General features: G+C 41.3%; 64 protein-coding genes (2 of these 64 only partly in view). 2 read left to right on the plus strand and 62 right to left on the minus strand.

Annotated features, from left to right (window positions below; all coding sequences use genetic code 11):
• The 14 genes from asnS to NSQ76_RS11135 all read right to left on the minus strand — a co-directional run.
• Nucleotides 1-1019 carry the 5' portion of an asparagine--tRNA ligase gene (gene asnS / locus NSQ76_RS11070; protein WP_152550501.1) on the minus strand. It extends 274 nt beyond the left edge of the window, so 1019 of the gene's 1293 nt are visible here — the first part of the coding sequence; its start codon is at nucleotides 1017-1019; its stop codon lies off the left edge, out of view.
• Nucleotides 1020-1134: 115 nt separating this feature from the next.
• On the minus strand, nucleotides 1135-1620 hold the full coding sequence (gene tseB / locus NSQ76_RS11075; protein ID WP_024422779.1) for a cell wall elongation/penicillin-binding protein regulator TseB: 486 nt from the start codon (nucleotides 1618-1620) through the stop codon (nucleotides 1135-1137).
• A 12-nt stretch (nucleotides 1621-1632) separates the two neighbouring features.
• Nucleotides 1633-1803, minus strand: coding sequence for a YpmA family protein (locus tag NSQ76_RS11080; protein ID WP_065214698.1), 171 nt, complete (start codon nucleotides 1801-1803; stop codon nucleotides 1633-1635).
• Nucleotides 1804-1935: 132 nt separating this feature from the next.
• A complete protein-coding gene (gene dinG / locus NSQ76_RS11085; protein WP_034623475.1) occupies nucleotides 1936-4728 on the minus strand; it encodes an ATP-dependent DNA helicase DinG in 2793 nt (930 codons plus the stop codon).
• Nucleotides 4729-4841: 113 nt separating this feature from the next.
• Nucleotides 4842-5225, minus strand: a complete 384-nt coding sequence (gene panD / locus NSQ76_RS11090; protein WP_024422780.1) for an aspartate 1-decarboxylase — start codon at nucleotides 5223-5225, stop codon at nucleotides 4842-4844.
• Nucleotides 5218-6084, minus strand: coding sequence for a pantoate--beta-alanine ligase (gene panC, locus NSQ76_RS11095; RefSeq protein ID WP_034623474.1), 867 nt, complete (start codon nucleotides 6082-6084; stop codon nucleotides 5218-5220). Before panC ends, panD begins: the two co-directional genes overlap by 8 nt.
• Nucleotides 6081-6920 (minus strand): 3-methyl-2-oxobutanoate hydroxymethyltransferase, encoded by an 840-nt coding sequence (gene panB, locus NSQ76_RS11100; RefSeq protein ID WP_034623472.1) that lies wholly within the window; start codon nucleotides 6918-6920, stop codon nucleotides 6081-6083. Before panB ends, panC begins: the two co-directional genes overlap by 4 nt.
• Nucleotides 6921-7117: 197 nt before the next feature.
• The gene (locus tag NSQ76_RS11105) at nucleotides 7118-8101 is read right to left on the minus strand and encodes a biotin--[acetyl-CoA-carboxylase] ligase (protein ID WP_025093069.1); all 984 of its coding nucleotides are present in this window, start codon (nucleotides 8099-8101) and stop codon (nucleotides 7118-7120) included.
• Nucleotides 8074-9276 carry a CCA tRNA nucleotidyltransferase gene (locus tag NSQ76_RS11110; protein ID WP_034623470.1) on the minus strand — a complete coding sequence of 401 codons (1203 nt, stop codon included), beginning with the start codon at nucleotides 9274-9276 and terminating at the stop codon, nucleotides 8074-8076. Before NSQ76_RS11110 ends, NSQ76_RS11105 begins: the two co-directional genes overlap by 28 nt.
• On the minus strand, nucleotides 9269-10414 hold the full coding sequence (bshA, locus tag NSQ76_RS11115; RefSeq protein ID WP_024422784.1) for an N-acetyl-alpha-D-glucosaminyl L-malate synthase BshA: 1146 nt from the start codon (nucleotides 10412-10414) through the stop codon (nucleotides 9269-9271). The genes NSQ76_RS11110 and bshA overlap by 8 nt, the downstream gene beginning before the upstream one ends.
• A 2-nt stretch (nucleotides 10415-10416) precedes the next feature.
• The gene (bshB1, locus tag NSQ76_RS11120; protein ID WP_034623468.1) at nucleotides 10417-11121 is read right to left on the minus strand and encodes a bacillithiol biosynthesis deacetylase BshB1; all 705 of its coding nucleotides are present in this window, start codon (nucleotides 11119-11121) and stop codon (nucleotides 10417-10419) included.
• On the minus strand, nucleotides 11108-11527 hold the full coding sequence (gene mgsA / locus NSQ76_RS11125) for a methylglyoxal synthase (RefSeq protein ID WP_024422786.1): 420 nt from the start codon (nucleotides 11525-11527) through the stop codon (nucleotides 11108-11110). Before mgsA ends, bshB1 begins: the two co-directional genes overlap by 14 nt.
• A gap of 17 nt (nucleotides 11528-11544) precedes the next feature.
• Nucleotides 11545-12348: a 4-hydroxy-tetrahydrodipicolinate reductase gene (dapB, locus tag NSQ76_RS11130; RefSeq protein ID WP_024422787.1), complete on the minus strand. Its 804-nt coding sequence runs from the start codon at nucleotides 12346-12348 to the stop codon at nucleotides 11545-11547.
• Between the two features lie 5 nt (nucleotides 12349-12353).
• Nucleotides 12354-12689 (minus strand): nucleotide pyrophosphohydrolase, encoded by a 336-nt coding sequence (locus NSQ76_RS11135; protein ID WP_024422788.1) that lies wholly within the window; start codon nucleotides 12687-12689, stop codon nucleotides 12354-12356.
• A gap of 137 nt (nucleotides 12690-12826) precedes the next feature.
• Between NSQ76_RS11135 and NSQ76_RS11140 the strand changes: the two genes are divergently transcribed.
• Entirely contained in the window at nucleotides 12827-13699 is an 873-nt protein-coding gene (locus tag NSQ76_RS11140; RefSeq protein ID WP_024422789.1) for a YitT family protein, read from the plus strand.
• Between the two features lie 30 nt (nucleotides 13700-13729).
• Here the strand turns inward: NSQ76_RS11140 and ypjB are convergent, their stop codons facing one another.
• The 36 genes from ypjB to NSQ76_RS11320 all read right to left on the minus strand — a co-directional run bounded on the left by ypjB (nucleotide 13730) and on the right by NSQ76_RS11320 (nucleotide 45471).
• Nucleotides 13730-14533, minus strand: coding sequence for a sporulation protein YpjB (gene ypjB, locus NSQ76_RS11145; protein ID WP_024422790.1), 804 nt, complete (start codon nucleotides 14531-14533; stop codon nucleotides 13730-13732).
• A gap of 65 nt (nucleotides 14534-14598) precedes the next feature.
• On the minus strand, nucleotides 14599-15192 hold the full coding sequence (locus tag NSQ76_RS11150) for a DUF1405 domain-containing protein (protein WP_024428102.1): 594 nt from the start codon (nucleotides 15190-15192) through the stop codon (nucleotides 14599-14601).
• Between the two features lie 100 nt (nucleotides 15193-15292).
• A complete protein-coding gene (locus NSQ76_RS11155) occupies nucleotides 15293-16060 on the minus strand; it encodes a menaquinol-cytochrome c reductase cytochrome b/c subunit (protein WP_024422792.1) in 768 nt (255 codons plus the stop codon).
• Nucleotides 16061-16101: 41 nt separating this feature from the next.
• Nucleotides 16102-16776: a menaquinol-cytochrome c reductase cytochrome b subunit gene (qcrB, locus tag NSQ76_RS11160; RefSeq protein WP_003215804.1), complete on the minus strand. Its 675-nt coding sequence runs from the start codon at nucleotides 16774-16776 to the stop codon at nucleotides 16102-16104.
• A 2-nt stretch (nucleotides 16777-16778) separates the two neighbouring features.
• Nucleotides 16779-17285 carry a ubiquinol-cytochrome c reductase iron-sulfur subunit gene (locus NSQ76_RS11165; RefSeq protein WP_007500911.1) on the minus strand — a complete coding sequence of 169 codons (507 nt, stop codon included), beginning with the start codon at nucleotides 17283-17285 and terminating at the stop codon, nucleotides 16779-16781.
• Nucleotides 17286-17429: 144 nt separating this feature from the next.
• Nucleotides 17430-17876 (minus strand): YpiF family protein, encoded by a 447-nt coding sequence (locus NSQ76_RS11170; protein ID WP_024428101.1) that lies wholly within the window; start codon nucleotides 17874-17876, stop codon nucleotides 17430-17432.
• A gap of 61 nt (nucleotides 17877-17937) precedes the next feature.
• The gene (locus NSQ76_RS11175; protein ID WP_008344562.1) at nucleotides 17938-18477 is read right to left on the minus strand and encodes a ReoY family proteolytic degradation factor; all 540 of its coding nucleotides are present in this window, start codon (nucleotides 18475-18477) and stop codon (nucleotides 17938-17940) included.
• Nucleotides 18478-18552: 75 nt separating this feature from the next.
• Nucleotides 18553-19824, minus strand: coding sequence for a tetratricopeptide repeat protein (locus tag NSQ76_RS11180; protein WP_034623466.1), 1272 nt, complete (start codon nucleotides 19822-19824; stop codon nucleotides 18553-18555).
• A 280-nt stretch (nucleotides 19825-20104) separates the two neighbouring features.
• The gene (aroA, locus tag NSQ76_RS11185) at nucleotides 20105-21391 is read right to left on the minus strand and encodes a 3-phosphoshikimate 1-carboxyvinyltransferase (RefSeq protein ID WP_024428099.1); all 1287 of its coding nucleotides are present in this window, start codon (nucleotides 21389-21391) and stop codon (nucleotides 20105-20107) included.
• 10 nt (nucleotides 21392-21401) lie between these two features.
• A complete protein-coding gene (locus NSQ76_RS11190) occupies nucleotides 21402-22517 on the minus strand; it encodes a prephenate dehydrogenase (protein ID WP_034623464.1) in 1116 nt (371 codons plus the stop codon).
• A 114-nt stretch (nucleotides 22518-22631) separates the two neighbouring features.
• On the minus strand, nucleotides 22632-23729 hold the full coding sequence (gene hisC, locus NSQ76_RS11195) for a histidinol-phosphate transaminase (RefSeq protein WP_034623462.1): 1098 nt from the start codon (nucleotides 23727-23729) through the stop codon (nucleotides 22632-22634).
• An 11-nt stretch (nucleotides 23730-23740) separates the two neighbouring features.
• Nucleotides 23741-24544: a tryptophan synthase subunit alpha gene (gene trpA, locus NSQ76_RS11200; protein ID WP_034623460.1), complete on the minus strand. Its 804-nt coding sequence runs from the start codon at nucleotides 24542-24544 to the stop codon at nucleotides 23741-23743.
• Nucleotides 24541-25740: a tryptophan synthase subunit beta gene (gene trpB / locus NSQ76_RS11205; protein ID WP_024422799.1), complete on the minus strand. Its 1200-nt coding sequence runs from the start codon at nucleotides 25738-25740 to the stop codon at nucleotides 24541-24543. The genes trpA and trpB overlap by 4 nt, the downstream gene beginning before the upstream one ends.
• The gene (locus NSQ76_RS11210) at nucleotides 25721-26389 is read right to left on the minus strand and encodes a phosphoribosylanthranilate isomerase (protein WP_034623458.1); all 669 of its coding nucleotides are present in this window, start codon (nucleotides 26387-26389) and stop codon (nucleotides 25721-25723) included. The genes trpB and NSQ76_RS11210 overlap by 20 nt, the downstream gene beginning before the upstream one ends.
• On the minus strand, nucleotides 26386-27138 hold the full coding sequence (trpC, locus tag NSQ76_RS11215; protein ID WP_025093058.1) for an indole-3-glycerol phosphate synthase TrpC: 753 nt from the start codon (nucleotides 27136-27138) through the stop codon (nucleotides 26386-26388). The genes NSQ76_RS11210 and trpC overlap by 4 nt, the downstream gene beginning before the upstream one ends.
• On the minus strand, nucleotides 27131-28153 hold the full coding sequence (trpD, locus tag NSQ76_RS11220) for an anthranilate phosphoribosyltransferase (protein WP_024422802.1): 1023 nt from the start codon (nucleotides 28151-28153) through the stop codon (nucleotides 27131-27133). Before trpD ends, trpC begins: the two co-directional genes overlap by 8 nt.
• Nucleotides 28125-29672, minus strand: coding sequence for an anthranilate synthase component I (trpE, locus tag NSQ76_RS11225; RefSeq protein ID WP_041117827.1), 1548 nt, complete (start codon nucleotides 29670-29672; stop codon nucleotides 28125-28127). Before trpE ends, trpD begins: the two co-directional genes overlap by 29 nt.
• 231 nt (nucleotides 29673-29903) lie before the next feature.
• A complete protein-coding gene (aroH, locus tag NSQ76_RS11230; RefSeq protein WP_024422804.1) occupies nucleotides 29904-30287 on the minus strand; it encodes a chorismate mutase in 384 nt (127 codons plus the stop codon).
• The gene (gene aroB, locus NSQ76_RS11235; protein WP_341053865.1) at nucleotides 30284-31375 is read right to left on the minus strand and encodes a 3-dehydroquinate synthase; all 1092 of its coding nucleotides are present in this window, start codon (nucleotides 31373-31375) and stop codon (nucleotides 30284-30286) included. Before aroB ends, aroH begins: the two co-directional genes overlap by 4 nt.
• The gene (gene aroC, locus NSQ76_RS11240) at nucleotides 31375-32547 is read right to left on the minus strand and encodes a chorismate synthase (protein WP_024422806.1); all 1173 of its coding nucleotides are present in this window, start codon (nucleotides 32545-32547) and stop codon (nucleotides 31375-31377) included. Before aroC ends, aroB begins: the two co-directional genes overlap by 1 nt.
• Nucleotides 32548-32620: 73 nt before the next feature.
• Nucleotides 32621-33400 (minus strand): CheR family methyltransferase, encoded by a 780-nt coding sequence (locus NSQ76_RS11245; RefSeq protein WP_024422807.1) that lies wholly within the window; start codon nucleotides 33398-33400, stop codon nucleotides 32621-32623.
• A 145-nt stretch (nucleotides 33401-33545) separates the two neighbouring features.
• Nucleotides 33546-33992, minus strand: coding sequence for a nucleoside-diphosphate kinase (ndk, locus tag NSQ76_RS11250; protein ID WP_024422808.1), 447 nt, complete (start codon nucleotides 33990-33992; stop codon nucleotides 33546-33548).
• Between the two features lie 129 nt (nucleotides 33993-34121).
• Complete coding sequence (gene hepT / locus NSQ76_RS11255) at nucleotides 34122-35084, minus strand: heptaprenyl diphosphate synthase component II (RefSeq protein ID WP_024422809.1); 963 nt, start codon at nucleotides 35082-35084, stop codon at nucleotides 34122-34124.
• Between the two features lie 24 nt (nucleotides 35085-35108).
• The gene (locus tag NSQ76_RS11260; RefSeq protein WP_341053869.1) at nucleotides 35109-35813 is read right to left on the minus strand and encodes a demethylmenaquinone methyltransferase; all 705 of its coding nucleotides are present in this window, start codon (nucleotides 35811-35813) and stop codon (nucleotides 35109-35111) included.
• Nucleotides 35814-35816: 3 nt separating this feature from the next.
• Nucleotides 35817-36584 carry a heptaprenyl diphosphate synthase component 1 gene (locus NSQ76_RS11265; RefSeq protein WP_341053871.1) on the minus strand — a complete coding sequence of 256 codons (768 nt, stop codon included), beginning with the start codon at nucleotides 36582-36584 and terminating at the stop codon, nucleotides 35817-35819.
• A 114-nt stretch (nucleotides 36585-36698) separates the two neighbouring features.
• Nucleotides 36699-36929, minus strand: coding sequence for a trp RNA-binding attenuation protein MtrB (mtrB, locus tag NSQ76_RS11270; RefSeq protein WP_008344541.1), 231 nt, complete (start codon nucleotides 36927-36929; stop codon nucleotides 36699-36701).
• Between the two features lie 24 nt (nucleotides 36930-36953).
• Nucleotides 36954-37523: a GTP cyclohydrolase I FolE gene (gene folE / locus NSQ76_RS11275; RefSeq protein ID WP_003215789.1), complete on the minus strand. Its 570-nt coding sequence runs from the start codon at nucleotides 37521-37523 to the stop codon at nucleotides 36954-36956.
• Nucleotides 37524-37713: 190 nt separating this feature from the next.
• The gene (hbs, locus tag NSQ76_RS11280; RefSeq protein ID WP_003215863.1) at nucleotides 37714-37992 is read right to left on the minus strand and encodes a non-specific DNA-binding protein Hbs; all 279 of its coding nucleotides are present in this window, start codon (nucleotides 37990-37992) and stop codon (nucleotides 37714-37716) included.
• A 375-nt stretch (nucleotides 37993-38367) separates the two neighbouring features.
• On the minus strand, nucleotides 38368-39846 hold the full coding sequence (gene spoIVA / locus NSQ76_RS11285) for a stage IV sporulation protein A (RefSeq protein ID WP_008344534.1): 1479 nt from the start codon (nucleotides 39844-39846) through the stop codon (nucleotides 38368-38370).
• Between the two features lie 204 nt (nucleotides 39847-40050).
• Entirely contained in the window at nucleotides 40051-40776 is a 726-nt protein-coding gene (locus tag NSQ76_RS11290; RefSeq protein ID WP_327823065.1) for a hypothetical protein, read from the minus strand.
• A gap of 18 nt (nucleotides 40777-40794) precedes the next feature.
• Entirely contained in the window at nucleotides 40795-40998 is a 204-nt protein-coding gene (locus NSQ76_RS11295; protein ID WP_024422813.1) for a DUF2768 domain-containing protein, read from the minus strand.
• A 266-nt stretch (nucleotides 40999-41264) separates the two neighbouring features.
• Nucleotides 41265-42302, minus strand: coding sequence for an NAD(P)H-dependent glycerol-3-phosphate dehydrogenase (locus NSQ76_RS11300; RefSeq protein ID WP_024428086.1), 1038 nt, complete (start codon nucleotides 42300-42302; stop codon nucleotides 41265-41267).
• A gap of 14 nt (nucleotides 42303-42316) precedes the next feature.
• The gene (gene der / locus NSQ76_RS11305; RefSeq protein ID WP_024422815.1) at nucleotides 42317-43627 is read right to left on the minus strand and encodes a ribosome biogenesis GTPase Der; all 1311 of its coding nucleotides are present in this window, start codon (nucleotides 43625-43627) and stop codon (nucleotides 42317-42319) included.
• 159 nt (nucleotides 43628-43786) lie between these two features.
• Nucleotides 43787-43981: a capping complex subunit for YIEGIA gene (locus NSQ76_RS11310; RefSeq protein ID WP_008344527.1), complete on the minus strand. Its 195-nt coding sequence runs from the start codon at nucleotides 43979-43981 to the stop codon at nucleotides 43787-43789.
• A gap of 6 nt (nucleotides 43982-43987) precedes the next feature.
• On the minus strand, nucleotides 43988-44872 hold the full coding sequence (locus NSQ76_RS11315) for a YIEGIA family protein (protein WP_024422816.1): 885 nt from the start codon (nucleotides 44870-44872) through the stop codon (nucleotides 43988-43990).
• Complete coding sequence (locus NSQ76_RS11320; protein WP_445661666.1) at nucleotides 44869-45471, minus strand: YphA family membrane protein; 603 nt, start codon at nucleotides 45469-45471, stop codon at nucleotides 44869-44871. The genes NSQ76_RS11315 and NSQ76_RS11320 overlap by 4 nt, the downstream gene beginning before the upstream one ends.
• A 120-nt stretch (nucleotides 45472-45591) precedes the next feature.
• On the opposite strand from NSQ76_RS11320, the gene NSQ76_RS11325 reads away from it, so the two are divergent.
• Nucleotides 45592-45723, plus strand: coding sequence for a YpzI family protein (locus NSQ76_RS11325; RefSeq protein ID WP_064497540.1), 132 nt, complete (start codon nucleotides 45592-45594; stop codon nucleotides 45721-45723).
• 217 nt (nucleotides 45724-45940) lie between these two features.
• Here the strand turns inward: NSQ76_RS11325 and fni are convergent, their stop codons facing one another.
• The 12 genes from fni to NSQ76_RS11385 form a co-directional block, all read right to left on the minus strand.
• A complete protein-coding gene (fni, locus tag NSQ76_RS11330; RefSeq protein ID WP_024428084.1) occupies nucleotides 45941-46996 on the minus strand; it encodes a type 2 isopentenyl-diphosphate Delta-isomerase in 1056 nt (351 codons plus the stop codon).
• Nucleotides 46997-47010: 14 nt separating this feature from the next.
• Nucleotides 47011-48162, minus strand: a complete 1152-nt coding sequence (gene rpsA / locus NSQ76_RS11335; protein WP_024422818.1) for a 30S ribosomal protein S1 — start codon at nucleotides 48160-48162, stop codon at nucleotides 47011-47013.
• A gap of 223 nt (nucleotides 48163-48385) precedes the next feature.
• Complete coding sequence (gene cmk / locus NSQ76_RS11340) at nucleotides 48386-49063, minus strand: (d)CMP kinase (RefSeq protein ID WP_034623450.1); 678 nt, start codon at nucleotides 49061-49063, stop codon at nucleotides 48386-48388.
• 71 nt (nucleotides 49064-49134) lie between these two features.
• Nucleotides 49135-49317 (minus strand): DUF5359 family protein, encoded by a 183-nt coding sequence (locus tag NSQ76_RS11345; protein ID WP_024422820.1) that lies wholly within the window; start codon nucleotides 49315-49317, stop codon nucleotides 49135-49137.
• 63 nt (nucleotides 49318-49380) lie between these two features.
• On the minus strand, nucleotides 49381-50028 hold the full coding sequence (locus tag NSQ76_RS11350; protein WP_034623448.1) for a flagellar brake protein: 648 nt from the start codon (nucleotides 50026-50028) through the stop codon (nucleotides 49381-49383).
• A gap of 102 nt (nucleotides 50029-50130) precedes the next feature.
• A complete protein-coding gene (gene ypeB, locus NSQ76_RS11355; RefSeq protein ID WP_024422822.1) occupies nucleotides 50131-51480 on the minus strand; it encodes a germination protein YpeB in 1350 nt (449 codons plus the stop codon).
• A gap of 16 nt (nucleotides 51481-51496) precedes the next feature.
• Entirely contained in the window at nucleotides 51497-52408 is a 912-nt protein-coding gene (gene sleB / locus NSQ76_RS11360; RefSeq protein ID WP_024428081.1) for a spore cortex-lytic enzyme, read from the minus strand.
• A gap of 133 nt (nucleotides 52409-52541) precedes the next feature.
• A complete protein-coding gene (gene prsW / locus NSQ76_RS11365) occupies nucleotides 52542-53198 on the minus strand; it encodes a glutamic-type intramembrane protease PrsW (RefSeq protein ID WP_024422824.1) in 657 nt (218 codons plus the stop codon).
• 154 nt (nucleotides 53199-53352) lie between these two features.
• Entirely contained in the window at nucleotides 53353-54324 is a 972-nt protein-coding gene (locus NSQ76_RS11370) for a YpdA family putative bacillithiol disulfide reductase (protein ID WP_024422825.1), read from the minus strand.
• Between the two features lie 124 nt (nucleotides 54325-54448).
• On the minus strand, nucleotides 54449-55723 hold the full coding sequence (locus tag NSQ76_RS11375; RefSeq protein WP_007500982.1) for a Glu/Leu/Phe/Val family dehydrogenase: 1275 nt from the start codon (nucleotides 55721-55723) through the stop codon (nucleotides 54449-54451).
• A gap of 196 nt (nucleotides 55724-55919) precedes the next feature.
• On the minus strand, nucleotides 55920-56498 hold the full coding sequence (locus NSQ76_RS11380; RefSeq protein ID WP_024428080.1) for a genetic competence negative regulator: 579 nt from the start codon (nucleotides 56496-56498) through the stop codon (nucleotides 55920-55922).
• A gap of 165 nt (nucleotides 56499-56663) precedes the next feature.
• A protein-coding gene (locus tag NSQ76_RS11385) for a metallophosphoesterase (RefSeq protein ID WP_025093049.1) crosses the window boundary here: on the minus strand, nucleotides 56664-57413 show its 3' portion. It continues 39 nt past the right edge of the window; only the last 750 of its 789 coding nucleotides appear in the window; its start codon lies off the right edge, out of view; the stop codon is at nucleotides 56664-56666.

Genomic DNA, 57413 nt, shown 5'->3' on the forward strand with positions numbered 1-57413 from the left:
ACAACATCTTCACGATCCGGTGCTGGCTGCATATAAAACGGTTTTAATGATGTTGGGTAATGAGTGATAAACACTGGTTTATCATAGCTTTCGGCGATCGCTGTTTCGTGAGGCGCTCCGAAGTCATCTCCCCATTCGATATCATCAAAGCCTTTTTCCTGCAAGAATTTAATCGCTTCATCGTAAGTGATGCGCGGGAATGGTGCTTTGATATTTTCTAATTTTGCTGTATCACGGCCTAGTGTTTGCAGCTCCACTTTACAGTTTTCAAGTACACTTTGTACAACATGAGACACATAATTTTCTTGATACTCAAGGTTTTCATTGAATTCGACAAAAGCCATCTCCGGCTCGATCATCCAAAACTCAATTAAATGACGTTTTGTTTTAGATTTTTCAGCTCTAAATGTTGGGCCAAATGAGAATACTTTTCCGAGTGCCATTGCTGCAGCTTCCATGTAAAGCTGGCCACTTTGAGAAAGGTATGCATCTTCATCAAAATATTTCGTAGCAAACAGTTCCGTTGTGCCTTCAGGTGCACTTCCAGTTAAAATTGGCGGATCTACTTTCACGAAACCTTCTTGATGGAAGTATTCATATGTAGCACGAATAATTTCGTTACGGATTTTCATAATGGCATGCTGTTTTTTAGAACGAAGCCATAAATGACGGTGATCCATTAAGAATTCTGTTCCATGCTCTTTTGGTGTAATTGGATAATCTGTCGCTTCATGAATCACTTCAATGGATTTCACTTGCAATTCAAAACCTAGCGGTGAACGCTCATCTTTTGTCACTTGACCTGTTACATAGACAGATGTTTCTTGAGTGACTGATTTCGCAAGCTTAAAGACTTCCTCTTCCACTTCTGCTTTTACTACGACTCCTTGAATAAAGCCTGTCCCGTCACGCAGCTGCAAAAATGCAATTTTTCCGCTTGAACGTTTATTGGCAATCCACGCGCCGATGGATACTTCTTGATCGACGTGTTTGAACACTTGATTAATCGTTGTTTTCAACATAATTCCCTCCAAAGCCAGAAAGAAACTCACCTATTTGACAGGTGTGAATCTTTTTTCATACATTTTATTATAACCGTTCTAAATCAGCATGGTCAACGCAAGACAGGAGAAACTACGGTGTTAAATTTTTTTCCACGTGTCCTGTCGAGAAGTCGACATAGCTGAAGCTATATTGATTGTTTTCATTTAAGTATGTCACTTCCCAAAGAAGTACGTCACCTTCTCTCGCTAATTTGACTTCTTTTAGCTTAGAGACCGTGTTCTCCTTTTGAACGGCTTGTACTGCTTGATTCGAGGTAATGCCTTCTTTTGCTTTTTTTGCGATCACTTTTTCTTTTTTGCTGGCAGGAACCCAAACGTAGGTCGTTTCATTCTGTTTGTTTTTCCCTTCAACAATAAATTGTTTTTCTTTCCCGACAAAGGTTTCCACTTGCTCCACTTGTACGATGTTTGCTTGTTCTTTTGCTCGTTCGATCGCTGCTTCATGCCCTTGTTCTCTTTGTCCCATGGCAATTTGATAAATCCACGTAAAGCTGATGATGCCAATAAGCAGAACGAGAGCCACTACAGATGAAATAATCCAGACTATTTTTTTCATGTCAAGCTTCCCCTATGTGCGATATATCGTAAATACCGCTTGATTTTGGTCTTCTTGATCTAATGCTAATCCAAACATGAGATCTTCTCTTTTAAGCGTTCTGTTCAATAAATCAACAATTTTGTATAGGTCTTCTGAATGCTTAATTTGAACAGTTGAAAGTACCTCTATTTTACTTTCCACTTCTAATTCCTCCTCGGTACGTAAATATTGTTAGTCATACTTTTCTGCACGGGAACCGATACTATTTTTACAACGGAACACAAAAAGCCGTTACGATAAATTAACTCCAAACCCACACCAGCTAAAGGCCGCTTATGACAGCGGCTTTTCGTTGTTAAGGTTTTCTATATACGCCTCAAGTGACTCTTTTGACATCTCGTGAACCGGCGCATGAGGGAGTGATTCTAAAAATAGTTTTCCATATGAAGCTGTTTTCACTCGGCGGTCTAAAATCAGCAATGTGCCTATGTCTTTTTCAGAGCGCAGCAAGCGTCCAGCTCCTTGCTTAAAGGTTAACACAGCTTCTGGTAAAGCGACCGCTTTAAACGGATTCTTCCCTTGTTTTTTAGCTGCATCACATTTGGCTTCAATGAGAGGAGAATCAGGCGGCCTGAACGGAAGACGTGCCATGATGACTGTTGTCAGCTCTGAGCCCGGAAAATCAACACCTTCCCAAAAACTACCCGTACCAAGTAAAATGGCTTGTTTTGCTAATTTGAACATTTTCGTTAATTTTACAGGGCTTCCGCCTGTCAAACCTTGAGCAAAAAGGGCTGACTGCATCCCTTCTGTTTTTAGCTCTTCATAGACTGCTTTTAACATCTCATGTGAATTAAACAAAACCAATATTTTTGCATGCTGCTGCTTTTCCATAACCTTAATATATTGCGCAGCCTGCTTTACATAATCTCGTTCATCACGGTTTGTAATCGGCGGCATGTCTGCTGGAACAATGACCTTAAGCTGTTTTTCAAGTTCAAAAGGTGAATCAATTTGCACAAGATGAGGGTAAAAATCTTGCAGGCCAAACCGTTCCAAGCAATAATCAAAGCGATGATTGATGGTGAGTGTCCCTGATGTGAGGACAACACTCTTTTTGTTCATAAAGAAACGATCAGCCAAAAGCTCCCCAGTATCTAACGGCTGTGCATGCATAAAGACTGCGTTTTTGGCACCTTTTGCATCAATTTCAATCCAAACCGTTTCATCGTTTTTCGGTTCAAAGATAAACCGGTACAGTGTACTGCAAAAAGTATGCATAAACGACATGACTTGGTCGTATTCCTCTGCTTCAAAGGCAAAGTGTTCTGTCAGCTGATCACTTTTTTGAAGAAGCTCATTTTTTTGCTGTTCATACAGTTTCTCACAAGCAATTAACAAGGAACAAAGCTTACTTGCTGTTTCTTTAATCCGTTTCCACTGAGCATGCTTTGAATGATGACGTACTCTATGAATGAGACGATTGATGTCGGCTTTTGGTTTTGTCCTTTTCACAAATGAATGGACGGTGCTAAAGAAAGCGTCACTTTCCATTTGAAGCTGATTGAGATACTCATCCATTTCAATAAAGGTGTCTGTCTGTAACCCTGCATGATGAAATCTCTTTTTCAGTTTCTTTAACAGTCCGCCTTGCAAGGAGCCAAGCTGCGTTAATTTCGCGTGAAGCTGGATATAAGACGCACTATCCCCTAGTGTTTCATTGGCTGTTTTCTCAAATTGATGGGCTTCGTCTATCACATATACGTCAGCATGCTGAAAGATAGACGATGCCTCCGTTTGTGATAAAAGCAGACGATGATTCGTTAAAATTAAATCAGCTGTTCTTGCCCTTTTTTTGGCGCGCTCATAAAAGCAATACTCTTTAAAACGGCGCTTTTTCGATGTAAACGGCATATGCACACAGGAAATGCGGTCTTTTATATTGGCAGCTCCTGACGGTAAATTCAGTTCAGATAAATCACCTGTTTCTGTTACAAGGAGCCACATTAAAATTTGCGCCTTCGTTAAGACGACATCATAGTTATCATCTTCCTCATGAAGCACATGCTCAAACTTATCTAAACAAATGTAATGCGCCCGACCTTTAAATACACAGGCAGCAGGCTCAAACGGGAGCAATTGATTCAACATCGGCACATCGCGCTGAAGCATTTGCTGCTGCAAAAGTATGGAATATGTACTAATAATGACAGGTTTTCCTGATTTCCTCGCTTCTAGAGCTGCTGGTATGAGGTAAGCGAGCGTTTTCCCAATACCCGGCGCCGCTTCAATTAATGCATAGGCTCTTTCATGAAACACGTCTCTCACTTTATTCATCATTGTAAGCTGGCCTTCTCTTACCTCATAGCCTTCTACCGTTTGCGGAAGCTTCTTTTTGATTTCCTCAAACAGCTGTTCATCATCTTCACTTACTGAATGTGTCGCCCTGCTGATAGGATTGGTGACATCTTTTACAGCAAAAGAGCCGACTTCCACTAAAGAATCTTCCCGGCTAGCATGGCTTGTTTCAAGCTGCTTAATTAAAAGTCCTATATCACTTAGGAGATAAGAGGATAATCTGCGCAGCTGCTTCAGCACATTTTTCGGTGTATGTTTTAATTGATGTAATAAAGTTAAAAATAACATGGCAGTAACTTCCGCATCACTATCCGCCCTATGCGGGTGGTCATGTGGAAGCATGAGCTCTTCACTTAATTCAGTGAGCTTATAACCTTCAAGCTCAGGATAAAGAATTCTAGAGATCTCAACTGTATCAATTGCTAGCACATCCAGCTCATTTTTCCCGCATGCTTTTAGTTCATCATTTAAAAAATTCAAGTCAAAATGAACATTGTGCGCAACAAAATAAGCACCCTGTATGAGATCATACACCTCTTGGGCAATGTCCTCAAAAAACACCGCATCGTCAACCATGTGCTGCTGAATGCCTGTCAGCTGTTCAATAAATCCTGGGATTGCTTTTCCCGGGTTCACATATTTTGAATACCGTTCGACAATTTGTCCATTTTCAATGACCACCGCAGCTATTTGAATGATTTTATCACCCTTTTTAGGTGAATTCCCGGTGGTTTCAATATCAACGACAACAAACCTTTGATCGGTCATAAAATGGACACCTCAATTCCTCGTTTCACCCTGAAGTGAAACACGCTCTGGACAAAATAGATGAAACAGAACAGCCTCTCTTCTGAAACTGTTCTGTTTCCACGGAGCCTGCGTTATAAAATCGTTCTCGCAGGCTCTTGCCCAATCATTTGTTCAATTTGATTTTGTTTATTTAACACGACCACTTTTGGTGTATGTGTCTTAGCTTCTTCTTCTGACAGCATCCCATAAGCGATAATAATGACTTCATCCCCTGGCTGAACGAGTCTCGCCGCCGCCCCATTTAGACAAATGACACCGCTCTTTCTTTCGCCGGGAATAATATATGTTTCAAGTCTTGCGCCATTATGATTATTGACAATTTGTACTTTCTCATTTGCCATCATACCTGCCGCATCAAGTAAATCTTCGTCAATTGTGATACTTCCTACATAATGTAAGTTTGCTTCTGTTACCGTTGCTTTATGAAGCTTAGATGTCATAAAGGTTCTATACATGTTTTTCACCGCTTTCAGGAACATGGAAAATCACATTATCAATCAGTCTTGCCCGTGAGAATTTCACCGCAACCGCCATAATGACTTGACCTGCTAACTGCTGAAGCGGCTCAAGTTCTGGATATGAATAGATCTCAATATAATCTATTTCTCCGCACGTCTGAACAAGTTCCTCTTCAATCTGCTGATATACACGACTGACATCACGTTCACCTTTTTCAACAGCTGACCGTCCTTTTTTTAATGCGCGGTATAAAGCGGGTGCTTCTTGTCTTTCTTTTTCTGACAAGTACACATTCCTTGAGCTTTTCGCTAAGCCGTCTTCTTCTCTGACTGTCGGTACAGATACAAGGTGAAGATCAAAGAAGAAATCTTTGATCATCGCATCGATCACAGCGACTTGCTGTGCATCCTTTAGTCCAAAGTAGACATTTGTTGGTGACACAAGATGAAACAGCTTTGTGAGCACAGTGACAACGCCGTCAAAATGTCCTGGACGTTTTTTTCCGCATAAGACATCTGTCCGCTTTTGAACCGTCATCGTAATAGATGGTTCATTTTGGTACATTTCCTTCACATCAGGTGTAAATAAAATATCCACCCCTGCTGCTTCTGCCAGACGCTGGTCTCTTTCCATATCCCTTGGATAGGATTCAAAGTCTTCATTTGGTCCAAATTGCAACGGATTGACAAAAATACTCATCACGACAATGTCATTTTGACTTCTTGCCTCTTTCGCAAGCGTCAGATGTCCTTCATGAAGAAAACCCATCGTTGGGACAAAGCCGATGGAATGCTGTTTTTCTTGATGCTGCTTGATTAATTCTTTTAGCTCGTGAATATGGGTGACAACATTCATTTTTTGATTCCCCCATATAAGCCATCAAGGACTTCTTCTTTGATATGAAACGTGTGCATGTCCTCTGGAAATGTGCGTGCTTTTACTTCTTTCGTATATTGAATGAGCGCTTCTTCTAAAACAGTATCAATTTGCGCGTATTGTTTCACAAACTTAGGTGTTCTAGACACCCCGTATCCTACCACATCATGGTAAACGAGAACTTGTCCGTCTGCCTCAGCTCCTGCACCAATTCCGATCACAGGAATCTTCAGCATGTCGGTAATTCGTTTTGTCAGTTCGCCAGGTACGCATTCCAGCACAAGAGCGATTGCACCGGCTTCCTCACATTTCAAGCTGTCTTCAATCAATTTTTGAGCACTTTCGTGGTCTTTACCTTGTACTTTATATCCGCCAAGTACACCAACTGATTGAGGTGTGAGGCCTAAATGACTGACGACAGGAATTCCGCCTCTTGTTAGAGCTTGAATGGATTCAAATACTCCGTCTCCGCCTTCTAGCTTTAAGGCATCGGCACCACTTTCTTGCATGATGCGTGCAGCATTTTTCATTGTTTCTTCTAACGAATAATGGTAAGACATAAATGGCATATCAGTCACAACAAATGTGTCATTTGCGCCTCTTTTCACTGCTTTTGTGTGATGGATCATATCATCCAGCGTGACTTGAACTGTGGAATCTAGTCCAAGTACAACCATCCCAAGTGAATCACCAACTAAGATCATGTCGACTTCCGCTTTTTCCGCTTGCTTTGCAGCTGGATAGTCGTATGCGGTCAGCATCACAATAGGTTCGTTTTGTTCTTTCATTTTGAAAAAATCTAGCTTTGTCTTCATTTGTTCCTCCTCATTCTGGAGAGGAGATGGCTTGCCTCACATCACATGCTTTGATTTCTCATGTGCGGCGAATCATCCCTCTGTCCAAGTCCCTTAGGATCAAGGCAGAAATTTATCGAATTTTTCTTCCTAACAGGTACAGTTCTTTGCAGATACTGCCCACACGAAGTATATCAAAAATGTGCCGGGTGTTCCACTCAAGTTGACTTGATCTCAATGTCTGCGGAGTAGATTTTTTGGATACCGTCCTCCGTTTCAAGCAATAAAACACCTTCTTCATTGATGCCAAGCGCCTTCCCCGTATATTGCCCATTGACGGTGCGGGCAACAATATGTTGACCGATCGTCATCGCAAACGATTCCCATAATTGTTTAATCGGTGCAAATCCTTGCTTCATATAATCATCATATCTTTTTTCAAAAGTGGACATGATCTGTTGTATAAGTGCAGCACGATCCACTTTTTCATTCAGTTCCATCCGCAGACTTGTGGCGACATCCTTTAGGTCATCCGGGAAGTCATCAGCTGTTTGGTTCACATTTATGCCTGGTCCAATAATGACCGCATGAACCTGGTCCGCTTCTGCTTTTAATTCAGTCAGAATGCCAACGACCTTTTTTCCATTCAACAAAATATCGTTTGGCCATTTAATAGATGGACTGAGTCCTGTTTGCTGCGCAATCGCTTCTGCGATGGCTACAGATGCCAAAAGCGTCATTTGCGGCGCTTTATGCAGCGGAATTTCAGGCCGCAGAATGAGACTCATCCAAATGCCTGTCCCGTTTGGTGAATGCCACGTTCTTTGAAGACGCCCTTTTCCATTAGTCTGATGATCACTCACAACGATCGTGCCGTGGGGCGCACCTTCATTGACAAGATCATGGGCAATCAGCTGAGTTGAAGCGACTTCTTTCTGAAAGTAAATATGCCTGCCGAAGCTCTCTGTTTCCAGACCAAACAGAATTTCGTCCTCACTAATTTTGTCCGGTTTACGAAGCAGACGGTATCCTTTTCTTCTAACTGCTTCTACCTCATACCCCTCTTTTCGCAAGTCCTCCATATGCTTCCACACAGCTGTTCGGGAGCAGCCAAGTTCATCACAAATCTGCTGACTTGAGACAAAATCCTCACTGGATGCTGTAAATAGTTCAATTAATCGTTTTCTAATTGCGGATCGCATGCTTTAAGCCACTCCTCTATGGCTTCTTTTCGGTTTTCTAAACGGTTTTGCAAAACGGCTTTTTTCACAAAATTGAGCTCCTCTGCAATCCATTTCCCAGACGTCTTTTGCCGAAAGGCCATTAAATCTTTTCCTGAAACAGCGAGGTCTTGGAGGTTTTTAATCGGCAGTGCATCATAAGAACGCTTCGCTGCCTCCAGTTCATCAAAGAAAATGCGGCGCTCATGTTTTAGCTGTGTGATCTTCAAACTAGATAAGAGCACGTGTTCACCAGCTTCAAACATGTTTTCCGCATCCCAGTCACAATCAACATATTTACTAATGGCTACTGCTTCTTTCAAAAGCTTGGTTGACAGCTTCCATTCTTTTAAGAAGGCCGCAGCCTCCGCTTCATCTAGGCCGAGCAAATGGATGCAAGCCCCCCATACCTCTTCTAGTCCATCCAGTAAGTAATATGGAAAGGATTGAAAGGATTCATGAAGACGCTCCTCTTTGAGACCTGGCAATTCTTCATATAATTTGGTTGAAATGAGTACTTGAATGGCCTGCTCACAATGACGGCCTTTTAAAAGCTTCTCCATTTCAATCTTTTTGCGCTCAACTGATATGTTGGCAAGCAGATGCTTATCCTTTTTCATAGCTTCAGCCGTTTCATCAGCGAGTTCAAAGCCAAGCTGGCTTAAAAAACGGACAGCTCTCATCATGCGAAGCGCATCTTCTTGAAAGCGGCACGCAGGATCTCCAACAGTTTGAATTCGTTTCCGCTTAATATCCTGTTTACCACCTACATGATCAATAATTTCTCCATTTATATCCATGGCCATTGCATTAATCGTTAAATCTCTTCTTAAAAGATCTTCCTTAAGCGACGTGATAAACGCCACTTCTTTCGGTCTGCGAAAATCTTCATATTCTGATTCCGTTCGAAACGTCGTGACCTCATAGCTGACACCATCATGCAACACAATGACAGTGCCATGCTCCTTACCGACATCTACTGTTTTTTCAAATAAAGACTCAACCTTATCAGGTGTTGCATCTGTCGCAATATCGATATCACCGATTTCCCGTCCTAATAGAACATCTCTCACCGCTCCGCCAACAAAGTAAGCCTGATGCCCATGTTCGTGCAGTGTATGTAATATAGGGATCGCATGTGTGAATGGTTCATTCATCTTCATCATCACCTTCGATCAATTCTAGGTAAAGCTTCTCATATTCACTCACAATCTTATCAGAGGAGAAATGAGCCTGAACACTAGACTGAGCTGCCGCTGACACTTTTTCATGAAGCGCTTCGTCTTTCAGCAGAGACACTGCGTGCTTTGCTGCTCCGTCTATATCGCCGAGCGGGACAAGAAAACCTGTTTCTCCATGTGTAATGACCTCTGGAATACCGCCGACATCCGTACCGATACAAGGAACACCGCACGCCATTGCTTCAAGAAGCACAAGCCCAAAGCTCTCCTTCTCTGAAAGAAGCAGCTTCAAATCACTTATTGAATATAGCTCCTCAACCTTCTCTTGCTTGCCTAAAAATAACACGCGGTCTGTCAGTCCTAATTTTTTCACGAGTTCACATACAACCGATTTCTCAGGACCATCACCAATGAGCAGCAGCTTTGCCTGCACCTGTTCAGCAATCTTTTGAAACACATGAATCACGTCATGTACCCGTTTCACCTTTCGAAAGTTTGATACATGAATGATGACCTTTTCGTTCGGTAAAAGACCATAATGTGTCTTTAGCAAATCGTGATCTTCACGCAAATACACCCGTTCATCTACAAAATTATGAATCGTATCAATCTTTTTATCTGGTTTGATGAGATCGTATGTCTGCGCAGCTAATGAATGCGATACCGCTGTTACGCGATCCGATGATTCGATGGCGAACCGAATCACTTCTTTTAATGATGGATCATAGCCTAAAACCGTAATATCCGTTCCATGAAGCGTCGTAACGACTTTCACAGAGTGTCCAGTCATTTGTTTGGCTAGAAACGCACAGACAGCGTGCGGGACTGCATAATGCGCATGAATAATATCAAGCTTTTCTCGTTTTGCGACTTCTGCCAATTTACTTGCCAGCGCAAGGTCATAAGGCGGATATTGAAAAACTGCATATTGATTCACATCCACCTCATGAAAATAAATATTCGGATATACTTTATTAAGCCTAAACGGAATGCTAGAGGTAATGAAATGAACATCGTGCCCTTTTTCAGCTAAACGTTTTCCAAGCTCCGTGGCTATAATGCCTGAGCCGCCGACACTTGGATAACAAGTAATTCCGACCTTCAGTTTTTTCATAATTACCCCCCAAGTAAGTCATCGTCCAACAAAAGTGGTTTCTTTGTGATAAACCCTTCTGCATAAGCTTTGTTGACTTCTCTTCCATACATAGACTCTCTCATTTTGACAAAATCAATATAACCGTTCACAAGAGGTGTCTCTACTGAGTTTGCCGATTTAACAAATTGGCTTTTATACGCATGCAGGCTATCAATTTTTTGGTGCATTTCCTCAGAAATATCGATCACAAAATCTGGACGATGGTGCCCATTAATCATGTAATAATACATTTGAGTTATTTTATGCGCTGGCTGCTTGTATGAATCTTCAAATTTATGTATACCTGCAGAAAAAGCGGCCTCTTCTACAAGTGAGCCCGCATGGCCATGATCTGGATGCCGATCTTGGTGGTACGGAGCGAAAATCAGTTTCGGTTTGTAAGTTCGAATCACGCCCGCAATTTCCTTCATCGCTTCATCATTTAGATACAGCCCTCTATCTGGCAGTGTGAGCTGGATTCTCGCTCTGACACCTAAAATAGCGGCGGCGGCTTTTGCTTCTTCTTTGCGGCTCTCTACTGTTCCATTTGAAGATAATTCGGCCTGGGTCAAGTCGCAAATCCCGACGCGCGCCCCTTTTTTTACGTATTTTGCAATCGTTCCGCCCATTCCGATCTCTACATCATCGCTATGGGCACCGAATGCAAGGATATCAAGTCGTTTCATTTGTTCCTCCGTTTTTTGCTACATCTCGAAAATCAAACGTACCTTTATTTAAATTCCTGACTAAAATTTCAGCAGTTCCCATATTGGTGGCTAATGGAATGGTATACACATCGCAAAGCCGGATGAGTGCAGATACATCCGGTTCATGCGGCTGCGCAGTTAGCGGGTCTCTAAAAAAGAGCACAAGATCCATTGCATTATCAGCAATTAAAGCACCGATCTGCTGATCTCCCCCAAGTGGTCCTGATTGGAAACGATGAATGGGAAGCCCCGTCGCTTCTTTCACTCTCAAACCTGTTGTCCCTGTTGCGTAAAGTGTATGATCTGCCAAAATATCACGGTACGCAGTGGTAAACTGAATCATGTCACTTTTTTTCTTATCATGAGCGATTAAAGCAATGTTCATCAGGAATCCACTCCTTATTAGTCGATGATATTTTCTAAACCATAAACGAGCTGATCAATGTGCATGACCTGCTCTACTGAAAGTTTCACGCCTGACATAAAGGATGCACGGTTATAAGAATCATGACGAATGGTGAGCGTCTGTCCGTCCATTCCAAACAGCACTTCTTGATGTGCAATCATGCCAGGAAGTCTCACGCTGTGCAGACGGATACCATCATAATCTGCTCCTCGTGCACCTTCGATTAATTCTTTCTCTTCTGGATGTCCCTGTTTTTTGCTTTCTCTTACTTCTGCAATCATTTCAGCCGTTTTTAAGCCCGTACCGCTTGGGGCATCTAGTTTTTTATCATGGTGAAGCTCAATGATTTCAACGTCAGGAAAATAATTCGCTGCCATTTTGGCAAATTTCATCATTAAGACCGCACCGACAGCAAAGTTTGGTGCAATAATACAGCCTATGCCCTTTTCTTCTGTTAATTGCTGAAGCTCTTTTAGGTCATCTTCTGAAAATCCAGTTGTTCCGACGACTGGACGCACGCCATGTTCAAGTGCTTTTTTTGTATGTACTTTCCCGATTTCTGGTGTTGTTAAATCAATTAATACATCTGGTGTTGTTTCTGAAAGACACACATCAATATCCGTATAAATTGGCGCATGAGATGTCGTATGAATCACATCAGATAATTTTTTTCCTTCATGCGCGTGATCAAGTGCTGCCACCAGCTCAAAATGGCCTGTTTCTTCCGCCAGCTTCACAGCCTCTATCCCCATTCTTCCTCTTGCTCCAGCGATTACTACTTTGATGGTTTCGTTCGTCATCGTCTCTACTTCCCTTCTTTTTTCGTCCAGCGGTCTTTATCTCTTGTGTTGAATTTATGCATCACACGATCATGTGCTTCTTCTAGTGAAATATCAAGTGAATTAGCAAGGCATGTTAACACAAACAAAACATCGCCAATTTCTTCTTCCATGCTTTTTTCTGTTTCCGTTGTTTTTTTCGGCTTTTCTCCATAGTAATGGTTAACCTCTCTTGCCAGCTCCCCTAATTCTTCTGTCAGGCGGGCCATCATGGCAAGCGGGCTGAAATAGCCTTCTTTAAATTGTCCTATGTAATCATCTACTTCTTGCTGCACGTGACGCAGCGTTTTTTCTTTCGTCATGAAGCTCATCCTCCTATCCATCTCTTACATGTTAGCGAAATCATAAATATTTGACAAATGTTTAAGACTCAGTTTGCTTGTTTCTCTCCCATACCATATAATATTATCGCTGTCTAAGCAAAAAAAGGAGTGGTCTCTTGCTAAAAGAAATTCGTCTTAAAAATATCGTATTTATTTTAATAGGATCTGCGATTTTTTCTTTCGGTCTTGTTCATTTTAATATGCAGAACAATTTGGCGGAAGGCGGATTTACAGGTATTACACTGCTTTTATATTTTCTATTTCACATTGACCCATCTATTTCAAACCTTGTCTTAAACATTCCGATCTTTTTTATAGGCTGGAAAATGCTCGGCAGAACGATGTTTACTTATACAATTGTAGGAACAGTGAGTCTTTCTGTCTTTCTTGCCATCTTCCAGCGCTTTCAAATACATATGCCTCTCCAGCACGATTTAGCCTTAGCCGCCCTCTTTGCAGGTGTATTTATCGGAACAGGCCTCGGAATCATCTTTAAATTCGGCGGTACAACAGGCGGTGTGGACATCATTGCAAGACTGATCAACAAGCATTATCAGGTGGCAATGGGACGAACAATGTTCATCTTCGACGCATGCGTCATTACCATCTCTTTGACCTACTTAAATTATAAAGAAGCGATGTATACACTTGTCGCAGTGTTTGTTGCTGCGAAGGTCATTGACTTCATGCAAGAAGGCGCTTACGCTGCCAAAGGCGCCATGATTATCTCTGAAAAAGATGACATCATTCAAAAGAAAATCACAGATGAAATGGAGCGCGGTGTCACCATCTTAAAAGGGGTCGGTTCCTATACGAAACAGGAGCGCAACGTTCTTTATTGCGTCGTTCCGAAAAACGAGCTTGTCCACCTTAAAAGCGTCGTGACCTCAGTCGATCCTCATGCGTTTGTATCTGTCAGTGACGTGCATGATGTACTCGGTGAAGGCTTTACATTAGATGAACACAAAAAGCCGCTCAATCCGCATTAAAAAAGAAGCACCAGTTTTGGGCTTCTTTTTTTATGATTTAGGATAATCAGCCTGACGTTTTTGCTTCTTTTCTTTTTCTGCACGATATTTCCGAAATCCAACATACGTTAACGTTAATAAAATGATACTCCCGGTTGTTAAGATGACCCATAAAAGCGATGGATCCGCTTCATCTTCATCGACGTGAGCAAACACACTCGATAAATCCTCTTCCAGCTTCGTAAGACGTTCAAGCTTTGTCCCACTTGATGCTTTTAAAAATTCACCTTGCTCAATCACTTCCATGTGCTGCTTAATCGTCTGCAGCTTTTCAGGCGAAATATCAATGGTTAAACTTGGATAGATCATATCGTATAAAGAAACCAGCTCATTCCAAGTTTCATAAAATGTCGTCGATTCTGGATCTTTTACTTCTTTTTTCAAAGTAGGAAAAGAGCCCATAATAGGCTTCTCCAGCGAACCCCAAAGAGGCTCAGAATCCGACTGGATCGCATCAAGCAGCATTCTAAATTGAGAGGCATAACGAAGCTTTTCGCGCTCATTCAATTCTTCCTGCGGCAGCCCTTTTATCATATCTTGATAGCCAAGTGTAATTTGCCGAATCTGCGTATTCGTCAAAGTTCCACGCCAATTCTCAGCTTTAAATGTCTTTTCAACATACAATGCGACTTGTAACGCCTCATCATATTTAGCTTGTCTCGTTAATTGAAAGATGGAATCTGATAGTTCCGTTAATTCTTGCAGCGTGTTAGCAGCTGTTTCCTCACCTTTGACAACTGCTGGCTGTAATACGAGAAAAAATAATAGAATCATCGCGATTGGCTTTCGTTTCATGCAAGTCCCTCCTAGCCCTTCTCCTTACAGCGTATGAAGAAAAGGACAAGGTTAGACCAACATTGTTAAGGGAGTTCAAGCTTGACCGATTTTTTCGATAGAACGAGATAATACGAAACAAGAAGAACCGCAATACTTAGCCAAAACGTCACGTAGCCGATCTCGTTTGAGTAAGCAGACAGCATAGAATAACGGGGCATCATACCAAATACATAATCAATTACATCATTATGTAAGATCCAAATGCCTGCTACCACGAGATGACGCATTTGAAAACGATAATATGGCGCAAACAATACAGCCTGAACCGCCATCGCAAAGTGAGACCCAATCAGCATGTATCCTTCCCACGGAAAATCATCAACAGATAAAAGCACAAAGATATTCATTCCTACCGCCCATAACCCATATTTAATCAAGGTCACAAGAGCAAGTGCTTCAAAATAAGGAGCATTTCGTTTCATCAAAAACGCAAGTAATACAAATAAAAAGAAAAAGCTGGCCGTTGGACTGTCTGGTACAAAAGCTAAAAAGACAGCCGGTGTCTCTACGAGCTGCGGAATATACCAATAGTAGCCGTACACAGTGCCAAGGAAATTGATCATAAGCACCAGCACAAGCATGTAGCGCGTCGCTAGCAAATATTGAATCCATCTCATATGTCTCTTCACTCACGATCTGTTAAAATCAGAAAAAAGCTGACAGCGCCAGCTTTTTCTCTTTTGAGTATATCCTTGTACTTGCATTTAAACAACTGAATTATTTTGATTTGACCTCAGATAAATATTTAGAGAGCTTCTCAAGTTCTTCATCACTGCCTTTAAAGACACCCTTCGGCATGTTGCCTTTTCCTTCTACAGCGATTTTAGCGATCTCCTCAGGCGAAAGACCGTTGTCAACAAGTGACGGTCCAGCTGCTCCGCCCTGCATGTTATCCCCGTGGCAGGAGATACATGTCTGCTCTTGATAAATTTTATATTCTTCAGCTGAAGTATCAATCTCTGCTTCTTTCTTAATCTCACCTTGTTTTGCCGCTGCTTCCCAATCATGAGTTGCAACAGACTCCCACGTTAAATATGTTGCTGCGCCGACTGCAAGAATCATCATCCCGACTGCAATTGGTCTTCTATACGGTCTGCGTTCTGGACCTGAATCAAGAAATGGTGCGAGCAAAAGTGCACCAAACGCAATTCCAGGCATAATCATCGCGCCGACGACAGTGAAGTTTCCTGCAGCAAATTCATATTTTAATAACTGGTACAAAAATAGGAAATACCAGTCTGGCAGCGGAATATAGCCAGTATCTGTTGGGTCAGCCATCCGCTCAAGCGGAGGCGCATGAACAACAGTTAGGACAAGAAAGCCAATTAAAAAAACGGCACCTACAAGCCATTCCTTTAAAAGAAAGTTCGGCCAAAAGGCTTCTGTTTTTCCCGGATATTCGGAATAGTCTTTAGGTATGTTAGGTTTTCTTTCTGCCGGTATTCTGGAATCTCCGACAAACTTCATCCCTTTTCCCCTATGCAAAGTCATCCCCTCCTCATTGAACATTCATCAAACGCAGCATTTTATAGCGGTCCAGAAATTCCTTGCTTACGAATCATAATAAAGTGGGCAGCCATCAGCCCAAATAATGCCGCTGGCAAGAAAAAGACATGGATAGCGAAAAATCTCGTCAGCGTTTGTGCCCCTACAATGTCAGGATGACCTGCAAGCAGCGTTTTGATCTCTTTACCAATGAAAGGTGTTGCTTCTGCTATTTGAAGACCAACCTTCGTCGCAAACAGCGCCTTCATATCCCATGGTAAAAGATAACCTGTAAAACCAAGTCCAAGCATCACAAAGAAAATGAGCACACCAACAATCCAGTTCAGCTCTCTAGGCTTTTTATACGCCCCTTGGAAAAAGACCCTTAGCGTATGTAAAAACATCATCACAATGACTAAACTCGCACCCCAGTGGTGCATCCCTCTGACAATCTGACCAAATGCCACTTCATTTTGCAAATAATAGACAGATTCCCAGGCATTTTTAATATCCGGCACGTAATACATCGTTAAAAACATGCCCGAAAGGACTTGAATGACTGTCACAAAAAACGTTAAACCGCCAAAACAATACACAAAAGCGGAGAAATGATGTGCTGGGTTGACGTGCTCTGGCACCTCGTGATCCGCAATATCTCTCCATATTGGTGTAATGTCCAGCCGCTCATCTACCCAATCGTAAATCTTGTTAAGCATCGTTACCCTTCCCCTTTCGGCACAGCTTTTCCAAGATAGAGGTATCCGTCCTTCACTTGCTGCTTATAATGGTCAAGCGGTGCAAGCGGTGGAGTTCCGGGTACGTTTGTACCATCCTTGTCGTACAGCCCATAATGGCACGGGCAGAAAAATTTGTTTGGATTTTTCGGATCACTGTTCCAGTTCACTGTACATCCTAAATGTTTACAGATCGGCGATAAAGCGACAATTTCATCCCCTTCTTTGTACACCCATGCTGACCTAGATTCCTTTGACTCGTACCATGCATCTACTTGATCAATTTTAAAGTCAAAGCGCTTCGGTTCCTTTGTCAGTTCATCTACACTGACAACTTGAACCATATCCTGATCCTCTGTTCCTTTTAGCACAGGGTCAAGCGCAAAGCGAACCATAGGCATGAGCATTCCAGCGGCCATAAATCCCCCCACGCCGGTCAACGTGTAATTCAAAAATTGACGCCTGGACACTCCATGTCTCTTCTCGCTCATTTTTTTCTCCCCCCCTCAGGTCGTCAGCTACTTTATAACTGAATTAGAAAAAATTTCATAAAACTAGGACACCCTCATAATATATCAATCTATTCACAAGGTCAACATCCTAAAAAGCTATGTACAATGCAAATGTAAGGGTTTTTATGAAGGGTTCCATTTTTGTAACAAAAAGTTCAAAATTTGTTCTACACTGTCTTGAATGACTTTTTGCTTTAATTCAACCTTCAAATGCTCCAGCGGAACCGGCTTGAGCAAAAATAGCGATTCACTGATCTCAGTATGCTCTTTCCACTGGTGATCAGATGTGATCAATACGACATGCTGAAAATGATCCTTGAGCGACTGCTTCATTATGAGTATATCTTCTTGTTTCCGGTCACTCACTTCCAAATATGTATGTGGCGGAAAAAGAAAAACCCGCCCTTTTAACTGTCTTTCAAGTTCATCTGCTACAAGGATAGTAAACTCTCCTAAAGACACGGTTTGTTTCATTTGATCCGCATCAATCCCAACTAATGGAATGATAGCGGTATCAATGTAAGCTTTAGATTGCAAAAAGCGATCCGCGTCCTCTGCTTGAAACCTCATCAATTTCCCCTCTTTCATGACATAAGCCCTGCCTGTGTAGGGCAAGGCTTATTCGTTCAGTTTATGACAATAGGCTTAATTCTTTTGCCAGCTTATTAAATGTTTCTTGATCATGACGGTCAAGTGCTTCATCTATCTCTTTCATGAGTCGTTCTTTTTGGAAAGTTGCGATTGAATGCTCAAGCACTTTCTCAGCAAGATCCTTATCTTTTTCGTTCTCATAAAGATCCTTTGGAATATGAGGATTTGTTTCAAGAACAGCTGCATATTCCGGCGAACGATAAGCAGAACGGAAATTCAATTGAATAAACAAATCCTGCTGTTTATTCAAACGAATATCATGAAATGACTTTTCAGCATCTGTCGTCATGATGTTTTCTTTATAAAATCTAAAGGGAACTTCATCCACACAGTGTGTTGACATGATGATTCCCCTTGGGCAAAATTCTGCTTGCTCTACAAAATGAACCTTTTCCATCAAAGAGTCGTGACTCATTAAATAATTTAATATCCAAACACACTCTCTTCGTTTTAGCTGATAATGGTTTAAGAACCACCGGATAAATTCCTTTTTTTCATTGACAGAAACAGGGGTCTGCATGTTATTCCCTCCTCTATCGTAAATTAAATTGCTATACATGAATTATTCAACAAACCAGTTCTTCATTCCTGCAAACTATAAGGAAATTTCGTCTTCAATTCTTAAAATCGTTTCTTCAATTTCTTCATTCGTGCCATCTTTCTCTAAAACTTTGCGTAATAACGGCAATGCTTCTTTTTGTCTGCCCTCTTCTAAAAGGAACGAAGCGTATTCATATAAGAAGTCACGCTCCTCATCAAAATCAGGCAGGGCAAGCTTGAAATACTCGGCAGCTTCTTTGTATTCTTCTCGCCCGACAGAAGCAGATGCAGCATACCAATTCCATTTTGGATCATCTTCCCCAAAGCTTTTAACCTCTTTAATAACATCCAGAATTTCATCAAACAGCTCTTCATTTAAATAGATCGCCAGCAATGTTTGAACTGCTTCAATATAACCCGGATCGAGAGCAAGTGCTTCTTGAAGCAGTTTTTTCGCATCTTCTGAATCCCCATTTTTCAAATCAATCTTGGCACCATATAAATATAATTCTTTGTTATACTCATCAACTTTAATACCCTCTTTTACTACTTCTAAAGCCTCGTGATATAGTCCTTCTTCCTCATAACTTTTCGCTAAAGGCATATAAAGTGACGAATAGGACGGATCAATATCTTTCAGTTCTGTAAGCTGCTGAATGGCTGTTTTCGTTCTGCCAGCCCTCATTGCTGTAAATCCGTAGCCAAAAAGAGTATTCGGGTCTGCTTGATCTTTTACTGCCTTTTCGTACCATCCAAGTGCATCCTCAAATTCTCCAGCTGTGCTGAGCGATTCAGCGAGCCGCTGATACACATTGACACCGCCAACCTCATGCTGCTGATCTGCCACTTTGTAGAAATAATCGGCCGCTTTTTTTGAAAGGCCTTGAGAAAAATACAACTCACCTAATGCAAAATCGATGATGGCTTCATTCGGAAGTAGTTCTTTCGCTTTTAAAAGCTTTTGTTCACTGACTTCAAATAGTCCTTGCATTTGATACAAATCTGCCATTAACAATAAACTCTCTGGGTACGCATCATCATCTTCAGGAATCGTTTCTAATACTGAAATCGCCTTCTCTTCTTCATCAGAGTCAATCAACAGCTCTGCATAAAAACACGTTAAACCTGTTTCCTCTGGATATAAATCATGTAAATCACTGATGAGATTCCGTGCTTTATCGATATCTCCCCAATCATAATATAATTGAGCCGCTTGCGCCTTTTCTTCATCATGCAAATGCTTCTCTGCTTGAGCAAGTGTTTGGAGTCCTTTTTCAGTCTCACCCGCCTCAACTAATTTTATGGCTTCTTGTAATGAACTATTCAAATCAAACCGTTCCTTTCTGTTTCCAAAAACCTAAACTATTGTTACTTCATATCATAATCGACAGGTACACATCCAGCAAATATGTTGCTCTTTTAAAATGAACCCATTTTTGTGTTTTAAAGACTGTTTTTCATTTCATCCTATACGAAACTGATGATTTGTAAACTGCAGACACTATTTTTATCGGACAAAATGTTTTTTTTCAAGGTTTCACCTTGAGACAAGCTATGCTATATTTCTGACAAATATGCCAAAGGAAAGAAAAAGCCTGAGGACCTCCTCAGACTGTTTTCGTTAAATATTCAATGTGTTCAAAGAAATTCGGGTATGAGACACGAACAGCATCTGTATCTTCAATCTCAATTGCTTGCTTTGTCACACATGCGGCAATTCCCAGCATCATACCGATACGGTGATCTCCGTAGCTTGAGACGACTGCGCCGCCTTGAAGCGTAGTTTTACCATGAATCTTCATACCATCATCTGTTGCTTCAATATCAGCACCGAGTTTTTTAAGTTCTGATACGACTGTATCAATTCGATTGGTTTCTTTAACTTTTAACTCAGCAGCATCTTTAATGATCGTTGTTCCTTCTGCTTGGGTCGCAAGAAGCGCAATAATCGGGATTTCATCGATGAGTCTTGAAATCATGTCACCAGAAATTTCAATCCCTTTTAATGATGAAGTAGAAATCGTTAAATCACCATACGGTTCTCCGCCTTTGGCATCTACTTCATTGATCTCAAGGTTTGCACCCATAAGTTTCAGCACATCAATAATACCTGTTCTTGTTTTGTTTAGCCCGACATTTTTTAAGACAATCCGGCTGTTAGGAACGATTGATCCAGCTACAAGGAAAAATGCAGCTGAAGAGATGTCTCCAGGAACAAATATATCTGTTGCTGTTAATGTCTGGCCGCCTTCAATGGAAACACTTTGTTCATCTTCATCTAGTTTTACACCAAACATAGAGAGCATTCTTTCTGTATGATCTCTTGATTTATGTGGTTCAGTTAATGTTGTTGTACCCTCTGCTTGCAGCCCAGCTAAAAGGACAGCCGACTTAATTTGTGCACTTGCCACCGGAGACTCATAAGAGATGCCTTTTAAATGTCCGCCACGAATAGACAGTGGTGTATACTCGCCATTTGCTCTGCCGTCTATTTTGGCTCCTAGTTGTTTCAGCGGACCCGTCACACGTTTCATTGGTCTTTTGGCAATACTCTCATCACCAATTAGTGTACTGTGAAACTCACAACCAGCTAATATTCCCATCATTAATCGAATGGTTGTACCAGAATTGCCAACATCAAGAATGTCAGACGGCTCCTTGAGCTCTTTCAGTCCTTTACCATGAATGACAACATCTGTCCCTTTTTGTTCAATTTCAACGCCCATCTTTCTAAAGCAATCAATCGTACTTAAACAGTCAGCTCCAGGAAGAAAGTTTTTCACTACTGTGGTCCCTTCAGCAATTGCACCAAACATCACTGATCTATGTGAAATAGATTTATCACCTGGGATATGAATTTCTCCATTCATAGGAGCATTTTTATGAATTTTCATGTTTGTCACCTCAGTCAGCATAAAATGTATCGTAATTCGCTCTATTTTTTATACAGATTTCTGCACGCTTGCGGTCGTCGTCTGTTTGAAAACTAATGCGTAAAATCCCATTAATGTCTTCCCGCGTCTCAATAATACGGATATTAGTAATACTAATGTTTTCACTTGCTAGATGCCCTGTAATCTCCGAAATGACCCCAGGGTGATCCGGAACATCGACATACAGATCATAAAAAGCAGGAATGGCTCCTTTTTTCCTTAGAGGCAGTCCATCACGATATTCCTTTGCATCTTGAAAATAAGAGAACAATCCTTCAGCATCTTCTTGCTCTACGAAGGTTTCAATGCGGTTAATCTCTTTTTTCCATTCACGAAAACGGTCTAAAATCTTGTGTTTATTGTGCAGCAGGATATCCCTCCACATTGCAGGATTGCTTGAAGCAATTCGTGTGATATCACGAAAGCCTCCAGCAGCAAACCGTTTAACAAGTGGGAATTGTTCTTCAAAATGATGTGCTTGATGCACAAGACTGGCTGCAACAATATGAGGAAAATGGCTAATTACACTTGTCACAGCATCATGTTCTTCTGGTGTCATCTCGATGAAATGAGCATTTGTCCCCTTTAACAAATCCATCAACCGATCAACAGCTTGGCGGTTTGTTTCCTTTGCAGGCGTTAAAATGTAGAACGCATTTTCAAATAAGAAGTCTTTTGCTGCAATAACACCTGACTTATGAGAGCCTGCCATTGGATGTCCACCAATAAATTGGTACTGCTCAGGCAGCGCTTTTTCAGCAAAATGGACGACCTTTTGCTTTGTGCTGCCGACATCAGTGATTGTGAGCTCTCTTTCAATTCCAGAGTCTGCAATATCACTAAGCATCTTTACTGTTTGCTGGACAGGTGTTGCCAAAATAATGGTCGAAGATTCTTCTAAACCAGCCAGAAACGAATCAGCTGTTGCATCAATAATTCCCAGCTTTGTTGCAGCAACCATTTGCTCTTTGGAAACATCAAATCCTACAATTTTTTTGTGAGGATACTCTTTTTTAATCGAGAGTGCAATGGATCCCCCAATTAAACCGAGTCCAGCGATTAATATTGTTTCGTTTGCATCATTCATATTCATCACCTGATTTTTCGCGAAAATTAAACAACCTATTTCAACAGCTTATATGTATTGAGGTTGGTACAATGAAAGCCATATCCTGCCTTAGGATATGACTTTATGGTTATGCTACGCACGAATGCCTTGCAGTAAATCGGCAAGTGTACTTAGAATGTCTTCATTTTGCTCTTCTGTTCCGACGGTAATACGTAAAGAAGTCGGAAAACCAAGTGCTTTTCCGGAACGAACAATGTAACCTTTTTTCAATAATGCATTGAACAATTCATCTGCATCTCTTTTAAAATCAATCAGCACAAAGTTTGTTTGAGATGGATAGATATATAGTCCAAAACGGTCTGCAAAATCTTGATATTGCTTGAGACCTGCTTCGTTTTTTTGTCTGCATGATTGTATGAAATCTTGATCTTTGATCGCTGCACGAGCAGCTGCCTGAGCGATACGGCTGGTATTAAACGGCTCTCTCGCTGGTTCAATGGCAGTAATCAGCTCTTCTGATGCAATTCCGTAGCCTACTCGAAGCGCTGCAAGTCCATATGCTTTAGAAAACGTTCGAAGGACAATGACATTTTGATAATTGTGTAATAAAGATAAACTGTTTGGAAAATCTTCCGCACGAACGTATTCAAAATACGCTTCATCTAGAACAACAAGCACGTGAGCTGGCACTTCATCTAAAAACGCCACAATCTCAGATTCTGACAAATGATTTCCTGTCGGGTTATTTGGATTACATACCCAGACAACCTTCGTGTTTTCATCGATCGCATCCAGCATGCCCTTCAGATCGTGAGCTCCTCCTTCTAAAAGAGGCACTTCTCGAATTTCAGCATGTTCAATCACTGCATTGTGACGGTATTGCGGAAAAGATGGAGATGGGATGACGGTATTTGTATGTTGGTCAAGGAAAGCTCTCGCAATAATTTGCACAAGTTCATCTGAGCCGTTCCCGAAAATTAATTGTTTTTCACTTACTTGAAGAAACTCAGCAAGCTCCGTTCTTAAACTTGCGCTGTACCCATCAGGATAAATCGCTAAATGTTCGAGTTCAGCTTGTATTGCCTCTCTTGCATGTACAGAACATCCAAAAGGGTTTTCATTTGAAGCCAATTTCACAATTTTGTCTAATTGATATTCTTTTTTGACCTCTTCAATTGGTTTCCCAGGTTGATACGGTTTTAGCTGTTTTAATTGATCTTTGATTTGCAAAATGTTTCACCTCATTTGAATGAATAGAGGGGACTAAATGTTTTTGCATATGTTTCAAATTCTCTTAAAGCCTCTTGACGTGTATCACTTGCCAGCAATTGTTCATGAAGCTCTTCAATTTTTTTCACAAGTGCACTTCCGACAACAACACCGTCACTCAGTTTATTCATTGAGTCTACCTGCTCTCTTGTTGAGATGCCAAAACCGACCGCAACCGGTATGTGACTCAGCTGTTTCACTTGTTGAATAAAATCTGTAATTGACGCGTCAAAAGATTGTCTGACACCTGTTACACCAAGAGATGAAACACAATACACAAAACCTTCTGCCTGCTCTACAATGTTTACTAATCGTTCCTTGCTTGTTGGTGCAACGAGTGAAATATATGAAATGTCATGTGTTTGACAGTTCTTTTGCAGCTCGCTGCTCTCTTCAAACGGCAAGTCGGGTGTTAAGAGTCCCGAAATATGATTTTTGCGCAGTAAAGCGAAAAAGTATTCTGTGTCTAATTGTAACACAGGATTATAATACGTAAATAGAATTACAGGAATTTTTACACCGTTTTTTTTCATCTTCCCTGCTAATTCTATCGCTTTTACGATATTCATGCCATGATTTAGAGCTCTTTTGGAGGCTCTTTGAATGACAGGACCGTCTGCTAATGGATCGGAATAAGGAACACCGAGTTCAATCGCATGTGCACCGGCTGCTTGAAGGGAGATAGCTAAATCAATCGTGATGTCTTCTGACGGATCGCCAGCTGTGATAAATGGGATAAATAATTTTCCGCCTTGCTCTAATTGAAATCTAATCATTTTGTTTTCCCCTCACTTTCGAGCACGTTCATTAATGTATGTACATCCTTATCGCCTCTTCCTGACAGGCAGACAAGGACGATTTCGTCTTCATCCATCGTCTTGCTTACCTCAAACGCTTTGGCTAGCGCATGTGCAGATTCAATTGCTGGCAGAATTCCTTCTTTTTCAGTCAGCAGCTTTAGTGCATCTAGTGCTTCTTGATCTGTCGCACTCACATATTGAACCCGCCCGCTCGCATGTAAATATGCGTGTTCTGGTCCAATTCCCGGATAATCTAAACCAGCGGAAATAGAATATGGCTCAATAATTTGGCCAAATTCATCTTGAATTAAATATGTCAAAGACCCGTGGATCACACCTTTGGTTCCTTTCGTGATGGTTGCAGCATGGAGCGGCGTATCGATTCCTTTTCCAGCTGCCTCTACACCAATGATATCTACTTCTTCATCTAAAAATGCCCGGTACATTCCAATGGCATTACTTCCGCCGCCAACACAGGCAATGACTTTATGAGGAAGCCTTCCTTCTTTTTCAAGCAGCTGCTCTTTTGCTTCATCACCAATCATGCGCTGGAACTCGCTGACGATTTGAGGATACGGATGAGGGCCTACAACGGAGCCAATCATATAAAAATGATCACTGCAGTGCTGAACCCAATAGCGGATGGCTTCGTTGGTTGCATCTTTTAGTGTGCCATTTCCGCTTGTGACAGGTATGACTTCAGCGCCCAGCAGTTTCATTCGAAAGACATTGAGTGATTGTCTTTCCACATCTTCTTTTCCCATAAATACCGTGCAGGATAACCCGAACTTTGCGGCCACCGTTGCAGCAGCTACTCCGTGCTGGCCCGCGCCTGTTTCTGCGATGATGTTTGATTTCCCCATTTTTTTCGCAAGCAGGGCCTGACCAAGCGCATTGTTAATTTTATGAGCACCCGTGTGGTTTAAATCTTCTCTTTTTAAATAGATTTTTGCCCCGCCGAGGTATGCTGATAATTGGTCAGCATATGTAAGCGCAGTTGGTCTGCCTGAATAGTTTCGAAGTAGTGATACATATTCTGCTTGAAAAGCAGGGTCTTCTTTTAATTCACGAAATGCCTGCTCGATTTCTGCAAGTGGCTGCATGAGCGTTTCCGGGACAAATTTCCCTCCGAATTCTCCGTATCTGCCAATCTCATTTGGATATGCGTACATTATTTAACATCCTTTCTTCGAGCGCTTCGATCTTAGCGCTGCTTTTCTTTCCGTTTTCTTCTATTCCGCTTGAAAGATCGATCGCTTCTGGACCATAGGCAAGGAGCTCTGCTATCGTTTCTGGTGTGATGCCGCCTGCAATTATGCAAGTTTTCTCCAGCCGTTTTGCATGCTTAACGTATGCAGGCACCGCCTCCCAAGCAAAAGCTGTTCCAGAGCCGCCTCTCATCCCTTTTACTTTCGCATCAATGAGAAAGCCATCGACAACAGGTGCAAATGCCGTCATTTTTTCAAGCGTGTTTGTGATATTGGATGCGTGGTGGAACACTTTCCAAACGACAGCCCTTGTTTGTTGTTTGATTTCTTTAGCGTCATCCTGCGTTTCATCTCCATGAAGCTGTACGATATCTAAAGGTATATGTTTTGTGATCTCACACACTTTTTCGATCTTTTCATTTACAAAAACACCGGCAATTTTTTTCTCACACTTTGTTTGGATGAGCCATTGTTTCACTTGATCTGGCTGGACTTGTCTTTTACTTGGAGCAAAAATAAATCCAATGGCATCTGCGTGAGATTGCGCAATACATTCCACATCATCTTGTGATACTGCCCCGCAATATTTTACATAAGGCTTCACCCTGTTCATTCTCCAAACAATGTCTGAACGGCTTTTTCTTGTGATTGTTCTCTCATTAATGATTCTCCTACAAGAACTGCACCCGCTCCATGTTTCTTCACAAAGGCCAGATCATCAAATGTTTGAATACCGCTCTCACTCACTAGTAAAACATCTTTTGGAACAAGGGGTGCGATCTCTTTTGTTTGTTCGACAGTTGTTGTAAATGTATTTAAATTCCGGTTGTTCACTCCAATGATTTCAGGAGTGAACAACTTTAAAATATTTTCCAGTGTATCTGCTGCATGTACTTCGACAAGGACATCAAGGCCTTTCTCTTTCGCTTCAGCATAGAGCTCTTGCAGCTTTTGCGGCTCAAGTACTTCTCCAATTAATAAAATGGCATCTGCCCCTATACGTCTTGACTCTTCTACCTGTATGGAGTCAATGATGAAATCTTTTCTTAAAATTGGACGATCTACGTGTTTTTTAATGAGGGATAAGTATTCGTTTTTCCCTTGAAAGAACGGTTCATCCGTTAAAACAGATAAGCAATCAGCGTTTGATTTTTCGTAAGCTTTTGCAGTTTGTAAAGGATCAAAATTCGGTTGAATGATTCCTTTGGAAGGAGACGCTTTTTTCACCTCCGCAATGAGACCAATTGAGCGATGAGGATTCATGAGTGCTTCTTTAAATGATCGTCTTTCAAAGTGTCCATCTACTGGTAACTGCAATGTTTGAATATGTTCTTTTTTGCGGGCAATGATTTGATTAAGCATAGATCTCTTCCTCTCTCGTTTTTTGTTTTAATCGAGCCAATTGTTCTTTGGCTGCGCCGTTTTTAATTGTTTCAATCGCTTTTAATGTTCCGGCCATGAGGCTTTCTGACTTCCCTGCGACATATAAAGCGGCGCCAGCATTCAGGGCTGTAATATGAAGCGGCGCCCCTTCTGTTTGATGATTCAATATATTCTGAATCAATTTAGCACTCTCTTCCGGTGATTGGACCTGAATTTCTGATAAATATCCTTTTTGCAGCCCAAAGTCTTCTGGATTGAGTGTATATTCTGTCATGACATCTTTTTTGAGTTCAATCACATATGAATTTGCTGTAATCGTTAATTCATCCAGTCCATCTTCTCCGCAAACAAACAGCACATGTTCTGGCTCTAACGGTGCAAGGGCTTCTGCCATTAATTTTGCCTTTTCCTTTGAGTAGACACCGATGATTTGCTTTTTGGCTTGCATTGGGTGGCAAAGCGGGCCTAAGAGATTAAATACCGTCCGGAAGCCGAGCTGCTTGCGGACTGCGGCTACTTGTTTCATAGATGAATGATACAATGGTGCAAATAAAAAGCCCATGTTTTTCTCTTGTATTTGTCTTCTTGTTTCTTCTGGTGTGGATTGAATATGAATCCCAAGACACTCTAGTACATCGGCACTCCCGCTTTTAGAAGAAACTGATCGATTTCCGTGTTTGGCGATTTTGGCTCCAGCAGCGGAAGCGACAATGGCAGCGGCAGTTGATATATTAAAGGTGGAGAGTCCATCGCCTCCTGTGCCGCAAGTATCTACTACATCAAGCGCTCGTTCCATTGGTGCTGCATTTTGCCGCATAGCTTTCACAAAACCCGTCATTTCTTCAGCGGTTTCTCCTCTATGCGCTAAAATCGAGAGACTCGCAGCGACCTCAGCATCTGTTAAAAAGCCGCTCATCATATCATGCATGAGTTTATTTGCTTCATTTTCTGATAGAAAGCCTCCATTAACAAGAGCTGATAGTCGGTGATTCATCCTGCACACTCTCCTTTTCTGAGAAAATATGTTCCGCAAGCTGAATGGCTTTCAGAAGTGCTCCTGCCTTGTTACAAGTCTCTTCCCATTCATTTTCTGGGACAGAATCAGCCACAATGCCGGCGCCTGCTTGTATAGAAGCGGTCTGATTTTTGACGCTCATCGTACGGATCGTAATACAAGAGTCGATATTGCCGTCGAATCCAATATAAGCAATACAGCCGCCATACGTTTCCCTTGGCTCAGGCTCCATTTCATTTAATAATTGCATCGCTCTTATTTTCGGGGCACCTGTTAATGTGCCTGCTGGGAATGCGGACATGAGCGCATCAACTGGATGTGTATCCCGCTTTAGCTTTCCTGTCACAATGGAGATGATGTGCATGACATGAGAGAAGTTCACTACTTTTGTAAAGGTTGGTACGGACACACTGCCGTATTCTGCCACACGGCCTACATCATTTCTGGCAAGATCCACTAACATGTAATGCTCGGCTTTTTCCTTTTCATCTTCAAGCAGCTCTCTTGCTAGTTCAGCATCCTCTTCTCTTGTTGTTCCTCGTTTTCTTGTGCCAGCAATAGGATGAATTTCTAAATGCCCATTTTTGGCATGGATTAATCGTTCTGGCGAGCTGCCGACTAAATCACGATCTTTTAATTTCATAAAATACATATAAGGAGATGGATTCACAATCCGAAGCACGCGGTATAACTCAAATGAACTCACTGATACAGGGATATCAAATCGCTGCGAGAGTACGCCTTGAAAAATGTCACCTGCTCGAATGTATTCTTTGATTTTTTCTACGTCTTTTAAAAATTGCGCTTTTTCATAGGTTGACGTCACATGTTCAAAGGATGGCGGCTCATTCATATTCCCTGATAAAATCAGTTCTTTCATATCAACCTTTGAATGGAGCTTGTGAATCATCTGTTCAAGCTGTTTTTGATTTTCTTTGTAAGCTCGAATTTTTTCGTCTTCTGTTTCATGTCCGGCCAGCTGAGTGTATTGGATAAAATGAACATGATTTGTTTCATGATCAAAGGCAATCATCGTTTGGCAGACAAATAATGTGCAATTTTCTGCCAGCGATGCGCTGCGGTGAGGCCTGACAGAAGGTTCAATGTTTGGGATCAGATCGTAGCTTAAGTACCCAACAGCCCCGCCTGTAAATGGGATATCAATATCTGGCGTTTTGATTTGATATTGCTCTTTCATCCAATCCAGCAGTTCTTTCAGCTCTTGCTTTTGCATGACTTCCTGCCCCGCAGCGTCACGTGCAACGTATTTGTTTTGGTCATCATGTAAGGTTAAAAACGGGTGCAATCCAATGAAGGAATATCTCGACCAGCTGGAAGACTCATCTTTGCTTTCTAGCAAATACACAATATCTTGTTTGAGTTTTTCAACAATTTGAATCGGTGAGAGCGTATCGACTGTAATGGTTTCAACAATTGGGATCGTTTTGTAGGACTCACTGTCCTTTAAAAATTGGGTCAGGTTTGGTTGGGAATTCATAAGCACACTCCTTAAATGGGATTAAGGAGAATGAGGGGACATATAGAGGGTTTGTATGAGTATACGAAATAAGCCTAAAAGAGGGTTGCTCTTTTAGGCAGTATGATTAAATAGAAGTATCGTATCTCTGCTCAACTCTACTCATCTCAACTACCCTAGTCTCATTCTCATCTTCTCTAAGCTTGCAATGCCGTTTACACCTGTGTGTAAACTTCGGCTGTTCATATCGTATTATAATTCCTTGTTTTTTGTCAACTGTAAATCAGGGCGAAGCGTCACAGCTTCTTCCAAGTATACATGCTGTATGTCTTCCTGCTTTGTATCCGTCTGGACAGTCATTAAGACACGAATACATTGCTTTAAACCGCCATCAATGTCCAGTTCCTGCATGCAAGTAACTGGTACATATGTCCATCCTTCAAACTGACGAAGTGCTTTTGCCGGAAAAACGGAGTGAATATCTTGTGTAGCTGAAATCAAGATCTGCACGACACGTTCTGGATCTACTTGGTTTCTTGAAATGATCGCTTCTAACAGCTGTTTCGTTTTGTTTAACACTTCTGTTTCTGTATCTTCTATTACAGTTGTAGCCCCACGTATCCCGCGAAACATCATAGACATCCCTCCTCCCGTTTCCATTCTTCGATCCAGTAGTGCAGCTCATCTTTTGTGAAAGACTGCAAGGTGACGTCTCCAACCTGTTTTAATAAAACAAATTGAACACTGCCGCCTCTTGCCTTTTTATCTCCAATCATCCGGTCAACAAAAGTTTTTGTGGAAATATCTTGTGTGACTTTGACCGGGAAACCGAGATCTTTCATCCATTCTTTTAGTTCCAAACGATTAAGGCTGAGCCCCAGCTGCTTTTCGCTCACATACAGTGCAAACTGCATGCCGATTGCAATGGCATCTCCGTGCGTGATGGCGCCATATCCATACTCTGCTTCAATGGCATGCCCCAGTGTATGGCCTAAATTCAAAAATGCACGCACACCTTGTTCTTTTTCATCTTCTTGAACGATTGACGCTTTGACTTGAATGCCTTGATACAGCATATGTGCCAGCTCGCTTTTTGATAAATCCGTCAAAGAACGAATGGACATGAGTTCTGATAAAAATTCTTCACTTGAAATCAGTGCATGTTTGATGACTTCTGCAAAGCCTGATCTTCGTTCAATTTGAGATAGTGTCTCAAGCATACTAGTATCATAGATCACAGCTTTCGGCTGATGAAACGCACCGATTAAATTTTTACCGAGCGGATGGTTGATCCCTGTTTTCCCGCCAACTGCACTATCATGTGCCAGCAGCGTCGTCGGCACTTGGATAAAGTCAATGCCTCTCATATAAGTGGCAGCAGCAAAGCCAGCCAAATCTCCAATCACGCCGCCTCCCAGCGCAATGATGCAGGAGGAACGATCAAGCTGAAATTGAATGGCTTTCGTATGAATATGCTCAAATTCGGCAAAGGATTTCGACTGCTCTCCGCTCGGCACAACCACTTTGTTCACAGGCCACTTCTGCTGAAGTAAGCGAACCATCTCATCACCATAAATGGCATCAACAGCTGCATCTGTGACGATTAAGAGCTTCGTATAGGAATGCCCAGTGGAAGTTATCAAGTCGACGATATTGCGTTTAATCCCATCACCGATAAATACAGGATAAGTGGCTGAAGACGTCTTAACTTCCAGTGTTTTCATTAAAATTCCCTCTGAAGCTGGCGCATTTTCTCAACATTTTCTTTAATGCGGTCGATTTGGTCAAGGCCAAACTGCTCCACAACTGCATTGGCAATTTCCCATGCAACGACTGCTTCTGCAACAACACTTGCAGCAGGAACAGCACAGCTGTCAGATCGTTCAATACTTGCAGAGAAAGGTTCTTTTGTTTCAATGTCAACGCTTTGAAGCGGCTTATAAAGCGTTGGGATTGGTTTCATAACCCCTCTTACGACAATTGGCATACCCGTTGACATTCCGCCTTCAAGACCACCTAGGCGATTTGTTTTTCTCGTATAGCCCTTTTCTTCATCCCAGATGATTTCATCATGGACCTCACTGCCATTTTTAGAGGCTGCCTCGAAGCCAATACCGAATTCAACCCCTTTAAAAGCGTTGATACTAAGTACAGCACCAGCAAGCTTGCTGTCCAATTTACGGTCGTAATGAACATAGCTGCCAACCCCAACCGGCATCCCTTCAACGATGACTTCAACAATTCCGCCAATTGAATCGCCGTTTTTCTTCGCTTCATCAATTGCATCCATCATTTTCTGACCTGCTTCACTGTCATAGCAGCGAACAGGTGATTCTTCTGTTACCTTCTGCAAATCTTCAATAGACTCATATGCTGTATGAGCTGCTTTCACTCCGCCAATTTCAAGAACGTGCCCAGCTACTTTAATCCCTAGATGCGCCAAGATTTGTTTGGCAACTGCGCCTGCTGCTACGCGAACAGTTGTCTCGCGGGCTGATGAGCGCTCTAATACGTTTCTCATATCACGGTGTCCATATTTAATCGCCCCATTTAAATCCGCATGTCCTGGTCTTGGACGGGAGATTTGACGCTTCATTTCACTTTCTTCTTCTTCCGTGATCGGCTCTGCCCCCATCACCTTTGTCCAATGCTTCCAATCGTTGTTTTCAACAACAAGTGCGATTGGGGAACCTAATGTTCTCCCGTGGCGAACACCACTTAACACTTTCGCCTGGTCTTTTTCAATCTGCATTCTTCTTCCGCGGCCATGACCTTTTTGTCTTCTAGCCAATTCATAATTGATGTCATCCTGCTCTATGTAAAGTCCCGCTGGAACTCCTTCAATAATTGTGGTCAGTTGTGGACCATGTGATTCACCTGCTGTTAAGTACCTCATGACTCAATCTCCCTTCATCGCATTAACGCTTTTAAGTAAAAATATAATAACACACTTGCTACTAAAAAGTCAGCTACATACCCTTCTTTTGATAAAAGAAAGTATCAGCAGATGTCAGTCCAAACTTTTCTGGGTGAAAAATTTGCTCTGTAGAACCAACAAATAATACGCCATTTTGTTTTAAACTGCTGCTCATTTTTAAGTAAATTTCTTCTTTTGCCTCTTCAGTAAAGTAAATCAGTACATTTCGGCAGACGATGAGGTCAAGCTGTTTTTCATATGGATCTGCTAAAAGGTTGTGCTTCTTAAATTGAATATGCTTTCGAACCTCATCCTTCACAGTGTAAAATGAAGAATCTTCTTTTGTGAAATATTTTTGCTTGATATGATCTGGCACCTCTTGCAGAGAGCGTTCATGATATCTGCCTTTTTGAGCTGACTGCAGAACTTTATCATCAATATCAGTTGCAATAATTTGGAAGTCTTTCACAAGAGGATGACTTGACAGCAGCATGGAGAGTGTATATGGCTCCTCTCCTGTCGAACATGCTGCACTCCAAATCTTTAGGGTGCCGCCATTTTTCGAAAGCAGCGGCAGGATTTTTTGATCAAGTACTTCCCAGCGCTGATAGTTTCGGTAAAATTCTGACACATTTATCGTCATGCGGTCCATCGTCTCATCTAATAATGCTCTGTCCTTTTCAAGCGCGGCCGCGAATGCTTCAAAATCTTTATATCCTTTTTTATCATAAAGTGATGTTAATCTTCGTTTCATTTGTGCTTCTTTATATAAATTTAAATCAACCCCGGTTAGTTTTTTCCATTTTCCAACAAATACTTGATATGGATCCATCAATGTCCTCTCCTGTCTCATCTATCTTTGTCCTAGTATAGCTGTTTTTATCGAAAATTTGTATCTTCTCACGAGAAATTTCGTGTAGAAAGTTCAATATAAAAAAAGCCAAAGTGCTCATTAGATGAACACCTTGGCTTGAAACTTAATAAATCCAGCTTGAGATGGTTTGATCCCAGCTTGTGAGTTCTTCTTGTTTGAAGAATAAGTTAATTTCTCTTTCAGCACTTTCTGGTGAGTCTGACCCATGGATAATGTTTTTCCCAACAGTCAATCCATAGTCTCCTCTTATTGTGCCTGGAAGCGCTTCCTTTGGATTTGTTTTGCCGATAATCTGTCTTGTCACGTCTACTACCTGTTCACCTTGCCATACCATTGCAAATACAGGTCCTGACGTAATAAAGTCAACCAATTCCCCGAAAAACGGTTTTTCTTTATGCTCTCCGTAATGGGTTTCTGCTACTTCCTTTGGAATACTCATTAGTTTTGCACCAACAAGCTGAAGCCCCTTTTTTTCGAATCTTGACACAATGTCACCGATTAATTGTCTTTCCACACCATCAGGTTTGACCATAAGAAATGTTTTGTCCATATACGTTTTCCACCCCGTCGTTATGTATGTATAGGCTTACATTGTTACAAAGTGATCGTATCATTTTTTTTTATAATAATCAATTTTTGACAAAAAATTTCACAAAAAAACCAATCAACATCACGTTGATTAGAATTTTCGTTTCCCAATATATTTTGCAATGGAGGCGAGTGACGTTCTCGCTCGTCCTCGAGGAAGTTTGTCGAGCTGTTCAAAGGCTTTTTTCAAATACATTTCACTCACTCGAATCGAGCGGTCGATCGCATCTGTTTGTTTGAGGCTTTCAATGACAGGCTCCAGCTGCTTCTCCGTCGTTTCACTATTGATCAGCTTCAATTGACCTTCTAGCGTCGGATTTTTCAGTGCATATAAGACTGGGAGTGTGACATTCCCTTGTAAAAGGTCTCCTCCGACAGGCTTGCCCAGCTCTTCTTCAGTTGATGTGAAATCAAGGACATCATCAATGATTTGATAGGACATGCCGACATAGTATCCAAACCAATAGAGGGCTTTATGTGTTTTTTCATCTGTACCTGCTGCAATGGCGCCTAATTGACAGCTGCCTGCAATGAGCAAGGCTGTTTTTCGTTTGATTCTTCTTAAATATGTACGCAGGTTTTGATCCATATTATATTTATCTTTCACTTGCTCTATCTCACCAAGACAAAGCTCGACGACCATTTTTGACAAAATTTCATGTGCCATTGGGTGATTGATTTTTGTCATGTATTCAAGTGATCTTGCAAACATATAATCCCCTGTGTACATGGCAATTCTGTTATCCCATTTTGCCTTTATCGTTGGTTTGCCTCTTCTCAGTTCTGCATCATCAATAACATCATCGTGAACAAGTGATGCCATATGAATCAGCTCGAGGGCAACGGCAACATATTTAATTTTATTAATGTCATAGTCACCAAACATGCCTGAAAGGAGAACAAAAACGGGGCGGATTCGTTTTCCGCCCGCTTGCAGCAAATGAAGACCTGCTTCACTTAATAATGCATAATCAGAGCGAACTGTTTGTTCAAGCTCTTTTTCAATTATATCGATATCATGATTTAAAAAAGAGATCATTGCTTTTAATTTCATTATCTTCACCCAAATATCGTTTATTCAAAGCTTCTTTCCGATATGTGTTGCTGCTACACCGCCTGTAAATGGATGATACGAGACATCAGACAACCCGGCCTCTTCGAACAGAGCCGCCAGCTCTTTCATGCCAGGGAACGTTTTGGCTGATTCTTGAAGCCATGAATACTCCTGATAGCTTTTGGCAAACAGTTTACCAAAGAGCGGCATAATGTATTTGAAATAGATGTAGTAGCCCTGTTTAAAGCCGATCATCTCAGGCTGTGAAGTCTCCAGACAGACAACCATTCCGCCAGGCTTCACTACTCTTGTCATTTCCTTTAGCACCGTTAAATAATCAGGAACGTTTCTAAGTCCAAAACCGATGGTGACATAATCAAATGAGTTGTCCTCAAAAGGGAGCTCCATCGCATTGCCATGAAGCAATTCAATTTGTTTGTAGCCCCCAGTCTTCACCTTCGTTTCTCCAACACCCAGCATGTTTTTACTGAAATCAAGGCCTTTGACCTCGCCTTTTTCTCCAACAGCATCTGCAAGAGCAATTGTCCAATCGGCTGTCCCGCAGCATACATCTAATGCTTTAGACCCTTTTTGCACATTCATAAGTTTCATTGTTTTATCGCGCCATTTTTTATGCTGTTTAAAGCTGATGACAGAGTTCATTTGATCATAGTTTTTATAAATTTTTTCAAATACACCGTGTACTCGCTGTTCTTTTGATTGCTGCATGACTTACCCTTCTTCCACTTTCTGATGGTACGCAGGCTCATTTTTCATATGATCCAAGCGATTTAATAGCTCTTTTTGAACGACCGGAGATGAAACAAGATGCTCCTTGATCGTTCGTTTGGCCTTTTCATAGCCTTCATTCTCAAAATTGTCAAAGCACAAATAGGCGTCCGTATAACGATCGTTCAAAAAAAGTTTTAAATGTTTGTCATTTTCTGCTTGTTTCATGAAGCGTTTATAAACAAGAAAACGACTTGCAATCTCATTCCAATGCGTTAATTGAAAATGCTCAGAAATCCTTTGGAAAAGCGCAGATTCAACTGTAGCTACACTTTTGTAAAAGTGCGCTGCATCTTGAATGGACCGGTCATACAGTCTAATTTTATGTTCATTGATCTCTTTGATCGCCGTAGCGAGCGTGCGGATCATATAAATGTCTTTCATGTCAGAGAGAAGAGAATAATAGAGACCGCTGAAATAGTCTCCTGCCAGGATGGTCAGCTGACGATTTTTGAATTCGTCTTGCTTGATGGCTGCAGCAGTTGTGACTTCGTCATGGGTATCAAGGGCAATTTGCACAAGCATCGCCGTTAAAATATAATTTTCTTTTTTCTCTGCATCAATTTGAGCTTCTTCAAACATTGCATGAAAAAGAAGGAGCTTATCTTCATCGATGAGTGGTGCGCGTAAATGCTTCGCCAAATAAGGATGAGAAAGCTTTTTATTTAATTTTATATTTAGATTAGATAAAATTCCGTAGATGTCTTGCAAAGATATCACCCTTGTCCCAAAAATTACAGTTTCATATGTAGACCTGCACATTGTATAGAGATTTATTATACCATATCAGCTCTCACTTTTATGCTATCAAGTGCTACAAGTTCTTTATTTCTTTGCTTCGCTTTGAATTTCGCCGAAGCTTGTTTGAATGACAGCATCGCCTCTTACTTTGATCGCTGACGTATGCTCAGTAAATTGTGCAATGATCACTTCACCTTTATCGAGTTTCTCGGAATGGTGAAATCTTGTATCAGAGCCTCTTGTTAGGCCGATGACATTTACACCATTATCAATGGCTTTAATCACCACAAAATCAGATGCTTTATTTTCACTCATTTTGTTCACCTTCCATCTATTGAATTAGTCGTTTTTAATAAAGGAAAGCACTTCTGCTCTTGCGGCTGCATCATTTGCAAATGTGCCGCGGACGGCTGATGTGACTGTTTTAGCGCCTGGCTTTTTCACTCCGCGCATCGTCATACACATATGCTCTGCTTCAACGACAATCATCACGCCATGCGGATTAAGTGTTTCCACCATACTATCTGCAATGGTTGATGTAATGCGTTCCTGAAGCTGCGGGCGTTTAGCCACGGCTTCTACAGCTCTTGCCAGCTTACTAAGTCCCGTTACTTTTCCTCCGCGCGGAATATAAGCGACATGGGCTTTCCCGTAGAAAGGCACAAGGTGGTGTTCACACATTGAATGGAAAGCAATATCTTTTACAAGGACGAGTTCTTCGTGGTCTTCGCCAAAAATGGTTTTAAAATGTTCTTTTGGATCTTCATTTAATCCCGAGAACACTTCTTCATACATTTTTGCGACTCGTTTTGGGGTATCAAGAAGTCCTTCACGATCCGGATCTTCTCCAATTGCTTTTAATATATCGCGTACCGCGTGTTCAATTAATTCTTTATTTATTTCACTCATGTATTATATCCTCCAAAGGCGATTACATTTCATTCAGATTCTAGCACACTTCAGATCCTAAAAGCAAAGGAGAGCGTTCTAAACGAACCTTTTGATTCAAAAGGAAAAGCCCCTTATGAAAGGGGCTTTTCTAGACCAGTGTGAAACTGTATATGTATAACTCCTTCAACAGGATCATTACACATAACGATTATTTACCTGCCACCGCGTCTTTAAGTGCTTTACCTGGTTTGAAAGCAGGTACTTTGCTTGCAGGGATTTCGATCTCTGCACCAGTTTGTGGGTTACGTCCTTTACGAGCTGAACGCTCACGTACTTCAAAGTTACCAAAACCAATAAGTTGGATTTTGTCACCATTTTTAAGTGCATCTAAAATTGTATCAAAAACAGAATCAACTGCTTTTGTCGCGTCTTTTTTAGATAACTCGCTTGCTTCAGCAACCGCGTTAATAAGTTCTGTCTTGTTCATGCCTTTCACCTCCTCCCAAAAATATGCATTCAGTAGATTGTTATCATTTCTTCACAATTCATCTTCTTTCTATACCCCTTTTTCAGAAAAAAAGAGCGTCTAGAAAGCGTTATACATGGCTTTTCATTAGAAAACATCTCTTTGAAGGAATGTTTGTCCAACAAAGTGAAGATTTTCTGTAAGTAGATTAACACATATGAAATACCATATCAAGCATTTTAAAGGGAAGAATCCTTATTCGTCAAGGATTAAGGGCACTTTTGCGAACGAATATTCCTAATTTCAGCCTGAATCTGACTAATCTTTATACAATTGTCTTTTTATGACTCATTCTACACGCAAAAAAAAGACCCCATCAATGAGAGGTCTCACTTGCTATAAAATAATCGCGATCAAACCGCCTGATCCTTCGTTAATGATTCTTTCAAGCGTTTCCTTCAGCTTATATCTTGCGTTTTCCGGCATGAGAGACAGCTTTGCTTGAATGCCTTCTCTGACAAGGGAGCTGAGGGAACGGCCAAATATATCTGAATTCCAGATCGAAAGCGGATCATCTTCAAAGTCTTGCATTAAGTAGCGGACGAGCTCTTCACTTTGTTTTTCTGTTCCGATAATCGGTGCAAATTCGCTCTCTACATCTACTTTGATCATATGAATAGATGGAGCGACCGCTTTTAATCTCACGCCGAATCTTGATCCCTGCCTAATGATTTCTGGCTCATCTAAACTCATATCTGATAACGCTGGCGCCGCAATCCCGTAACCAGTCTGCTTCACCATTTTTAATGCGTCTGATACTTGATCATATTCTGTCTTAGCATGAGCAAAGTCTTGCATGAGCTCTAGAAGATGGTCTTTTCCTCTAATTTCTACACCAACCACTTCTTTTAAAATATGATCATATAGATCATCTGGCGCATACAGGTCAATCTCCGCAATCCCCTGACCCATTTCAATTCCTGCTAAACCCGCTCTTTCGATAAAATCAAATTCACTGAATTGACCAACGACACGGTCGACATCTCTTAATCTTTTAATATCCTTTACAGTTTCCTTTACTGAATCCTGATAGCTCTCTCTCAGCCAGTGATCTTCTTTTAGCACCATCACCCAGCTTGGCAGGTTCACATTCACCTCTAGAACTGGGAATTCATATAATGCTTCACGAAGAACGCTGAGTACGTCTTGCTCTCTCATACTTTCTACGCTCATGGCGAGTACTGGAATATCATACTTTTGGCTAAGTTCCTGCCGGAGCGCTTCTGTTTCAGGATGATATGGCCTCACAGAGTTAATGACCATAATAAACGGCTTTCCAACCTCTTTGAGTTCATCAATTACACGTTCTTCAGATTCAATATAATCATGTCTTGGAATTTCTCCAATGGAACCATCTGTTGTAATGACTACACCTATTGTTGAATGCTCTTGAATGACCTTGCGTGTACCAATTTCCGCTGCTTCATGAAACGGGATTGGCTCTTCATACCACGGCGTATTGATCATTCTTGGGCCATTTTCATCTTCATACCCGCGCGCACCAGGGACAGTGTATCCCACACAATCGACAAGTCTGATGTTGACATCAAGGCCGTCACTCACGTGAATTGATGCTGCTTGATTCGGTACAAATTTTGGCTCTGTGGTCATAATGGTTTTTCCTGCTGCGCTTTGCGGCAATTCATCCTGTGCTCTTGCACGATCTGCCTCATTATTGATATTCGGGAGCACCACGAGCTCCATAAACTTTTTAATAAACGTAGATTTCCCTGTACGAACAGCGCCAACGACTCCTAAATATATATCGCCTCCTGTTCGTTCAGCGATATCCTTGAAAATATCGACTTTTTCCAAGTGATCCCCTCCCGGACTTGCTATCCTCGTTTTCAAATTAAATACTCTATTCTTCAATCAAACTGTGCTTGAAAGGTGTCTGGACAATATATGTGTATGACGTTGTCCTATTTGAATATGACACCTTTTTGTTTTGAGAGTAAGTTTAGCCATAAAAAAACCTTTCTCCTCATTTATATGCAGAGGAAAAAGGTTCATTCTTGTTTATGACGTCTTTTTTTCTAAAAAGGCAGGCTCACCTTTTTTGTTGATGGTATATGGGACAGAAAACGCGGGTACAAACGGGGTTTCCTGCCAATATACATCTTGAATGTTTTCACCTGGTTTCAGCTTTTGCTTCGTATTCTTCAAAATGTGAGCAAAATCACTGCGGTAGTCCACATAGATGTCACCGTTTGATGAAATCAGTAGTGGGAGGGAATTCCCTGTCACAGGACTTATCACCGCAGGCGGCGATTTTAATCCTAGTTTTTTTTCATTTAACGTATATAAATTGGCTGATACGACTTTGCTGTATGGCGGATATGTATGTTCATCTTGATACATCTTGATTCTAAGCCGTAATTCATTGATGGTCTGTGTCATTTTGACATCAAGCAGTTTCACAGTGGGTTTCTTTTCGACGTCTGTGAGGACATAAATATATTCGCCCCCGCCTTCATAAGATGTAGACGGTACATCGTGTAAATATCTTGGTGACAAGCGCTTAAAGTCGATGACATATTTCTGATAAACCGGCGTGTCTGCTTCTTTCGTTTCTATAGGCAAAAGACCATTTGTTGCTTTTTGAAATTCCTCAATCGCTGTCTGTACACTTTGCAGCTGCTCTTCGTATGGCACCCGGTTCTCAGCTTTGCGATTTTCTGGATACAGACATCCTGTTAATAAAATAAGTGCTAACAGTGTGACACTGACTTTTGCTTTGATCATCACATTCTTCCTTTTTCTTTATTCATTGACCGGTCCGCTAAAGACAACTAAAAACACAATGATACCTGATATCAGCATCAAGCTGTATGCAACGGTCGAGGCCGTTATTTTAAGAAATTTGCTTTTCAGCTTAAACCTGCTGAGATAAATGGTTACTACGGCTAAAAACATGAGCCCCATTGAACCAAGCGCAAACCACATCTTGATTAAAGCAAAACTCATCGTGCCTGTCCCCCTTCAAAACGAACGAATTGTAAGCGTTTATATTTCATTTTAAACCAAAAATAAGGTAAATATCAATCATTTTTCCAATCATTCAGAAAAAAGCGCATAAAAAAACTGAAGCAAAGAGGGGGACTCTGCTTCAGTCATTGGATCGACTATTTTCCTCATTCTGTAGAGGCAAAGCTCTATTCAAACTTCATTGCTATGTTATGCAAGTCTTCCCCTTCTTGCATCCTCTACATGCCTAAGTTCAGTCTTTCCTTTTATTTTGTTTGGTTTTCAAACATGTTCACAAGGTCTTCCATCTCATGTGTTTTCACACGTGCCATCAATGATTCTACAGCATCGTCCACCTTTTTCCCTTCAAACAGGACGCCGTAAAGAGCCTCTGTGATCGGCATGCTGACCTTGTATTCTTTGGAGAGCTGATAAGCGCCTTTTGTTGTGCGGACGCCTTCGACAACCATGCCCATTTTTTCAAGCACTTCTTCGAGCTTATATCCTTTACCGAGTAAATTCCCGCAGCGCCAGTTACGCGAATGAACACTTGTACATGTCACGATCAAATCGCCAACGCCTGTTAATCCAGCAAATGTAAGGGGATTCCCTCCCATTTTTGTGCCAAGACGTGCGATTTCAGCAAGTCCTCTTGTGATAAGCGCCGCTTTTGCATTGTCACCATATCCAAGTCCGTCTGTAATACCAGCCGCAAGAGCAATGATATTTTTCAATGCGCCGCCAATCTCCACCCCAATCACATCAGGGTTTGTGTACACTCTAAAATGATTGTTCATGAACAAATCTTGAACAAATTGAGCTGCTTCAATGTTTTCTGACGAGACAGTGACAGTTGTCGGATGACGCAGACCTACTTCTTCTGCATGGCTCGGCCCTGATAGGACAACGACAGCCTCTCTTTTCTCAGATGGGACTTCTTGTTCAATCATTTGAGAAATTCTAAGAAGTGTATCTGGTTCAATTCCCTTACTGACATGGACAAATGGCACCTTCGATGAGATCAGCTCATTTGCCTGCTTCAATACCTCACGAATGGCCTTTGTTGGCACAGCGACAATAACCGCCTCTGTCCCCTCTAAAGCCTGCTTCATATCGGTGGTCGCCTGAATAGACGCTGGCAGTTCGACATTTGGCAAGTAATCATGATTTTCATGTTTCTCATTGATTTGATCAATGAGCTCTTGTCTATGTCCCCACATGTGTACATCATGATGATTATCAGCTAATACAAGCGCAAGAGCTGTTCCCCAGCTGCCTGCTCCAAGTACTGAAATTTTCTTCATCCTGCTCACCCTTTTTATTTTCTCGCTCTCGCAAATATTTTAATCGGTGTTCCTTCAAAACCAAATGCATCTCGAATACGGTTTTCTAGGAAACGCTCATAAGAAAAGTGCATAAGCTCTGGATCGTTGACAAACACAACGAAGGACGGAGGCTTAATGGCCACCTGTGTTGCATAGTAAATCTTTAGGCGCTGTCCGTTATGGGTCGGCGTTGGATTCATCGCCACCGCATCCATGATGATATCATTTAAAATATTGGTTTGAACGCGCATTGCATGGTTTTCGCTTGCTGTGATAATGGACGGCATTAATGTATGAATTCTCTTTTTCGTAAGAGCAGACATAAACAAGACAGGTGCATAATCAAGGAATTGAAAATGCTCGCGGATGTTTTGCTCAAATTCCTTCATCGTACGCTCATCTTTTTCAACAGCATCCCATTTGTTCACAATGATGACAACAGCTTTACCAGCTTCGTGTGCATAGCCAGCAATTCGTTTATCCTGCTCAATAATGCCTTCCTCGCCGTCAAGTACAACAGCGACAACATCTGAGCGGTCAATGGCTTTTAATGCACGAAGCACACTGTATTTCTCTGTTGTTTCATATACTTTCCCTTTTTTCCTCATACCTGCTGTATCAACAATGACAAAGTCACGCTGATTGTACGTAAACATCGTATCGACAGCATCTCTTGTTGTACCAGCGATGTTGCTGACAATGACGCGGTCTTCTCCGAGCATCGCATTCACTAAAGAAGATTTCCCTACATTCGGACGGCCAATTAAGCAGAACTGGACAACTTCTTCATCATATTGCGTATCCGGTAAATTCTTAAAATGTTCTGCCACTGCATCAAGCAGATCACCAAGACCTAATCCGTGTGTTCCAGAAATCGGATACGGCTCGCCAAATCCGAGTGCATAAAAGTCATACACGTCGCTTCTCATTTCAGGGTTGTCCAGTTTATTGACAGCAAGTACAACTGGCTTTTTCGTGCGATATAAAATTTTTGCGACTTCTTCATCCGCAGATGTCACGCCATCTCGGCCATTCACCATAAAGATAATGACATCCGCTTCGTCCATTGCGATTTCTGCCTGATGGCGAATTTGCGCCAAGAATGGCTCATCTCCAATATCAATTCCACCAGTATCTATTAAATTAAAGTCATAATTTAACCATTCAGCAGAGCTATAGATTCGATCTCTTGTTACACCAGGTGTGTCTTCTACAATCGATATTCTTTCGCCTGCGATTCGATTAAAAATTGTAGATTTTCCAACGTTGGGCCTTCCAACAATGGCTACGACAGGTTTACCCATAGTACCCTTCCTTTCAATCCAGCCGCGATTCAATATGTTCATCATCATGTTTCAACCGGGATTTATAATTTTCATTCAGTTTTATGAAATAAACCCTTCAAACATGAAGGGTTCAACTTATATATTATATCAATTTTTAATCAGACCACAATGAATAACTTAAAAATGTTTGACAATCAAGTAAAGATCTTCTCCAATGCCGTGTGCAATTCCATCTAAAATGGCCTCTAAATTCATGGCATACATGTCGAGCTCTTCTTTATTTTCACAGAAAAAAACCGCTGTTCCGCCAATGACCCGCTCTTTATTAGTTGTTGCCACAGCCAATATAAATTGTTCAATGGTGTTCGCCATGCCCTATTACCTCACTTTCTTTTTAATGAAATCTGTCGGCATTCTTATGGCATTTTCTAAAATAGGCACCTCTTCTAATACACGGACAGCCAAATCTTCACGCTGCCATTGCGGTAAAATGAACACACCAAGTGTACCGGTATTCAGATCACGTTTTGCGAGTGGACAGAGCGATGGTTCACCAGAATCGCGGTACACGCCAAGCACGTTCGATAAATCAAATAAAATGGCTTGCCGCTGTCCAAGGTTAGCAATCGTTGTAGCAGAGTTGAAATTTTTCGGCGTCAAAATAAAACCCATCCCATGCTCTAAAATGAGCTTTTGCTTTTCGGGCAGCCCGATATTCATAATATATATATCATTTACATAAAGCCCTGCCCCATCAAAGCGAAGTTCCCCTTTTTGAATGCTGACGATATCCTTTAATTGACTGCCTGACATTAATAGCTTTGCCATGAAAAAACAAAGAATACCGACTACTGTTCCAACAACAAGCGAGAAGAAAATACAGGCTGTCGTTGTAATAAGTGCAGTGAGAATCGCAATATAATTTCGACTTTCAAAGGCAATGGCAATGCCTTCTATATATGTACTGCCTCGTGAGACAAGCTCATACGAATCCATTTGGGTTAACGTATTTCTTTCCATATTTCGGACATCTCGAAATTGCGTGGCTGCCAAAGTGAGAAAGGTAATCGCTGTAAATTCCTCCTGAATTAGTGCAGGCATAATGATCGCACCTAATCCTGACGCAATAAAACCAAGTGCAATGTGAATCACTTGTCCATGAATATACGTAGGGTATTGCCGGTAATCCGTTCTTAACATGTAAAGTCTGGCCGCCATCCCAAAGATGACACCAATAATCACAGGAAACGTATAGTCTGTCATGTTGATTTTGCAGCCCCTTTTACTGATTTTCTTGATGAACGGGCGTTCAAGAGCTTTTCAAACTGATCGACACCTAATAGGAAGACGGCTCCTTGTACAACGAAGGAAAGAAAAGAGAGATCCCCTATGACAATTGATGATGTGAGGCGGTGAATCGTCAGCGCATAAAGGGCTTCGCCGAGACATACTGACATCATCCATAAGGTGATTCTTTCCGTTAACGGCTGTCCATATGTCAAACACATTAAGATCAGCAGGGCAAATACGACCCAATCCACCTTTATTATCGTGAACCAAACAGGGTCATATAATGCAAATATCATAAAAAAGGCATACGCGCTCACCATCGAGCCCAATTGCATGATTCTCATCATTCGGTAACTAGGCCTAAATATGACGAAAGCAGCACATGCATATAAAAAAGTCATCAAGAAACCCGCATTGATGCTTATATCTAAAACGGATATCATGACATGACTGAATATAATATGGACAAGTACACAGATGCCCAGCACGGTGCGCCACAAACTTTTTTCCATGATAAATGTCACCATAATCCAAACGAACCATATAGACCAATAATAGTACAAAGCCTCCAACGCCTCATCACCTCAATTACATTATGGGAAAATCTCCAATTTTTAAACATGCGGATCGTTACCGGCTTTGTATGAAATAAACAAGAGGTGACACCCTAATAACCTGAGGAGGGATACATGATGGGAAAAGATAGACAGGAAAAGCGTTTAAAGGCGTCAAAAAGAGTGGAATCTGACCGCGATCAATCCATTCATCATAAGGGTGCAACAGCATTAGAAGGTCCAGAAAGCGCTCGAAAAAGAAATCAATAAAAAAAAGGCATGTGATCATGACATGCCTTAGATTTGTTGACAAAGGGCTAAAATGATGTTTATTTTAGCCCTTTGTCTTCTTTTCAGCGTGATAGAAAACCTTTGCAGCCCTAGGAAGGACGAGTACCGGAGCGGAGCGAATTGGACATTCGTGAGCACCGGCACGCAGGACTGACACCGAATGCGAGGGTTTGTCTACGCGCTGAGGCATGTGATATCACATGCCTCTCTTACTATAGTACGTTGTGTCAACGCCTCTTTCTTTGAGCCAATGACTTGTTTCCCCTGAGATCACAACTTGAGCCTGTCTCAGTTCTTCAATCGTCTTCACGCCAAGCACTGTCATCATCATCTTGATATCTTCTTGAAGTTCCATGATATCTGCGATGAGGCCGCTTTCTCCTCCACTGGTCAATGATTTTAAGAAAAATCCAGCTAGACCAGCAGCAGATGCGCCAAGAGCCATTGATTTGGTTACATCAAGAGCATCTTGAATACCTCCGGAGGCTAAAATCGTTTGATTCGGAAAGGCTGTATGTACTTCAGCAAGACTCGCTGCAGTTGGAATTCCCCATTGATCAAAATAACGAAGTGCTTTTTGGCGGCGGAGATTTTCAATCTTAGAAAAGTTCGTTCCACCAAATCCGCCTACATCAACGGCTGCAACCCCAGCATGGAATAACTTTCCTGCCGTCTCCTTACTCATGCCAAATCCGACTTCTTTTACAACAACAGGCACACCAACAGATTCAACGATAGCTGCAATCCGCTCAAGCGCCCCCCTGAAATCGCGATCGCCTTCAGGCATGACAATCTCTTGGATGACATTCAGATGAATTTGGAGCATATTTGCCTCGAGCATGTTGACTGCTTCTTGAGCTTGCTTCATTGTCGCTTCACTGCCTAAATTCGCAAATACAATTCCATCCGGATTGACTTTACGAACGACTTCATATGTTCGTCTTTCTTCTTTATCTTTCAGTGCAGCCATTTGTGATCCAACTGCTACTGGGATATTGGTCTCCTTCGCTGCGATCGATAAAGAGCGGTTGATCTCATAGGTGGATTCTCCGCCTCCGCCAGTCATTGCATTGATAAAAATTGGCGAACCGAAAGTCAGTCCGCCAATTGTCGTATGTGTATCAATTTGTGATGTCGCAAGATCTGGTAAACTGGCGTGAACGAAGGAAACATCATCTAAACCTGTTGCTGCATGCTGGCCAGTGGACAACGCATGCTCAATATGCTGCTTCTTTCTTTCTGCTCGCGTCAATTTTGATCACCAAATTATTTTAGTTTATTGAGTTTATCGCCGATCAGGTCACCAAGCTGGAAGCCGCTTGTGTTTTCTTCTTTCGCCTGATATTGACGATAATCCTCTTCGATTTGTTTTTCAGGATTTTCTTCTAAATCACGGATGCTTAGTGAAATGCGCTCTTCGTCTTCATTCACATCAAGCACTTTCACTTTCACAGTCTGCCCTTCTTCAAGGACTTCTTGCGGCGTGCCGATATGTTTATGAGAGATTTGGGAAATATGCACAAGCCCTTCTACACCTGGCAGAATTTCAACAAATGCACCAAAGCTCACAAGACGTTGAACGGTTCCTTCAAGCACATCACCTTGTTTTACCTTTTCACCAATTTGGCTCCAAGGTCCTGGTAATGTTTCTTTAATAGATAGTGAGATACGTTCGTTATCACGATCAACAGCAAGTACTTTGACCTTGACTTCCTGTCCTTCTTCTACTACGTCAGATGGCTTTTCAACATGCGCATGGGATAGTTGAGAAATGTGAACTAATCCATCAATGCCGCCAATGTCAACAAATGCACCAAAATCAGTAAGCCTCTGCACTTTACCATCAATCACACTGCCTACTTCAAGCTTTTGCAGGAAGTCTTGCTTTTTGTCTAATTGCTCTTGCTCAACGACTGCACGGTGCGAGAGAATCACGCGATTTTTTTCGCGGTCAAGTTCTACCACGACAAGTGAGAGTGTTTTCCCTTTGTAATCTGTGAAGTCTTCTACATAGTGTGCTTCTACAAGAGATGCAGGAATAAATCCGCGCACACCAATGTCAACGACAAGACCACCTTTTACAACGTCTTTTACTTCAGCTTCAAATACTTCTTTTGTTTCAAACTTTTTCTCTAGGTCTTCCCAAGCGCGGTCTGCATCAACAGCACGTTTAGATAAAATCAAAGCATCGTCTTCGACCTTTGTTACTTTAAGCTCTAACTCGTCGCCATCTTTCACGACATCTGATGCTTTTTCAACGTGAAGACTTGATAATTCACTGATTGGGATGATACCAGGTTGTTTCACATTGACGATATCTACATTGACATGCTTGTCCTCAACTTTAGAAACAATCCCTTTCACTACATCTCCAACCTCTGGTACCTGAACATCGATTTGATTCATTTCCTCTGTCATTTCGATAACCTCCTTGGTCCAAACCTACACAGCTTAGTTAAAACGACTGGGCGAATATGTGTCTTAAGCATGATGATTGCCAGCCGAATATGTATTATAGAAACATTCAAATCAATATAATTGCTTGAATGATCAATAAAAATAGTATTAGTATAAACTTCTAATAAAAGACCTTGTTTGTCAAGAGATAAACCTCTAACTTATAAAAGTTTTCTAAAATTTCTTACTGTTTCTCCACGCGGTCTGCTGCATCTAAAATTTTCCCTGCCACCTCTTGAATAGAAAGGGAAGTGGTGTCAATTTCAATGGCGTCATCTGCTTTCTTCAAAGGTGAAACTTCGCGCTCAGAATCAAGCTTATCGCGTCTTGCAATCTCTTCGATCAGCTGATCGTAATTGACATCGTAGCCTTTTTTCTGATTCTCTTCAAAGCGGCGTTTTGCTCTTTCTTCTACTGATGCAAGCAAGAAAATTTTCACTTCAGCATCTGGAAGTACGTGAGTGCCTATGTCTCTTCCGTCCATAACGACGCCGCCTCGTTTGCCAAGCTCTTGCTGCCTGCGGACCATTTCTTCCCGAACAGCTCTGTGCTTTGCAACAACCGATACTTGGTTGCTTACGCGGTCTGTGCGAATATCCTCTGTGATATCCGTATTGTTTAGATGGACTTTTTGACCCTCGTCTGTTGTGACTAGTTCAATGACCGTTTTTTTCAGTAATGAATCAAGTGCCTGTTCGTCTTCAAGGTCTACACCTTGATTGAGTGCCGCAAGTGTAATCGCGCGGTACATAGCACCTGTATCAATATAAATATATGATTTTTTGGCTGCGACAATTTTTGCCACAGTGCTTTTGCCTGCTGCTGCAGGACCGTCAATTGCAATAGATAATTTCTTTTTCATAATACCTCTCCTTGATTGAATCTCCCTTATGAATTGTAACACGATCACCGCTCAAACGGGGGAATTTTCTATCAATCCTTCTGCTTAAACGTTTCAATCCATTCTTCAATGCTCATGTTGTTCACACCCTCATACTGCACGACTTTTGACAAAAAAAGTTCTCCTTTCGTCAAATGAAGTGTGATCTGAACGGTGAGCAATAAAACAAGCTGAATGAGCACCACTTTCAATAACCATCTTTCCATTGTCTTCATACAAAAAGCCTCCACGCTAGATTCTTTCCTCTCTAGTATGGAAGCTTTTTACACCCTTTATTCTTATGCTTTTTTCACACGTGTTAAAAGCTGCTGCTGGAAGCAGTATTTCATGATGTGCTGCTGGTGGTCATTTGTGATCTCTGAAAACTCCATGATCGCTCTTTTTTTGCCAGACTGTTCATCTTCATATACTCGATTCATCTCTGCAACCGCTTTTATTTTCACGGGCTCATTTAGGGGAAGTTCAAACTCTGTGACCACTTCTCCATATTCTTTCAATGACACGCCCTCAGGAACAGAGATTGCTACGCCGCCAGCACTCATATTTACAATAAACGTCTCAAAGGCCTCTTCGTCCGTTTGCATGATAGTAGCTTTGACCATCGTATCCACTCTCAGATATTCTCTACGCTGAAGGCGAATCATTTCTTCTTTTGGCGGAATGGAAATGACAATCATCGGAATATCTTCTTTTCTTTTTCCGATGACTTCGCTTGTACATTTGTATGGAATTTGGTTTTCGTCAAAAAAGAAGACGGTGATTTCTGTTTGCTGGTTTAAGTAGATGGTGCGTCCCGTTTCTTTATCAGCTGGATAATTAATGCAAATATCATCGTTATTATTTTCCAAAATCTTCGATTTTGCTGTTTTCACTTCTTTGTTCTCATTGACATATTCAATTGTGATTGCATCCCCTATTTGTAACATTCCTCATCACTCTTTTCATCTGTGAAATCGTATCCTCTCCTATATTAAACCATGTCTAAAACAAAAGGAAAAGACTTATTAGCCTTTTCCTCGTTTCCTTTTCTATAGGTCTTTATATATAGGTTCTGCGTTTTTTAGTTTATCTACTCGTTCTTCTTTTCCAGTATCTGCATTAATGAACATGCGATACGTATCGTTTTTTATCGTTCCGAGGAACTCATAGCATAGAACTTCCTCTGACATATCATTTTGCACAATCGCTAAATGAGTATCTTCGATCTTTACATGCTGATTTAATGTTTTCTTCGCTTCTTTTTGCGAGATTTTAGGTGCTTTAATGTCGCGTGTTTTATGATTCGTTAAGTAATCCTTCGCTGAAAACCCAACAACCTCACCATCGTCCAATGCGACTTTCATGCGTATACTATCTGGATAAAGCAGAACATTTTTCTGAAGAGGAACATAGGTAAATACACCGATATTATCAAATTGTGCACTTTCATCTAAATGGAACGATTCTGTGTCAAACCCTTGCTTCTTTAGGAAGCTGAGTGCTTTTTCTGATGCCTCATTCAAACTGATTTTCTGTTTTTTCACGTCACGATTCTGAAGTAGGTAGACTGGGTGTCCTCCTTTTTCAGTTAAATCTAGATAAAAGTTTGCATGGCTGTCTGGATCAGACATCGATAAGCTGTACACGTCGCGATTGGTTTTGCTGCCGCTTTTTCTCACTTTAAAATGTTGATTATGGTCTGGTGTGAATTGCTGTGCAATGCGGATCGCTTCTTTTTTTGAAATCTTATCGCCTTTTAAATGATTGTAGCCTTGTGTTTCTTTTTCTGTGGACACATTTGTAGGCCCAAGATCGACATCTGCAAATGCATCTGCATTTCTCTCGACTGTTTTCAGCCCGTCAATGATGGTGTTGTCGTTCTTTCGATCGCCGTCAGCGAGCGCCATTTCAACATCCATCCATTTTAAGTTTTTATTAAGTACGAGGTGCTGCACTTGTCTAAGTTCGTTTTGGATATCTGACGCTTGATTATATAGAGCTGTAATGGTTTTGTGCGTATCTTTATTTAATGGTTCATCTGATAAAGATTTGACTGATGATTTGTAGCTAAAATCTCCGACATTCGCCAGGAATTCTTCCGTTTTATTAAAAGGCATCAATGTAAGCGGGAGCTGGCTGACATTGTTATGCGCTTCTGATGACATTCTCCATACATCTGCAAGTGCTGGTGAGATGGATGTTTGGCTGTTCATCGCAAGTGTTGCGCCCAGTTTGTCATGCAGCTGATCCACCTGATACGTTAAATCATGGAATGCTCTTTGGTAGTTGTTCTCAGCATGAAGCAGTACGGCGTCTTTTTCTTGATGTTCTTTATAGCCCCAATAACCTGTTGAGATGACAGCAATTCCTAAAATAGCAATCAATATTCCTCTGATCATTTATTTACACCTCTTTTTATTCGCAGAATATATGTTTCCCGATTCGTTTAATTTGTGGTCTTCCCCAAATCCATGGACTTGTTGCTGTATCAGGATTAAAGTAATAGATGGCGCTCTCAGATGGATCCCAGCCATTGATTGCATCAAATACAGCTTTTTTTGCCGTTTCATCTGGCGTCATATAAAATTGCCCATCTGCTACAGCAGTAAACGCAAGCGGTTCAAAAATGACTCCTGCGATCGTATTTGGAAAGGTCGGATTGTTCAAACGGTTTAAGATAACGGCCGCGATGGCCACCTGTCCTTCATACGGCTCACCTCTTGCTTCACTGTACACAGCTTGCGACAAGAGCTGAATGTCATTACTAGAAAAACCACCAGGCATGTTGGCTGCTGTTTGTTTTGGTGTTTGATTTCCCTGCTGGCTGCCTGACTGATTGCCAGACTTCCCAGATGATCCACCTTGACTTTTTTGATTTTCGTTTGTACCTTGGGCTGTCTTTTTTTGCGAACTTCTTTGCGCAGGAGCCTTTGTTTGCTGATCAAGAGGCTTCCCGCCATAATGGGTAAACTGGTTCCCTTCCTGCAGCTGCTTTTGAACAAACTCTTTGTAGTATTTCGTCTTTTGAACTAATAAGCTTTTTGTTTTCTCACCTACAAGTCCATCGACCTTCTTCATGCCAAATTGGCTTTGAAAGTTGCGAACGGCCCAGTACGTTCCCCAGCCATAGACGCCATCGATTTTGCCATTGTAAAAACCATTGTATTGGAGCCGCGCTTGCAGCTCGACTACATCTTCTCCTGTTGCCCCGCGCTGGATGACTTGGGCGGTGAAGGCTTCACTTTTACTGGCTGTCAAAAGTGAAGACGCAAGAAGAACGATTGAGAAGATAAGAACAATTTGTTTCATGAAACGAGCTTTATCCATATTTGATCCTCCTGTACTTTGATGTTTGAATATATGTTTCTTCCGATCCCTATTTTTATACATTCAACACAGGAGAGAATTGGATGGAAAAGACAAAAAAACGCCCTATAAACAAATAGGACGTTTTCCAAAATTAAATTTGCACCATTTTTACCGCACGGGCTTTTTTTGCTTTCCTTAAACCAAACCACCATAAAAAAATCATGAACGGCACCATGATATATCCCCAGTTTTTCATCCCTAATAGAATGAAATCATACAGGCCGTGAAACAGCACAGGGAGCGTTAAAGAAAGAATCAGCCATTTGCGCTGCTCTTTTTTATCAGAGAAGCGGGCTTTTCCGATATAAAAACCCATCACAACACCAAATAATGCGTGACTTGATACAGGTAATAAAGCACGGGTAAACGCATATTCGACCCCGTGACCGACTAAGTAAAGGATATTTTCAAGTGTTGCAAAACCAAGTGAGACACTCGTTCCATACACAATTCCGTCATAGTGTTCGTCAAACTGGGCATGTGCATAAACGCTGACCATTAAAATAAACCATTTTAATGATTCCTCTAAAAAGCCCGACGTCACAAATGAAATCAAGATAGGGTTTGTTGCGATATTTTCCTCTTGAAGGACATATTGAATAAACATGGTTGGAAACACAAGTATGACACCTAGCATAAAAGATCTGATGACCATGTGAACCGGCTCATTGTCGTACTGATCTTTCAAATAAAAATAACTTAAAAGTGCGATGCCGGGAGCTAAACCTGCTGAGATGATTGCGATCATAACCAGACCTCTTTCCCTACATTATCCTTCATTATCGTACCATGATTTACCCTTTTTTTATATGACTCGGGCCCATTTTTCTAAAATATCTTTCTATATAATCCCAATTTATATAAAAAAGAACCGAACCCCTTTGAAGGATTCAGTTCTTTTTTTATCCGTTGATTCTTTTGTTGATTTCTTCTGCAATGAGTCCGCCATGAAATCTTCCATTTTCAATGAAAATTTCATTGGCATTATTTCCAGCAGCAATGACTCCCGCAATGAAAATACCTTCAACATTCGTTTCCATCGTCTGTTCATCAAATGCTGGACGGCCTGATTCTGGATCAATCGTGACACCCATTTTTTCTAAGAAAGAATGATCTGGATGATAGCCAGTCATAGCAAATACATAGTCACTTTTCACTCGATCCGTTTGATTTTGCTGGTTTGTAAAGATCACATCTTCTTCTGTGATTTCTTTCACCTGCGCACCAAACTCCATTCGAATTGTTCCATTACGGACAAGCGCTTCAAACTCTGGTAGTATCCAAGGCTTGATGCTGGATGAATATTCGGTTCCTCTATACAGCACAGTGACTCTGCTTCCGCATTTCACAAGTTCTAGCGCAGCATCCACACTGGAGTTCTTTCCGCCGATCACCGTCACATCTTTATCAAAATATGGATGTCCTTCTTTAAAATAGTGATATACGTGAGGAAGGTCTTCTCCTTTGACGTTCATATAGTTTGGATGATCATAGTAGCCAGTCGCAATGACGACGTAATCACATGAATAGTTGTCTTTTGATGTATTTACCGTAAAACGGCCATCTTGTTTTGTCACGGCGTTTACTTTTTCAAAAGCATGTACACGCAGTTTTTTTCGTCTGACGACCTCTCGGTAATAAGAAAGTGCCTGAATACGAACGGGCTTACGGTTCTCAGTAATAAAAGCGACATCACCGATTTCAAGCTTTTCACTTGTACTAAAAAAGGTTTGATGTGTAGGGTAATGATAAATACTGTTCACGACATTCCCCTTTTCAATCACAAGTGCATCAATCCCAATTTGCTTGAATGCGATGGCAGCTGATAACCCGCATGGGCCGCCTCCTATTATGATCGCTTTTTCTTGTTTCATTTGTTCCACTCCTGTCATTTCACTGCAATAACAATTGCTGGGCTGTTTGATTCTTTGTTCCATTCCATAAAAAAATCTCCTATTTAAGGATAGGAGATTTTAAGGCGCGATGCAAATCAGCCGCTTAAATCCAGCCTCTGAATCGAGAAGCTTCAGCCATTTTACGTACACCGACCATATATGCAGCAAGACGCATATCAATTCGGCGGTTTTGCGCCATTTCATAAATATTATTAAATGATTTCACCATCATATCTTCTAAACGAGTTTCAACTTCTTCTTCAGTCCAGTAGAACCCTTGGTTATTCTGAACCCATTCAAAGTAAGAAACAGTTACACCACCCGCACTCGCAAGCACGTCTGGAACAAGCAGTACACCACGATCTGAAAGAATTTTGGTTCCTTCCAGTGTCGTTGGACCGTTTGCTGCTTCTACGACAATTTTGGCTTTAATGTTTGCCGCATTATCTTCTGTGATTTGGTTTTCAATGGCTGCAGGTACTAAGATATCACAATCCAGCTCAAGCAGCTCTTGGTTTGTAATTGTATCGTTAAATAGTTTAGTGACGGTTCCAAAGCTGTCACGTCGGTCAAGCAAGTAGTCAATGTCTAGACCATCTTCATCGTATAATCCGCCGTATGCATCTGAAATCCCTACGATTTTTGCTCCAGCATCATACATGAATTTAGCTAAGTAGCTTCCTGCATTTCCGAATCCCTGTACGACAACACGAGCTCCGTTAATGTCAATTCCTTTTTTCTTCGCCGCTTCTTTGATGCAGATCGTCACACCTTTTGCTGTTGCAGTATCACGTCCGTGTGATCCTCCAAGAACAATTGGTTTTCCTGTAATAAATCCTGGCGAGTTAAATTCATCAATTCTAGAATATTCATCCATCATCCATGCCATAATTTGAGAGTTCGTAAACACGTCTGGTGCTGGAACATCTTTTGTTGGTCCAACGATTTGACTGATGGCGCGAACATAGCCGCGGCTTAGTTTTTCAAGCTCTCTGAATGACATTTCTCTTGGATCACAGATAATACCGCCTTTTCCTCCGCCATAAGGAAGATCCACAATTCCACATTTTAAACTCATCCAAATTGAAAGCGCTTTTACTTCTTTTTCCGTAACGTTCGGGTGGAAACGGATTCCGCCTTTTGTCGGACCGACAGCATCATTGTGCTGTGCACGGTAACCAGTGAAAATTTTCACCGATCCATCGTCCATACGTACTGGAATTTTGACCGTTAATAGACGAATTGGCTCCTTCAGCAATTCATACACTTCCTGCGGATACCCTAATTTGTCAAGCGCTTTATGTATGACGGTTTGAGTTGACTTTAAAACATCTAGCTTATCTTCTGCGTTATGAGCGGCGTTTTGATCGGCTGCCATTAAAATAAACCCCCTAGAAATCTTTCATGATCTACTGCTCCCTTTCAAGCAATAGTATACACCTTCGTACTGGTAAAGCAAAGGTAAAAAGCGTTTTTTATCAAAATAAAATATCAGCGTTTATAAATATAAAAAAGGATATAAAAAAATACTGTTGTTTCATCACAACAGTATTAAATATAATAGAAAAAAGTGATTAAAAATACATTTGAATCGTTTTCACAGCATCTTCTTGCATGATCACTTTTCCATATTCTTTTAGCCGGTGAATGGTGAGTGTCGTAGGTGAACCAAACTCTGCTAAAATCGAAATGACTGTATCAGCAGATAATTCTCCAACATCATCCAGGCTGAGATAATATTGACCTTCATAATGGTAAACTGTACCCCCTAAAAGTCCAATACGACTTAAACTATGGGACAGTTGAATCACATCTTCAAACGAGGCAAATTGATAGAGCACATGCTTACTCTCGTCGAGCTTGACTTGCATCTCAATGTAATCTTCATCAAACTCATCATCAGCATCTTCCTGCTGACTCTTTGTGACAATGACGACCATCCCCTGCGCCTGAAGAGAAAATACTTCAACAGCAATCGGTCCATTCGCTTCAAAACCGAGCTCCTGATTCGCCTCGTTCATCATGTCTTTAAACAGCTGATGGACTTTGAACGAATCTTTCCAAAGGTCTTCTTTCGTAAGACCTCGGTCTGTCAGGTCATCTAGTGTGAGAAAAATTTTGATTTTATTATAATTCAGACGCTCCAGTCGCATAACGTTCCCTCCTGCCTCTTCTAAACACACATCATACTGTAGTATATGAGATGATGAGTCATAGGTTCTTAATTTTGTATTCAGTTTACACTGTGTCAAGACGGAAGACAAGCATGAAGCTATGCTTACGGTGACTTTTATGGAAAATATTGAGGGTGCCGCAAGTTAACGCGTTTTTAGAGGCATTAAATAGATCAGATGGGTTTCTGGTTCTGCTCCGAGACGCATGGGAATTTTTGTGGTCCCGTAGCCATTACTAATGAGAAAGAACGCACCTTTGACCTGGCCTGTTCTTCCTTTTTCATACGGACCAAATTTCCCAATTCGGATCTGTCCCCCATGCGTATGACCGCTCAGGACAAGATCGATTCCCTCTTCTTCACTCATCAAATGATGTACATCTGGATTGTGTGATAAAAGAATATTGACATCATCTTTTACAAACTCAGGCCGTATGGCTTCATAATCTGCTTTTTCAAGCCGTATATCATCAATTCCTCCGATTTTGATTCGCTGGCCTTCGAAATTCCATACAGCCGTTTCATTTTGCAAAGTCGTGACATCGTATGCATGAAGAATCTCTTTAAACCTTTGCTGGTGCAGCTCATGATCATTATTTCCCCAAACAAAATAAACCGGCGCAATTCTTGATAAACGTTTCACATTTTCTTCAATCCTTGCGTAGGGCACACCTTTTTCTGCTAAATCTCCACCAATCATAATCACATCTGGCTCTTCCTGTCTGATTTCTGCTAATAAAGTGTCACTGATGAGACGTCTGTGTGTATCAGAAATAAAGAAAATGACAGCAGGCCGGTCTGATTGAAGTGCTTCTATTGTAAAATAATGCTTTTTGATGTTGTTTTGTTTTGCCGTTTTCACCATTTTTGCCGTTACACACACACCTGTTGTAAC

This window comes from Bacillus sp. FSL M8-0256 (assembly GCF_038005765.1).
GTDB classification, from domain to species: domain Bacteria; phylum Bacillota; class Bacilli; order Bacillales; family Bacillaceae; genus Bacillus; species Bacillus safensis.

Excerpts from the sequence above, each read along its gene's own strand:
- tseB (WP_024422779.1), bottom strand. The coding sequence starts at position 1,620 with ATGAAAAAAATAGTCTGGATTATTTCATCTGTAGTGGCTCTCGTTCTG.
- dinG (WP_034623475.1), bottom strand. The coding sequence starts at position 4,728 with ATGACCGATCAAAGGTTTGTTGTCGTTGATATTGAAACCACCGGGAAT.
- panD (WP_024422780.1), bottom strand. The coding sequence starts at position 5,225 with ATGTATAGAACCTTTATGACATCTAAGCTTCATAAAGCAACGGTAACA.
- panC (WP_034623474.1), bottom strand. The coding sequence starts at position 6,084 with ATGAATGTTGTCACCCATATTCACGAGCTAAAAGAATTAATCAAGCAG.
- panB (WP_034623472.1), bottom strand. The coding sequence starts at position 6,920 with ATGAAGACAAAGCTAGATTTTTTCAAAATGAAAGAACAAAACGAACCT.
- NSQ76_RS11105 (WP_025093069.1), bottom strand. The coding sequence starts at position 8,101 with ATGCGATCCGCAATTAGAAAACGATTAATTGAACTATTTACAGCATCC.
- NSQ76_RS11110 (WP_034623470.1), bottom strand. The coding sequence starts at position 9,276 with ATGAATGAACCATTCACACATGCGATCCCTATATTACATACACTGCAC.
- bshA (WP_024422784.1), bottom strand. The coding sequence starts at position 10,414 with ATGAAAAAACTGAAGGTCGGAATTACTTGTTATCCAAGTGTCGGCGGC.
- bshB1 (WP_034623468.1), bottom strand. The coding sequence starts at position 11,121 with ATGAAACGACTTGATATCCTTGCATTCGGTGCCCATAGCGATGATGTA.
- mgsA (WP_024422786.1), bottom strand. The coding sequence starts at position 11,527 with ATGAACATTGCTTTAATCGCTCATGATAAGAAAAAAAGTGACATGATT.
- dapB (WP_024422787.1), bottom strand. The coding sequence starts at position 12,348 with ATGACGAACGAAACCATCAAAGTAGTAATCGCTGGAGCAAGAGGAAGA.
- NSQ76_RS11135 (WP_024422788.1), bottom strand. The coding sequence starts at position 12,689 with ATGACGAAAGAAAAAACGCTGCGTCACGTGCAGCAAGAAGTAGATGAT.
- ypjB (WP_024422790.1), bottom strand. The coding sequence starts at position 14,533 with ATGAAACGAAAGCCAATCGCGATGATTCTATTATTTTTTCTCGTATTA.
- NSQ76_RS11150 (WP_024428102.1), bottom strand. The coding sequence starts at position 15,192 with ATGAGATGGATTCAATATTTGCTAGCGACGCGCTACATGCTTGTGCTG.
- qcrB (WP_003215804.1), bottom strand. The coding sequence starts at position 16,776 with ATGCTTAACAAGATTTACGATTGGGTAGATGAGCGGCTGGACATTACA.
- NSQ76_RS11165 (WP_007500911.1), bottom strand. The coding sequence starts at position 17,285 with ATGAGCGAGAAGAGACATGGAGTGTCCAGGCGTCAATTTTTGAATTAC.
- NSQ76_RS11170 (WP_024428101.1), bottom strand. The coding sequence starts at position 17,876 with ATGAGGTTTCAAGCAGAGGACGCGGATCGCTTTTTGCAATCTAAAGCT.
- NSQ76_RS11175 (WP_008344562.1), bottom strand. The coding sequence starts at position 18,477 with ATGCAGACCCCTGTTTCTGTCAATGAAAAAAAGGAATTTATCCGGTGG.
- aroA (WP_024428099.1), bottom strand. The coding sequence starts at position 21,391 with ATGAAAATTCATAAAAATGCTCCTATGAATGGAGAAATTCATATCCCA.
- NSQ76_RS11190 (WP_034623464.1), bottom strand. The coding sequence starts at position 22,517 with ATGAATGATGCAAACGAAACAATATTAATCGCTGGACTCGGTTTAATT.
- trpA (WP_034623460.1), bottom strand. The coding sequence starts at position 24,544 with ATGATTAGATTTCAATTAGAGCAAGGCGGAAAATTATTTATCCCATTT.
- trpB (WP_024422799.1), bottom strand. The coding sequence starts at position 25,740 with ATGTACGCATATCCAAATGAGATTGGCAGATACGGAGAATTCGGAGGG.
- NSQ76_RS11210 (WP_034623458.1), bottom strand. The coding sequence starts at position 26,389 with ATGAACAGGGTGAAGCCTTATGTAAAATATTGCGGGGCAGTATCACAA.
- trpC (WP_025093058.1), bottom strand. The coding sequence starts at position 27,138 with ATGCTTAATCAAATCATTGCCCGCAAAAAAGAACATATTCAAACATTG.
- trpD (WP_024422802.1), bottom strand. The coding sequence starts at position 28,153 with ATGAATCACCGACTATCAGCTCTTGTTAATGGAGGCTTTCTATCAGAA.
- trpE (WP_041117827.1), bottom strand. The coding sequence starts at position 29,672 with ATGAATTCCCAACCAAACCTGACCCAATTTTTAAAGGACAGTGAGTCC.
- aroH (WP_024422804.1), bottom strand. The coding sequence starts at position 30,287 with ATGATGTTTCGCGGGATACGTGGGGCTACAACTGTAATAGAAGATACA.
- aroB (WP_341053865.1), bottom strand. The coding sequence starts at position 31,375 with ATGAAAACACTGGAAGTTAAGACGTCTTCAGCCACTTATCCTGTATTT.
- aroC (WP_024422806.1), bottom strand. The coding sequence starts at position 32,547 with ATGAGGTACTTAACAGCAGGTGAATCACATGGTCCACAACTGACCACA.
- NSQ76_RS11245 (WP_024422807.1), bottom strand. The coding sequence starts at position 33,400 with ATGGATCCATATCAAGTATTTGTTGGAAAATGGAAAAAACTAACCGGG.
- ndk (WP_024422808.1), bottom strand. The coding sequence starts at position 33,992 with ATGGACAAAACATTTCTTATGGTCAAACCTGATGGTGTGGAAAGACAA.
- hepT (WP_024422809.1), bottom strand. The coding sequence starts at position 35,084 with ATGAAATTAAAAGCAATGATCTCTTTTTTAAATCATGATATCGATATA.
- NSQ76_RS11260 (WP_341053869.1), bottom strand. The coding sequence starts at position 35,813 with ATGCAGCAATCAAAAGAACAGCGAGTACACGGTGTATTTGAAAAAATT.
- mtrB (WP_008344541.1), bottom strand. The coding sequence starts at position 36,929 with ATGAGTGAAAATAAAGCATCTGATTTTGTGGTGATTAAAGCCATTGAT.
- folE (WP_003215789.1), bottom strand. The coding sequence starts at position 37,523 with ATGAGTGAAATAAATAAAGAATTAATTGAACACGCGGTACGCGATATA.
- hbs (WP_003215863.1), bottom strand. The coding sequence starts at position 37,992 with ATGAACAAGACAGAACTTATTAACGCGGTTGCTGAAGCAAGCGAGTTA.
- NSQ76_RS11290 (WP_327823065.1), bottom strand. The coding sequence starts at position 40,776 with ATGATCAAAGCAAAAGTCAGTGTCACACTGTTAGCACTTATTTTATTA.
- NSQ76_RS11295 (WP_024422813.1), bottom strand. The coding sequence starts at position 40,998 with ATGAGTTTTGCTTTAATCAAGATGTGGTTTGCGCTTGGTTCAATGGGG.
- NSQ76_RS11300 (WP_024428086.1), bottom strand. The coding sequence starts at position 42,302 with ATGAAGAAAATTTCAGTACTTGGAGCAGGCAGCTGGGGAACAGCTCTT.
- der (WP_024422815.1), bottom strand. The coding sequence starts at position 43,627 with ATGGGTAAACCTGTCGTAGCCATTGTTGGAAGGCCCAACGTTGGAAAA.
- NSQ76_RS11310 (WP_008344527.1), bottom strand. The coding sequence starts at position 43,981 with ATGGCGAACACCATTGAACAATTTATATTGGCTGTGGCAACAACTAAT.
- NSQ76_RS11315 (WP_024422816.1), bottom strand. The coding sequence starts at position 44,872 with ATGACAGACTATACGTTTCCTGTGATTATTGGTGTCATCTTTGGGATG.
- NSQ76_RS11325 (WP_064497540.1), top strand. The coding sequence starts at position 45,592 with ATGGGAAAAGATAGACAGGAAAAGCGTTTAAAGGCGTCAAAAAGAGTG.
- rpsA (WP_024422818.1), bottom strand. The coding sequence starts at position 48,162 with ATGACAGAGGAAATGAATCAAATCGATGTTCAGGTACCAGAGGTTGGA.
- cmk (WP_034623450.1), bottom strand. The coding sequence starts at position 49,063 with ATGAAAAAGAAATTATCTATTGCAATTGACGGTCCTGCAGCAGCAGGC.
- NSQ76_RS11345 (WP_024422820.1), bottom strand. The coding sequence starts at position 49,317 with ATGAAGACAATGGAAAGATGGTTATTGAAAGTGGTGCTCATTCAGCTT.
- NSQ76_RS11350 (WP_034623448.1), bottom strand. The coding sequence starts at position 50,028 with ATGTTACAAATAGGGGATGCAATCACAATTGAATATGTCAATGAGAAC.
- ypeB (WP_024422822.1), bottom strand. The coding sequence starts at position 51,480 with ATGATCAGAGGAATATTGATTGCTATTTTAGGAATTGCTGTCATCTCA.
- sleB (WP_024428081.1), bottom strand. The coding sequence starts at position 52,408 with ATGGATAAAGCTCGTTTCATGAAACAAATTGTTCTTATCTTCTCAATC.
- prsW (WP_024422824.1), bottom strand. The coding sequence starts at position 53,198 with ATGATCGCAATCATCTCAGCAGGTTTAGCTCCCGGCATCGCACTTTTA.
- NSQ76_RS11370 (WP_024422825.1), bottom strand. The coding sequence starts at position 54,324 with ATGAAACAAGAAAAAGCGATCATAATAGGAGGCGGCCCATGCGGGTTA.
- NSQ76_RS11375 (WP_007500982.1), bottom strand. The coding sequence starts at position 55,723 with ATGGCAGCCGATCAAAACGCCGCTCATAACGCAGAAGATAAGCTAGAT.
- NSQ76_RS11380 (WP_024428080.1), bottom strand. The coding sequence starts at position 56,498 with ATGCGACTGGAGCGTCTGAATTATAATAAAATCAAAATTTTTCTCACA.